Origin of the sequence: Nocardia sp. CWNU-33 (genome assembly GCF_046764895.1) — a bacterium.
GTDB lineage: Bacteria > Actinomycetota > Actinomycetes > Mycobacteriales > Mycobacteriaceae > Nocardia.
Genome location: NZ_JBKOQN010000004.1, coordinates 316,572 through 373,260, shown reverse-complemented (window position 1 = coordinate 373,260; position 56,689 = coordinate 316,572). Strand labels below are relative to the sequence as shown.

At 66.6% G+C, this 56,689-nt stretch carries 55 protein-coding genes (2 of these 55 only partly in view); 28 read left to right on the top strand and 27 right to left on the bottom strand.

The window, feature by feature from the left end; all coding sequences use genetic code 11:
- A protein-coding gene (gene glgC, locus ACLMAL_RS07650) for a glucose-1-phosphate adenylyltransferase (RefSeq protein ID WP_411998422.1) crosses the window boundary here: on the top strand, positions 1-790 show its 3' portion. 425 nt of this gene lie to the left of the window's left edge; the window shows 790 of its 1,215 coding nt (coding positions 426-1,215); its start codon lies beyond the left edge, outside the window; it ends in the stop codon at positions 788-790.
- Here the strand turns inward: glgC and ACLMAL_RS07645 are convergent.
- Complete coding sequence (locus tag ACLMAL_RS07645; protein WP_411998421.1) at positions 787-1,143, bottom strand: hypothetical protein; 357 nt, start codon at positions 1,141-1,143, stop codon at positions 787-789. The two genes, glgC and ACLMAL_RS07645, sit on opposite strands and share 4 nt — an antisense overlap.
- 208 nt (positions 1,144-1,351) lie before the next feature.
- On the opposite strand from ACLMAL_RS07645, the gene ACLMAL_RS07640 reads away from it, so the two are divergent.
- Entirely contained in the window at positions 1,352-1,852 is a 501-nt protein-coding gene (locus tag ACLMAL_RS07640) for a CUE domain-containing protein (RefSeq protein ID WP_411998420.1), read from the top strand.
- Positions 1,853-1,866: 14 nt separating this feature from the next.
- Positions 1,867-3,057: an MAB_1171c family putative transporter gene (locus tag ACLMAL_RS07635; RefSeq protein WP_411998419.1), complete on the top strand. Its 1,191-nt coding sequence runs from the start codon at positions 1,867-1,869 to the stop codon at positions 3,055-3,057.
- On the opposite strand, the gene ACLMAL_RS07630 is transcribed toward ACLMAL_RS07635, so the two are convergent.
- The gene (locus tag ACLMAL_RS07630) at positions 3,054-3,686 is read right to left on the bottom strand and encodes an O-methyltransferase (protein WP_328405671.1); all 633 of its coding nucleotides are present in this window, start codon (positions 3,684-3,686) and stop codon (positions 3,054-3,056) included. The two genes, ACLMAL_RS07635 and ACLMAL_RS07630, sit on opposite strands and share 4 nt — an antisense overlap.
- Positions 3,687-4,074: 388 nt before the next feature.
- Here ACLMAL_RS07630 and sigE point away from each other — a divergent pair, with 388 nt between their 5' ends.
- From sigE to ACLMAL_RS07590, 8 genes are all read left to right on the top strand, one after another.
- The gene (gene sigE / locus ACLMAL_RS07625) at positions 4,075-4,737 is read left to right on the top strand and encodes an RNA polymerase sigma factor SigE (protein ID WP_328413379.1); all 663 of its coding nucleotides are present in this window, start codon (positions 4,075-4,077) and stop codon (positions 4,735-4,737) included.
- A 61-nt stretch (positions 4,738-4,798) separates the two neighbouring features.
- Positions 4,799-5,224 carry a hypothetical protein gene (locus ACLMAL_RS07620; protein ID WP_411998418.1) on the top strand — a complete coding sequence of 142 codons (426 nt, stop codon included), beginning with the start codon at positions 4,799-4,801 and terminating at the stop codon, positions 5,222-5,224.
- A 10-nt stretch (positions 5,225-5,234) separates the two neighbouring features.
- Positions 5,235-6,773, top strand: coding sequence for a trypsin-like peptidase domain-containing protein (locus ACLMAL_RS07615; RefSeq protein ID WP_411998417.1), 1,539 nt, complete (start codon positions 5,235-5,237; stop codon positions 6,771-6,773).
- Between the two features lie 33 nt (positions 6,774-6,806).
- The gene (gene tatB / locus ACLMAL_RS07610) at positions 6,807-7,223 is read left to right on the top strand and encodes a Sec-independent protein translocase protein TatB (protein ID WP_328405677.1); all 417 of its coding nucleotides are present in this window, start codon (positions 6,807-6,809) and stop codon (positions 7,221-7,223) included.
- Positions 7,224-7,308: 85 nt separating this feature from the next.
- On the top strand, positions 7,309-8,166 hold the full coding sequence (locus ACLMAL_RS07605; RefSeq protein ID WP_328405679.1) for a hypothetical protein: 858 nt from the start codon (positions 7,309-7,311) through the stop codon (positions 8,164-8,166).
- Between the two features lie 291 nt (positions 8,167-8,457).
- A complete protein-coding gene (locus tag ACLMAL_RS07600; protein ID WP_411998416.1) occupies positions 8,458-9,015 on the top strand; it encodes a hypothetical protein in 558 nt (185 codons plus the stop codon).
- A gap of 49 nt (positions 9,016-9,064) precedes the next feature.
- Positions 9,065-9,235, top strand: coding sequence for a hypothetical protein (locus tag ACLMAL_RS07595; protein WP_411998415.1), 171 nt, complete (start codon positions 9,065-9,067; stop codon positions 9,233-9,235).
- A gap of 50 nt (positions 9,236-9,285) precedes the next feature.
- Positions 9,286-10,362 (top strand): XdhC family protein, encoded by a 1,077-nt coding sequence (locus tag ACLMAL_RS07590; protein ID WP_411998414.1) that lies wholly within the window; start codon positions 9,286-9,288, stop codon positions 10,360-10,362.
- A 1,186-nt stretch (positions 10,363-11,548) separates the two neighbouring features.
- On the opposite strand, the gene ACLMAL_RS07585 is transcribed toward ACLMAL_RS07590, so the two are convergent.
- From ACLMAL_RS07585 to dapE, 6 genes are all read right to left on the bottom strand, one after another.
- Positions 11,549-12,487, bottom strand: a complete 939-nt coding sequence (locus ACLMAL_RS07585; protein WP_328405689.1) for a glucosyl-3-phosphoglycerate synthase — start codon at positions 12,485-12,487, stop codon at positions 11,549-11,551.
- Positions 12,484-13,365 (bottom strand): dihydropteroate synthase, encoded by an 882-nt coding sequence (gene folP / locus ACLMAL_RS07580; protein WP_328405691.1) that lies wholly within the window; start codon positions 13,363-13,365, stop codon positions 12,484-12,486. Before folP ends, ACLMAL_RS07585 begins: the two co-directional genes overlap by 4 nt.
- Before the next feature lie 193 nt (positions 13,366-13,558).
- The gene (locus ACLMAL_RS07575; RefSeq protein ID WP_411998413.1) at positions 13,559-15,325 is read right to left on the bottom strand and encodes a long-chain-acyl-CoA synthetase; all 1,767 of its coding nucleotides are present in this window, start codon (positions 15,323-15,325) and stop codon (positions 13,559-13,561) included.
- A 3-nt stretch (positions 15,326-15,328) separates the two neighbouring features.
- Positions 15,329-15,919: a TIGR00730 family Rossman fold protein gene (locus tag ACLMAL_RS07570; RefSeq protein WP_411998412.1), complete on the bottom strand. Its 591-nt coding sequence runs from the start codon at positions 15,917-15,919 to the stop codon at positions 15,329-15,331.
- The gene (locus ACLMAL_RS07565) at positions 15,916-16,722 is read right to left on the bottom strand and encodes a TIGR00730 family Rossman fold protein (protein WP_411998411.1); all 807 of its coding nucleotides are present in this window, start codon (positions 16,720-16,722) and stop codon (positions 15,916-15,918) included. The genes ACLMAL_RS07570 and ACLMAL_RS07565 overlap by 4 nt, the downstream gene beginning before the upstream one ends.
- A gap of 65 nt (positions 16,723-16,787) precedes the next feature.
- Positions 16,788-17,888: a succinyl-diaminopimelate desuccinylase gene (dapE, locus tag ACLMAL_RS07560; protein ID WP_411998410.1), complete on the bottom strand. Its 1,101-nt coding sequence runs from the start codon at positions 17,886-17,888 to the stop codon at positions 16,788-16,790.
- Between the two features lie 189 nt (positions 17,889-18,077).
- On the opposite strand from dapE, the gene dapD reads away from it, so the two are divergent.
- Complete coding sequence (gene dapD, locus ACLMAL_RS07555) at positions 18,078-19,025, top strand: 2,3,4,5-tetrahydropyridine-2,6-dicarboxylate N-succinyltransferase (RefSeq protein WP_411998409.1); 948 nt, start codon at positions 18,078-18,080, stop codon at positions 19,023-19,025.
- 86 nt (positions 19,026-19,111) lie between these two features.
- Here dapD and ACLMAL_RS07550 read toward each other — a convergent pair whose 3' ends face one another.
- Positions 19,112-19,492, bottom strand: coding sequence for a PPOX class F420-dependent oxidoreductase (locus ACLMAL_RS07550; RefSeq protein ID WP_328405703.1), 381 nt, complete (start codon positions 19,490-19,492; stop codon positions 19,112-19,114).
- A 97-nt stretch (positions 19,493-19,589) separates the two neighbouring features.
- Between ACLMAL_RS07550 and ACLMAL_RS07545 the strand changes: the two genes are divergently transcribed.
- A complete protein-coding gene (locus tag ACLMAL_RS07545; RefSeq protein WP_411998408.1) occupies positions 19,590-19,832 on the top strand; it encodes a helix-turn-helix domain-containing protein in 243 nt (80 codons plus the stop codon).
- A gap of 14 nt (positions 19,833-19,846) precedes the next feature.
- On the opposite strand, the gene ACLMAL_RS07540 is transcribed toward ACLMAL_RS07545, so the two are convergent.
- A complete protein-coding gene (locus ACLMAL_RS07540) occupies positions 19,847-21,274 on the bottom strand; it encodes an acyl-CoA synthetase (protein ID WP_411998407.1) in 1,428 nt (475 codons plus the stop codon).
- 157 nt (positions 21,275-21,431) lie between these two features.
- Between ACLMAL_RS07540 and ACLMAL_RS07535 the strand changes: the two genes are divergently transcribed.
- On the top strand, positions 21,432-22,286 hold the full coding sequence (locus ACLMAL_RS07535; protein WP_411998406.1) for an oxygenase MpaB family protein: 855 nt from the start codon (positions 21,432-21,434) through the stop codon (positions 22,284-22,286).
- 222 nt (positions 22,287-22,508) lie between these two features.
- Here the strand turns inward: ACLMAL_RS07535 and ACLMAL_RS07530 are convergent, their stop codons facing one another.
- Positions 22,509-23,141, bottom strand: a complete 633-nt coding sequence (locus ACLMAL_RS07530) for a TetR/AcrR family transcriptional regulator (RefSeq protein WP_328405711.1) — start codon at positions 23,139-23,141, stop codon at positions 22,509-22,511.
- A 196-nt stretch (positions 23,142-23,337) separates the two neighbouring features.
- Between ACLMAL_RS07530 and ACLMAL_RS07525 the strand changes: the two genes are divergently transcribed.
- Together ACLMAL_RS07525 and ACLMAL_RS07520 are read left to right on the top strand one after the other, a co-directional pair.
- A complete protein-coding gene (locus tag ACLMAL_RS07525) occupies positions 23,338-24,219 on the top strand; it encodes an oxygenase MpaB family protein (protein WP_411998405.1) in 882 nt (293 codons plus the stop codon).
- 108 nt (positions 24,220-24,327) lie between these two features.
- Positions 24,328-25,197: an oxygenase MpaB family protein gene (locus ACLMAL_RS07520; RefSeq protein WP_411998404.1), complete on the top strand. Its 870-nt coding sequence runs from the start codon at positions 24,328-24,330 to the stop codon at positions 25,195-25,197.
- A 31-nt stretch (positions 25,198-25,228) separates the two neighbouring features.
- On the opposite strand, the gene pruA is transcribed toward ACLMAL_RS07520, so the two are convergent.
- The 5 genes from pruA to cofH all read right to left on the bottom strand — a co-directional run bounded on the left by pruA (position 25,229) and on the right by cofH (position 33,085).
- A complete protein-coding gene (gene pruA / locus ACLMAL_RS07515; protein WP_411998403.1) occupies positions 25,229-26,866 on the bottom strand; it encodes an L-glutamate gamma-semialdehyde dehydrogenase in 1,638 nt (545 codons plus the stop codon).
- Between the two features lie 70 nt (positions 26,867-26,936).
- The gene (locus ACLMAL_RS07510) at positions 26,937-28,697 is read right to left on the bottom strand and encodes a protein kinase domain-containing protein (protein WP_411998402.1); all 1,761 of its coding nucleotides are present in this window, start codon (positions 28,695-28,697) and stop codon (positions 26,937-26,939) included.
- Positions 28,698-28,812: 115 nt separating this feature from the next.
- The gene (gene dapC, locus ACLMAL_RS07505; RefSeq protein ID WP_411998401.1) at positions 28,813-29,919 is read right to left on the bottom strand and encodes a succinyldiaminopimelate transaminase; all 1,107 of its coding nucleotides are present in this window, start codon (positions 29,917-29,919) and stop codon (positions 28,813-28,815) included.
- 9 nt (positions 29,920-29,928) lie between these two features.
- The gene (gene fdxA / locus ACLMAL_RS07500) at positions 29,929-30,252 is read right to left on the bottom strand and encodes a ferredoxin (protein ID WP_328405725.1); all 324 of its coding nucleotides are present in this window, start codon (positions 30,250-30,252) and stop codon (positions 29,929-29,931) included.
- Between the two features lie 157 nt (positions 30,253-30,409).
- Positions 30,410-33,085 (bottom strand): 5-amino-6-(D-ribitylamino)uracil--L-tyrosine 4-hydroxyphenyl transferase CofH, encoded by a 2,676-nt coding sequence (cofH, locus tag ACLMAL_RS07495; RefSeq protein ID WP_411998400.1) that lies wholly within the window; start codon positions 33,083-33,085, stop codon positions 30,410-30,412.
- Positions 33,086-33,229: 144 nt separating this feature from the next.
- On the opposite strand from cofH, the gene ACLMAL_RS07490 reads away from it, so the two are divergent.
- The 3 genes from ACLMAL_RS07490 (at position 33,230) to ACLMAL_RS07480 (ending at position 37,342) form a co-directional block, all read left to right on the top strand.
- Positions 33,230-33,727, top strand: a complete 498-nt coding sequence (locus ACLMAL_RS07490) for a PH domain-containing protein (protein ID WP_411998399.1) — start codon at positions 33,230-33,232, stop codon at positions 33,725-33,727.
- Entirely contained in the window at positions 33,724-35,331 is a 1,608-nt protein-coding gene (locus tag ACLMAL_RS07485; protein WP_411998398.1) for a PH domain-containing protein, read from the top strand. Before ACLMAL_RS07490 ends, ACLMAL_RS07485 begins: the two co-directional genes overlap by 4 nt.
- 172 nt (positions 35,332-35,503) lie before the next feature.
- Entirely contained in the window at positions 35,504-37,342 is a 1,839-nt protein-coding gene (locus tag ACLMAL_RS07480) for an APC family permease (protein ID WP_411998397.1), read from the top strand.
- Between the two features lie 79 nt (positions 37,343-37,421).
- On the opposite strand, the gene ACLMAL_RS07475 is transcribed toward ACLMAL_RS07480, so the two are convergent.
- The 6 genes from ACLMAL_RS07475 to typA form a co-directional block, all read right to left on the bottom strand.
- Positions 37,422-37,868: a hypothetical protein gene (locus tag ACLMAL_RS07475; RefSeq protein WP_411998396.1), complete on the bottom strand. Its 447-nt coding sequence runs from the start codon at positions 37,866-37,868 to the stop codon at positions 37,422-37,424.
- Positions 37,865-38,023, bottom strand: coding sequence for a hypothetical protein (locus tag ACLMAL_RS07470; protein WP_328405737.1), 159 nt, complete (start codon positions 38,021-38,023; stop codon positions 37,865-37,867). Before ACLMAL_RS07470 ends, ACLMAL_RS07475 begins: the two co-directional genes overlap by 4 nt.
- Before the next feature lie 30 nt (positions 38,024-38,053).
- The gene (locus ACLMAL_RS07465) at positions 38,054-39,520 is read right to left on the bottom strand and encodes an amino acid permease (RefSeq protein WP_328413382.1); all 1,467 of its coding nucleotides are present in this window, start codon (positions 39,518-39,520) and stop codon (positions 38,054-38,056) included.
- A gap of 78 nt (positions 39,521-39,598) precedes the next feature.
- Positions 39,599-40,489 carry an N-acetyl-1-D-myo-inositol-2-amino-2-deoxy-alpha-D-glucopyranoside deacetylase gene (gene mshB / locus ACLMAL_RS07460; RefSeq protein ID WP_411998395.1) on the bottom strand — a complete coding sequence of 297 codons (891 nt, stop codon included), beginning with the start codon at positions 40,487-40,489 and terminating at the stop codon, positions 39,599-39,601.
- Positions 40,471-42,237, bottom strand: coding sequence for an ABC transporter family substrate-binding protein (locus ACLMAL_RS07455; protein ID WP_411998448.1), 1,767 nt, complete (start codon positions 42,235-42,237; stop codon positions 40,471-40,473). Before ACLMAL_RS07455 ends, mshB begins: the two co-directional genes overlap by 19 nt.
- Positions 42,238-42,580: 343 nt before the next feature.
- On the bottom strand, positions 42,581-44,479 hold the full coding sequence (gene typA, locus ACLMAL_RS07450) for a translational GTPase TypA (RefSeq protein ID WP_328405739.1): 1,899 nt from the start codon (positions 44,477-44,479) through the stop codon (positions 42,581-42,583).
- A gap of 151 nt (positions 44,480-44,630) precedes the next feature.
- Between typA and ACLMAL_RS07445 the strand changes: the two genes are divergently transcribed.
- On the top strand, positions 44,631-44,807 hold the full coding sequence (locus tag ACLMAL_RS07445; protein ID WP_328405741.1) for a hypothetical protein: 177 nt from the start codon (positions 44,631-44,633) through the stop codon (positions 44,805-44,807).
- A 20-nt stretch (positions 44,808-44,827) separates the two neighbouring features.
- Positions 44,828-45,118: a 4a-hydroxytetrahydrobiopterin dehydratase gene (locus tag ACLMAL_RS07440; RefSeq protein WP_411998394.1), complete on the top strand. Its 291-nt coding sequence runs from the start codon at positions 44,828-44,830 to the stop codon at positions 45,116-45,118.
- Positions 45,119-45,128: 10 nt separating this feature from the next.
- Here the strand turns inward: ACLMAL_RS07440 and ACLMAL_RS07435 are convergent, their stop codons facing one another.
- Positions 45,129-46,484 carry a mannosyltransferase gene (locus ACLMAL_RS07435; RefSeq protein WP_411998447.1) on the bottom strand — a complete coding sequence of 452 codons (1,356 nt, stop codon included), beginning with the start codon at positions 46,482-46,484 and terminating at the stop codon, positions 45,129-45,131.
- 252 nt (positions 46,485-46,736) lie between these two features.
- Between ACLMAL_RS07435 and ACLMAL_RS07430 the strand changes: the two genes are divergently transcribed.
- Entirely contained in the window at positions 46,737-47,534 is a 798-nt protein-coding gene (locus ACLMAL_RS07430) for a hypothetical protein (RefSeq protein ID WP_328405747.1), read from the top strand.
- 135 nt (positions 47,535-47,669) lie between these two features.
- Positions 47,670-48,065: a hypothetical protein gene (locus ACLMAL_RS07425; RefSeq protein ID WP_406232830.1), complete on the top strand. Its 396-nt coding sequence runs from the start codon at positions 47,670-47,672 to the stop codon at positions 48,063-48,065.
- Positions 48,066-48,110: 45 nt separating this feature from the next.
- On the opposite strand, the gene ACLMAL_RS07420 is transcribed toward ACLMAL_RS07425, so the two are convergent.
- The 3 genes from ACLMAL_RS07420 to ACLMAL_RS07410 all read right to left on the bottom strand — a co-directional run bounded on the left by ACLMAL_RS07420 (position 48,111) and on the right by ACLMAL_RS07410 (position 51,244).
- Entirely contained in the window at positions 48,111-48,824 is a 714-nt protein-coding gene (locus ACLMAL_RS07420; RefSeq protein WP_411998393.1) for a DUF1906 domain-containing protein, read from the bottom strand.
- A 202-nt stretch (positions 48,825-49,026) separates the two neighbouring features.
- The gene (locus tag ACLMAL_RS07415) at positions 49,027-50,175 is read right to left on the bottom strand and encodes a hypothetical protein (RefSeq protein WP_411998392.1); all 1,149 of its coding nucleotides are present in this window, start codon (positions 50,173-50,175) and stop codon (positions 49,027-49,029) included.
- A gap of 457 nt (positions 50,176-50,632) precedes the next feature.
- Positions 50,633-51,244, bottom strand: a complete 612-nt coding sequence (locus tag ACLMAL_RS07410; protein WP_411998391.1) for a CHAP domain-containing protein — start codon at positions 51,242-51,244, stop codon at positions 50,633-50,635.
- 243 nt (positions 51,245-51,487) lie between these two features.
- Between ACLMAL_RS07410 and ACLMAL_RS07405 the strand changes: the two genes are divergently transcribed.
- Genes ACLMAL_RS07405 through ACLMAL_RS07390 form a run of 4 tightly spaced genes read left to right on the top strand, consistent with a single transcriptional unit; the run spans position 51,488 to position 55,104 of the window.
- Positions 51,488-52,138, top strand: a complete 651-nt coding sequence (locus tag ACLMAL_RS07405) for an ABC transporter permease (protein ID WP_411998446.1) — start codon at positions 51,488-51,490, stop codon at positions 52,136-52,138.
- Positions 52,131-53,324: an ABC transporter ATP-binding protein gene (locus tag ACLMAL_RS07400; RefSeq protein ID WP_411998390.1), complete on the top strand. Its 1,194-nt coding sequence runs from the start codon at positions 52,131-52,133 to the stop codon at positions 53,322-53,324. Before ACLMAL_RS07405 ends, ACLMAL_RS07400 begins: the two co-directional genes overlap by 8 nt.
- Positions 53,321-54,121, top strand: coding sequence for an ABC transporter permease (locus ACLMAL_RS07395; RefSeq protein ID WP_411998388.1), 801 nt, complete (start codon positions 53,321-53,323; stop codon positions 54,119-54,121). Before ACLMAL_RS07400 ends, ACLMAL_RS07395 begins: the two co-directional genes overlap by 4 nt.
- A 50-nt stretch (positions 54,122-54,171) precedes the next feature.
- The gene (locus ACLMAL_RS07390) at positions 54,172-55,104 is read left to right on the top strand and encodes a glycine betaine ABC transporter substrate-binding protein (protein WP_411998445.1); all 933 of its coding nucleotides are present in this window, start codon (positions 54,172-54,174) and stop codon (positions 55,102-55,104) included.
- Between the two features lie 217 nt (positions 55,105-55,321).
- On the opposite strand, the gene ACLMAL_RS07385 is transcribed toward ACLMAL_RS07390, so the two are convergent.
- Positions 55,322-55,975 (bottom strand): TIGR03086 family metal-binding protein, encoded by a 654-nt coding sequence (locus ACLMAL_RS07385; protein ID WP_411998387.1) that lies wholly within the window; start codon positions 55,973-55,975, stop codon positions 55,322-55,324.
- An 88-nt stretch (positions 55,976-56,063) separates the two neighbouring features.
- On the opposite strand from ACLMAL_RS07385, the gene ACLMAL_RS07380 reads away from it, so the two are divergent.
- Positions 56,064-56,689, top strand: the 5' portion of a protein-coding gene (locus ACLMAL_RS07380) for a helix-turn-helix transcriptional regulator (RefSeq protein ID WP_411998386.1). Its footprint extends 343 nt past the window's final position; 626 of the gene's 969 nt are visible here — the first part of the coding sequence; its start codon is at positions 56,064-56,066; the stop codon falls past the right edge of the window.

Below are 56,689 nucleotides of genomic sequence, written 5' to 3'. Positions count from 1 at the left end.
CGATTCCGGCGCAGGCGTCACCGTGGCCGGCATCCGGGTGCCGCGCAGCGAGGCAAGCGCGTTCGGCTGCATCGACTCCGACGAGTCCGGCCGGATCACCCAGTTCCTGGAGAAGCCCGCGCATCCGCCCGGCACCCCCGACGACCCGAACATGACCTTCGCCTCCATGGGCAATTATGTGTTCACCACCAAGGTGCTGGTGGATTCGATCCGCGCGGACGCCGATAATTCCGACTCCGACCACGATATGGGCGGCGACATCATTCCCTCGCTGGTCGCAGCGAGCGAGGCCGCCGTCTACGACTTCGCGGACAACGATGTCCCCGGCGCCACCGACCGCGACCGTGGCTACTGGCGCGATGTCGGCACCATCGATGCCTTCTACGAGGCGCATATGGATCTGGTTTCGGTGCATCCGGTGTTCAACCTCTACAACAAGCACTGGCCGATCCGCGGCGCCGCCGAGAACCTGCCGCCCGCGAAGTTCGCACAAGGCGGTCTGGCGCAGGAGTGCATCATCGGCTCCGGCTGCATTCTCTCGGCCGCCACTGTCCGCAACTCGGTGCTCAGTTCCAATGTGATGATCGATGACGGCGCAACCATCGAGGGCAGCGTCCTGATGCCCGGTGTACGCGTCGGTCGCGGCGCGGTTGTGCGCCGCGCCATCCTGGACAAGAACGTGGTGGTCGGCGAGGGCGAAATCATCGGCGTCGATCTGGATCGCGACCGCGAACGCTTCGCAGTGAGCCACGGCGGCATCGTCACCGTGGGCAAGGGCGTGTGGGTCTAGCCGACTCGGTCCGCATCCCGGGACTCGCCGGTGATCATGCCGCGCTCGGCCACCTCGGTCAGTCGAACCAGCGCCGCCGCAGCCGCCGACGCGCCCAGGCCGGCGCTGAGCAGTCCGACCCACAGGGCGTGCACAGAGACCGCGCGGAGCACGGCAACCACGTCGTCGTCGAGCGGTGTGCCCCACAGCTTCTCGACGGAGTCCGAATGTACGTCGCCGCTGACGTAATCCAGCACCGCTCGCCGTTGATGCTCACGGTGACCGGTGGCCTCGACGCGCTCGAATCCGAGCGACTCGGCCACCTGCGCCGCGGCTGCCTCCCCGATATCCGAGGCCGACCTGTGGTGGCGCATTCGTACCCCTCCCGCCTCATGAATGACACCCGGGCAATGGCGACGGGCCCCTCGGGGGCCGTTCCCCACTACCCGACCTATTCAGGATACGAACGGCCCAGCCGAACATCCGGACCTTTCGGCGCAGTGATGCACGAACGACGCAGACGGCCGAATCTCATTGCGACGCCGCTGGACATCCGCCACAGAAGGCCCGAGGATTGGGGGCATGATCAGGCGGGCCGGGCGCGATCACGCGGGTGAGCAGGTGCACCGCTTGGCCGCATCATTGCAGGTACCGCGCCCGTGGCGACTGGAGACGTTCATCGAACACGTCTGCGAGCGAGTGGGAAAGCCGATCGTGCTCATCCCCCAGCCGGATCTGGCCGACGGCAGCTTTCCGTGCGGGCTCGTTCTCGAACGCGCGGACAACATCGTCGTCACCTACGACGCGACGAGCTCGGGCTATCACGCCGACCACATCGTGCTGCACGAAATCGCTCACCTGCTGCTCGACCACGCGGGCTTGGTCTCACCGCAATCGAAAAGCCGTACCTTGCAGACGTTGTTCCCCGATATCGATGCCGACAGCGTGCTGCGGGTGCTCGCGCGAACCGATTACGACGACGCTCACGAAAGCCAGGCGGAATTGTTCGCCTCGCTGATCCTGTCCGACACCGTCGGCGCCAGGTCGACGTCGTTCCTTGCTCGCGCGATCTTCCGCGACTGACGCCGACGACCGGGATGAACTGGCTGCCCACGGTCGTCGACGGATATGCGTGGCTGACATTCGGCATTCGGACGCTCTGGTTCCGCTCGACCCTCGCCGACCGTCGGTTGAACAGGATCGTCTTTCTCAGCGCGCTCGCGACCACACTGCGCCTTTCGGTAGTGCAGCATGTACTGACGACCTGGTCCGACGGCGTTCTCGCCAGCGCATTGCTGTACCAACTGGCCACTATCGCGGGCATGTACAACATGGCGACCGCCATGCTGCTGGCGCAGGCGCTGCACAACACCACCTCCCGGCCCCGGCTCGTCTATGCCACGGCAACGGTATGCGCGATTGCCATGCTCAGCTGCGGCACCAGTGCACGCAGCATGGGGATCCCCGTGCACGATCAGGCCGGCTGGGCTCCGCTCACCTTCTGGTTGTTCGTTCTGCCGGTGCCGATCTGGTCCACGGTCACGGTGCTGCGTCTCGGCATCGCCGAATTACGCACGCCATTGCGCAGGCGGGAGAGCGCGCTGTACCTGATGCTCGGCGCATTGCTGTTCATTCTGGTCGCGGATGCGGTGTGGCTCACGGTGTCCGCGGCCTTCCAGGTCCACAGCACCAGCGATTGGCATCAGACGCACGCCGTGCACAATTCGGCACGGACCAACGACACCATCCTGTTGCTGCTGCTCTGTGTAATCGCGACCATTCCCGGGCTCTCCAGGCTCGTCGAATTGCTGTCGCTGGACAGTTGGTCGCGCAAGCGCAAACGACTGCTGCCGATGTGGTCGGATCTGACGGCCGCGTGCCCGGAGATCGTCCATCACGTACCCGCGCCCCCGGTCGCCCGCCGCAGCCGATACCTGGTGCATCGCACGGTGATCGAGGTCCGCGACAGTGTGCGGACCCTCGCGCAGTACGCGATGCCGAATCCGCCGCGGCTGGCGGCGGCCGTGGCCGGCGGGACGCCGCCCGGTCCCGAACGCGAGGCCTTCGACCTTGCCGTGTGCCTCGCCATGGCGTGCACCGCGAAGCAACGTGGCGTCTCCGCAGCCGGAGTGGGTGCGCTGCGCCTGCCCCCGGCCCGCGATCTACTCGACGAGGTCGACCAACTCACCGCGATCGCCGCCCACTGGCCGCGCGCCCGGGTCCTCGCCCACCAATACAGCGGGCACCCGCAGCAGACCCCGCCAGCTAGCCGAACCCGCGGAAACTAGCCGCGTGAAGCACAGAGCAGGCCGTCGCCGACCGGGATGAGCACACTGGTGAGCTCGGGGTCCTCGGCGATCGCCCGCGTGGCGGCACGCACAGCCTGGGTGGCGGGGTCGCGGTGGGTGGCATCGGGAACGCGACCGCCCAGCAGCGCATTGTGTAGCAGAATGGCGCCGCCTGCGCGCAGCAACCGCACGGCCTGGGCGACATACTGCGGATGCTCGAGCGGGGCCGCGTCGATGAAAACCAGGTCGTAGGCGCCGTCGGCGAGGCGAGGCAGTACATCGAGGGCACGACCGTTGATGAGCCTGGTGCGGGCGGGCAGGATCTCGGCCGTCCGGAACGCTTCCTTGGCGGCGCGCTGGTGTTCCGGCTCGGAATCGATGGTGGTCAGCGTCCCGTCCTCACGCATACCGTCCAGCAGCCACAACCCACTGATACCCGCGCCGGTGCCCACCTCGACGACCGTCCGCGCGCCGAGCAATTGCGCGTACATACTCAGCAGCGCCCCCACCGACGGTGCGACCGGCGAAGCACCGAGCTCGGTGGCCCGTTCGCGCGCACTGACGAGAATCTCGTCTTCCACGACGGATTCCTCCACGTAGGAGAGATTTCGCTCCAGATTCGATGCCACCTAAGCAGGCTATCTCGCGAGTACGTATGTCCGCGTTTCCAGCACACAACGGCGTGCGTCGAATCTTGCCGCCACACCGCGGCGGGCAATTGCGCACTTTCGGGCTTATGTACCGCACACCTGGCAACAACGGCGGTGTACGACGCGATAACCGATTAAGGATTGCCGCTCCCGGCAGATTCTCAGGTGTCCCTCAGGGTCTCCATATCCGTGGCATATCGGAACAAAGGAGAGTGAGCCCTACGCAAGACCAGCTGACCGCCCGGTCCGGGACGCGGGAACAAGGGCATACCAGTTGTCTGTTGTACCCGTCAGCAACGATCCGCAGATACGGATCGGCGCCGAGTTCCAGAGCCAGCGGTCCCTAGTAGGAGGTAGCCCCATCCACATGGTCGATGCGGCGCGCGAATACGCCACCCTGCCAGAGCAAGCACTGCCGATCGAGCTCGAGACGGCAGCAGAGTCGATAGACGAACTGAGCGGCACTGCCGCGTTCGATGCCACCGGTGACAGATCGGTTATGCCGTCGTGGGACGAACTGGTCCGCGAACATGCCGATCGGGTATACCGGCTGGCCTACCGCCTGTCCGGCGATGCCCAAGATGCCGACGATCTCACCCAGGAGACCTTCATCCGGGTGTTCCGTTCACTGTCGAACTACCAACCGGGCACCTTCGAGGGCTGGTTGCATCGCATCACCACGAACCTGTTCCTGGACATGGTGCGCAGGCGCAACCGGATCCGGATGGAGGCGCTGCCCGAGGACTACGACCGGGTGCCCGCTGATGGCCCGAGCCCCGAGCAGGCCTATCACGATGCCCGGCTCGACCCTGACCTGCAGTCCGCCCTCGACTCGCTGGCTCCCGAGTTCCGTGCCGCGGTGGTGCTGTGTGACATCGAAGGGCTGTCCTACGAGGAGATCGGCGCCACCCTCGGTGTCAAACTCGGCACCGTGCGCAGTCGAATCCACCGTGGCCGTCAGGCACTGCGTGACTACCTTGCGCATAATGGAACTGAGGAGCGGTTCGCCGCTGACACGAACGTAGGGTGATCGGTCGGGTGCCGACGTCACCCATGTCCTGGATGATGTCGGTTGGAAGGGTGAGCACCGAATGAGTGGCGACTCCAGCACGTCAGGTCGTCCGTCGCACGAGGAGCCCGGGCGCGCGCACGCCAGGCCGCAGCGTTTTCAGCCCACCGAGCATCTGGCGAGTGAGGCGATCGCAGCGTATGTCGACGGCGAGCTGCGGATGAACGCCTACCTGCGCGCTGCTCAGCATCTTTCTCTCTGCCCGGAATGCGCGGCGGAGGTCGATGCGCAGCAGCAGGCCAGGATCGCGCTGCGCCGGGCCGGTCAGGTGTCGATTCCCACCGGCCTGCACGACAGCTTGACCCGTATTCCGCTGGCCGAACTACCCGGCGGCGCGTCCAACGGATCTACGCGGCCCCCTACCGGGACCCCGCGCAACGAGGCGGTTTTCGGCTTTCTGACAGATTCGTTCACCGCGACCCGGTGGACAACCTGGTGGCGCAAGTAGAGTTTGGCGAGTGACCACCGAATCGACGAACTCCGGATCGGCCGACACCCCGGATTCGGCGGCCAACCGGGGGAACCTGAGGCCGTCGGACGCGCCTGTGCTCGGGCCGCGCCCGGTCTACCGCCCCCATGTCGACACCCACACGGCGCGTGCCTTCCGCCGCCCTTCGGGCCAGACCGGCTCGTTCGCCGAGTACACCGCGCCGCAGTCCGGTTCTGCCGCACCGCATCTGGGCCCCGACCTGCAGAACCGCCCGCCGGACGCGGTGCTGTCCGAGGCCTTCGGACGCCCGGAAGGCTCCACCGAACTCCTGCAGCGTGACCCCGACGCGGCCGACGCCACCGCACCTGTCGCCGGCCCTGCCGACCCATGGCGCGATCCGGCGACCGGCGCCCGGCTCGGCGCGCCCGCCCTGCCGACACCGCAACCCGCACCACTACCGCAGGCGAAGAAGCTCTCCGCCCGCGAAGTGCTGTTCGGTTCCCGCGTCGCACCGAAGGCGCTTGCGCTGCTCGCCGTGGTCGCGCTGGCGGTCGGCGTGCTCGGTGGACTGGTCGGCAGGCTCACCGCCGAGGCCGCAGCGCCGCTGACCTCCCGCAAGGTCGCGCTGGAGCAGACCGATGACACCGAGCGGCCGCACGGTCAGATCGCCAAGGTCGCCAATGCGGTGCTGCCGTCGGTGGTGTCGATTCGCGTCACCGTCGGCGACAACGGCGCGACCGGCTCCGGAGTGGTGATCGACGGCGCGGGCTATATCGCGACGAACAACCACGTGATCTCGATGGCGGCCCAGGACAAGTCCAATCGGGCGGCCATCCAGGTAACCTTCTCCGACGGCACCCGGGTCCCCGCACATATTGTCGGGCGCGACCCGAAGACCGACCTGGCAGTGCTGAAGGTCGATGTGAAAAATCTCACGGTGGCGCAATTGGGCAAGTCCAAGGACGTCCAGGTCGGTGACGACGTGCTGGCCATCGGTTCGCCGCTCGGCCTCAGCAAGACCGTCACCTACGGCATCGTCAGTGCGCTACACCGTCCGGTCGCACTCTCCGGTGAGGGCAGCGACACCAAGGCCGTGATCGATGCGGTGCAGACCGACGCGTCGATCAACCCCGGCAACTCCGGTGGCGCGCTTGTCGACCTGCAGGGCCGGGTCATCGGCATCAACACCGCGATCCGCAGCGAGACCGGCGGTTCGGTCGGTCTGGGCTTCGCCATTCCGGTCGACATGGTCACCGAGGTCGCGCAGACCCTCATCCGTGACGGCCAGATGCACCACCCGATGATCGGCCTCAGCGCCCGCAGCAAACAGGTGGCGAATGAGGTGATGAGCGGCGCCGCTGTCGCTGACGTCACGCCCAACGGTCCTGCGGCGAAGGCCGGAATCGTCGAGGGCGATGTGATCGTGAAGATCGGCGACCGCGAGGTGACCGGTCCGGACGAGCTGGTCGTCGCGGTGCAGTCGAGCAAGATCGGCCAGACGGTGAACGTGCAGTTGATCCGGGACGGCAGGCAGGTGGACGTGCCGGTCACGCTGGAATCCGACTGAGCTGCGCCGAGGGTCCCCGGGTAGCCTGGATCTGTGTTCAGCAACATCGGCTGGAGCGAGATGGTCATCCTGCTCGTCGCCGCCCTCGTGATCCTCGGCCCGGAGCGACTGCCCGGCGCGGTTCGCTGGACCACGCGTAGCCTGCGCCAGGTGCGCGACTATGCCAGTGGCGCCACGCAGCAACTGCAGCAGGAGCTCGGGCCCGAATTCGAGGAGCTGCGCAAGCCGCTCGCCGACCTGAACGAGTTGCGCCAGATGTCGCCGCGCTCGATGGTGACCAAACACCTTCTCAACGGCGACGATTCGCTGCTGCGCAATTTGGCGAGCGCGGTGCCGGACCAGAAGGACCTGTTGGGCACGGCGAGTGGGATGCCGGATTACCCGATGCCGAAGCTCGAAAAGCCGTTGGACCGCAACGAACGTCCGCCGATCGACACCGACGCGACCTGAAAAGGGACGCCGAATTATTGAAACGGGCAAGGTTCTGTCAAGCGGACTAGACACAGGGGCCTGTCGAGCTGTCTAGACTTCGCACATGTCGGCCGATGACGTGGCGCGCGTTTTCGCAATCGAAAACAAGGTCGAGCGACTGAAAGCGGCCACCGATGGTGTGGCGGCGGCCCAGCAGACCATCAACGAACTCACCCGGATTCGGCGCGCGGTAATCAGGGAACTCCATGCCGAAGGCTGGACATTCGCCAGAATCGGTGCGGCCGCGGGACTTTCCCGCGCCCGCATTCATCAGGTCAGCACCCAGGGTCCGGCGCCGGAGGGATTGTTCTTCGGGCATGGCTCGATCACCGTGCTGGCCCCCGAGGTTCGCAGTGGCCGGGTGCTCGGCGCACCGGATCCCACGGCGGCACAGCGACTTGTCGAGCTGCTGCACGAGCTCGGTTTCGCTGCCGCGGTCGAGCACTTTCTCCCGGGCCGCCCCGTCGATCTGAACCGGGACGGGCTGATCGTGCTCGGCGGTCCAGAGCTGTCCCCCAGTGTGCGCCAATTGATCACGGCCGATCCGCGTCTGCGCCGCGCGGTTGCTCGGGCAGGCGACGCCCGCCGCGGTATCGAGGATCGCGCGGCTCGGCGGGTGTACCGGCCCGGCGGCCCCGAACCACACGACATCGCCTACCTGGCGCGCCTGCCCCGCCCGGACGGTCGTGGCACCGTGCTGATCATCGATGGCCTGCATCCACCCGGTTCACTCGGCGCCATCCGTCTGCTCGCCACACGCCTGGCCACGCTGCACGAACGTGCGGCCGCCCACCTGTTTTCGGTGCTCGTTGCGGTGCGCTACGACCGCTCAACCGGCGAACCGCAGGAAGCCGAATTACTCACTCCCGTCTACCGGCACGACCACGATCCGAGATCGACACTGCCCGGCAGCAGGCGCTGAGTCGTAGCCGAGCCCGTTTCTGGACACCACGATTCAGCTCGTGGTCGTCGAACATGATGTGCCGGTTCGGAGCCCGGCCCGTGGCGGCCTACCTGCGCGGGTCGTGCCGCCGAGCCGGCACGGACTCGACAGGTCGACCCGGCGTCGGGATCGGTTGCACGTCTCGACCATCCGCTGTCGACCCAAACTCGAAGGCCCTGTGTCACACGCCACGGGCGTGTCCCGTTACGGAAATTGCTACACCAATGCTTCAATAGCTGAAAGGTAACTAATCGGCGGTAGGTGGGCCTGGTGAATGTTCGACGTTCGATGACAGCGCATACCGCATCCCCGGCCGATGCGGCCCCGACAGAGCTCGTGGCGACCGGCCCGACGACCCGAGTACAGCCGACGGTCGCCACGCACCGCGTCACTTACAGCAACCGGCTGAAGGTGTTCATCGGACCCGACGAGACGGTCGACAATTTCCTCCGCCCGCTGTGCAGGCTGGACGGCTACCACCGCTACTCGGTGAACATGAGCAGGCTGCCGTCACCGATTCCGGCCACCGACATCACCACGGCCGTCGGCTCGGCGCGCGGCGCCAGCGCCGTCCAGTGCACAGGCTCGACGAACGCGCTGGTCATCGAGATCTGGACAGTCGTCGATGGAGTACCGCAACACTTCATCATCGGCCTGCCCGGCAGTCGCGACAGCGAGCCGACCGTCTGCATCCCGGACGGAACCGACTTCCTGCGCTTGTATGCGGACGAAGTCTTCACCGCCGAACGCGCCGCGGAGGTATTCGCGACCTACTTCCATACCGACGACATCCCGCCCGGCTTCCAACTCCGCGAGGTGCTCGGCTGATGCGGATGCACCGTGCCATAACAGCAAGCGGCCGCCCGCGGCGGCATCGATGAACATGCTCATCGTCGGTGCTGTCGTCATCGCGCTCGGACTGCTCATCATGCTGACCGCTGTCCTGTTGCGGACCCGCTCCCCGCGTACTCACTTGACCGTGGCGGACCTGCAGGCACGCCTGGCCGAGGAAGCCGGCGCCGACGACGCCGAGCCGACCTGCGAGTGAGGACGGCCGAGCGCCGCGACGAGTAGCCGTTGCGTAGCTAGTCTGGTTCCGTGCGCACCGTGCTCCAGCAGTTGATCACGCTGACCCGTCGTGGGCCGGTGGCACTGGCGCGGATCGTGGATGCCACCGGCGCCGCACCGCGCGCCCCGGGGGCCGCCATGGTGGTCACCGCGGCAGGTGAGGTATTCGGATCGCTGTCGGGCGGCTGCATCGAATCTGCCGTCGTCGAGTCGGCGCGGCAGGTGCTCGCCACCGGGCATGCGATGAGCGACCGATTCGGTTACGCCGACGGCGACGGTCTCGAGGTGGGGTTGACCTGCGGCGGCGAGATCGAGGTCTTCGTCGAACGGGTCGACAGCGATCGCCTTTCGGTGCTGGAAGCGTTGCGACAACAGATCGGCGCGGGTAGTCCAGTGGCGCTTGTGACAACGCTGGACTCGGCCGCGGAGTGGAAACTCCTGCGGCCCGGCAATTCCGAGCCATGGCGTGGCGTGGATAAGGACGCGCAGGCCCTGCTCACCGCCGGAGGCAGCGGGGTGGTCGGCGCGCAGGAGCGCGAAACGGCGCAGACGCCGCGACCCCGAGTCTTCGTGCAGACCTTCGTTGTTCCGGCCCGCATGATTCTGGCGGGCGCCAACGATTTCGTGCGCGCACTCGCCAGGACCGGTCGCCAGCTCGGCTACCGGGTCACCGTGGTCGATGCCCGCGAAACCTTCGCGACCACAGCGCGATTCCCCGCCGCCGACGAAGTGGTCGTCGACTGGCCGCACCGATATCTGGAGGCGCAGCGGGCGGCAGGGCGGATCGACCGGCGCACCGTGGTCTGCGTCCTCACCCACGACACCAAGTTCGATGTGCCCGCGATCGCGGCCGCACTGAACATGGACGATATCGCCTTCGTCGGTGCATTGGGTTCGCGCCGCACCCACGCCGAGCGCGCCGAGCGACTACGCGCCGCAGGCGTCACCGACACCCAATTGTCGCGACTGAAAAGCCCACTCGGCCTAGATCTCAACGCCCGCACCCCCGACGAAACAGCGATCTCCATCGCCGCCCAAATCCTCGCCGAACGCGGGCGCACCTCGGCACGCCCCCTCGACCAGCTCGCCGGCCCCATCCACCACTGACCACCGTTCAGCCGAGCGCATGGGAATGGTCGACAAACAGCCGCCAGCAACCATTTCTATGCGGTTGACCTGAAAGCCCGACAGCGCAATCACAGCCAGTTGACCATGCTGGAATCCAACACCTCATGCCTGAGCTGCGGAGCAGTAAAAGCGGTTAGCCGGACTGAAGCGCCCAGCACGGCCCAGGTAATCCACTGGATGGCAAACCTCTTCGGGAACGCCAAGGCCTAGAGACTCCTCAATAGGCGCTCCTACCAGTGGTTTCCCGAGCAGCGCTGGGCACGTTGGGTGCCGTACCCGACTTGATCTTCCGCAGCCTTGGTAGGCAGGCACACAGCTCCAGCGTGAGGACTGGCTGTGGTTGCGTCACAAGCACTTCAGGTATCGAGTGTAGTGAAATGGTTGTACTGAGGTCTCTTCGAGCCACCATTTCACTACCGTCGAATTGATGAAACCGCCTGGTTACCCGCTGACACCCGGCTTCCCCACTGTCAGGTGCGCGGCGGCACCTGACAGCCCGGCGGCTGGCTGTGGCGGCGTCCTGAGAAAGCAAAGAGCAAACGAGCGCAGAGAAATGGCGGTTGCATCGCATTCGGGAACCACCATATCTCTCACGTCGACCAGTTCTATGTGCTCTTTACTGCCCGAAACGCATGCACAGCCAGACCTCACGCTGGAAGTCGCATGCCTGCCTACCAAGGCTGCGGAAGACCAAGCCGGGTACGGCCCCCGGCGCACCCAGCACTGCCCCCGGTAATCCACTGGTAGGCACAGCTCCTCGGACAGGCCAACTCCCGGAGCACGTCCCCGACACAACTCTCCTACAACTCTGGTCGGCGAACGTTCAATAGAACTCGGCAGATGCACAACAGAACTCGGTGAGCGGCACATGGCTGCGGCACACGCCGAATAGCACTCCCGCTGATGTGCCACTCGCCGCCATTGCCGTTGCCGTTGCCGTTGCCGTTGCCGTCGCACGGTTACGGAGCCAGGGTCCATGCTCAAAGCAGGTGTTCGATCCGCAGCGGGATCTCACGAATGCGGCGGCGGGTGGCGTGGTACACGGCGTTCACAATGACGGCATTGAGCACGCTCCCGGCTGCGAACGCGCCGACCCGGTACGGACTGCGACCCAGGCTAGCGATCCGGCAGCAAACTCGACAGGATTTGCCGAGCCGACGATCGATCAGGCGGCCGCGCGAGCCGGGCGCAGCGTGTTCATAGGCGGGCGATCGGCCAGCGACACCTCGGTGCTGTGCGCGGTGAAGGCGTCACCGACCAGCGGGAACTGGGTGAGCGCTGCGCCGGAATCCTGCACGCCGCTGCGGCCGAGCACAGTGCCGAGAATCTGGCGGCTCATTACGCCGAGATCGGCGAGCGGGCGATTGCGGTGTGTGCGCACGCCAAGATTCACCTGACCGATCGCGGGCATGCCGAGCTGGTCGTAGGTGTCGAGCAGCAGCCCGATCTCGACGCCGTAGCCGGGGGCGAACGGCACCGATGTCAGCAGTTCCCGGGTGCCCGCGTATTCGCCGCCCAGCGGCTGCAGCACATCCGACAGCTCGGGGCGCAGTGCGGCCAGCAGTGGGCGGGCGACGAGTTCGGTGACCCGGCCGCCGCCGTGCGCGTCCACTGCGGCGCCTTGGCGCAGTGGCCTGCGGTAGTAGGCCTTGACCAGATGCATGTCCTCGACCGTCAAAAGTGGGCCGAGCAACTTCGGCACGAAGGCCGGATCCGGGTCGATCAGATCCGAGTCGACGAAGGCGACCAGGTCACCGCTGGTCACCGCCAGCGAGCGCCACAGCACCTCGCCCTTGCCCGGCAGCGGATCGAGTTCGGGAACGGCCTCTTCGCGGCTGATCACATCGGCGCCCGCGGCGCGTGCACGTTCGGCGGTCGCGTCGGTCGACCCGGAATCGAGCACCACCAGTTCGTCCACCAGCGTGCCGAGCAGGGGCCGGATACTGGCCACCACGTCGGCGACGGTGCGTTCTTCGTTCAGCGCGGGCAGCACCACGGAAACGGTGCGCCCGTTCTTGGCGGCGACGAGTTCGTCCACCGTCCACTCGGGTGTATCCCAGGTATTGGTCGTCGCCCATGCGGGCTCGCGGTGTTGGATTTTCATACCAGACCTCGCAGGGTTCGTGCGGGGGGCCGGATGCCCTGAATCGCGGCGATCATGTCCACGACGCGCCGGGTTTCGGCAACCTCGTGTACTCGGAAGACTCGGGCGCCTGCCGCTGCCGACCATGCTGTTGCCGCCAATGTGCCCTCCAACCGTTCGGAAAGACCGACACCTAGAGTCTCCCCGATAAAATCCTTGTTGCTGAGCGCCATCAAGACTGGCCATCCGGTATTTACAAGAATGTCTATTCCCCGCAATAACTCGAGCCCGTGGTAAGTGTTCTTGCCGAAATCGTGGGTCGGATCGATCAGAATCGAATCCTTGCGCACCCCCGCCGCAACCGCATTCTCTGCGGCCGCGACCACGGTATCGGTCACTTCGGGCACCACATCGGCGTAGCGGACCCGATGCGGCCTGGTCCGCGGAATCGCGCCACCGGTGTGGCTGCACACGATGCCGACACCCAATTCCGCCGCGATCCGTACCAGATCCGGGTCGGCGCCCGACCAGGTGTCGTTGATCAGATCAGCGCCCTCGCCGACCGCCTCGGCGGCCACCTCGGCCCGCCAGGTGTCGATGCTGATCAGCAATTCCGGGTACTTCGCCCGAATCGCCGCGACGAACGGGACCACTCGCCTGGCTTCCTCGGCCGCATCGACCAGCGTTCCTGGACCCGCTTTGACCCCGCCGATATCGACGAGGTCGGCACCTTCGTCGACCGCACGCGCGACGGCGTCCATGGCCGCCTCGTCGGTGAAGGTTGCGCCCTTGTCGTAGAAGGAATCGGGCGTGCGATTGACGATCGCCATGACGAGCGCGCGATCCGTCGCCACCGGCTTGCCGCACAAAGTCGGGAGCGGCGCTACGGGGCTGAACATGCCCCCGACTGTAGCTAACCCACCTCGCTGTCCGCCTGACTGTCCGTTGCACAGCCCGCGTCCGGCGCGTATTGAGGCCGTACAACTCGAGCATCACAAAGGTCGAACTCAGGTCCGGCGTTGGGTACGGATCAGTTTTGGGCGTACCCGACGAGTTACCCCGGTGCTGACGAAACCGGTTGTGGCGTTCAGCTCACTTCGGTGCGCGCCCCGCGGCCACGTCGATGGCGTAATCGTCGTAGGCGGGCACGTAGCCCTCGGCACGACCGGCCAGGACGTACAGGGTGCTGTCGGCGTCGGGTTGGTAGCCCTTCTTGCGTAAGTCCACTTTGCGGCTCTTGAAGGTGGAGGTCTGCTCGAGCTCCGGCACCACCCGGATGAACAGTGGCACGGCATACCCGGGCAACTGCGCGTAGACCTGCTCGGCGAGCGCAGGCCCGTCGAATTCGGCGTCGGGGTACAGCGTCACCGCACCCATGCCCGCTTTGCCGTCGGCGCCCGGAATATCTACGCCGTAGACAACGGCCTGCGAGATCGCGGCGGTCGCGGCAAGGGCCCCTTCGACCTCGGTGGTCGCGACGTTCTCGCCCTTCCAGCGGAAGGTGTCGCCGAGCCGGTCGACAAACGCGATGTGATGCATACCCTGATCGCGGACCAGGTCGCCGGTGTCGAACCAGACGTCGCCGTCCTTGAAGCCGTCGCGGACCAGCTTGGCCTCGGAGGCGGCCTTGTCGGTATAACCGTCGGCGGGCGAGCGGCTGGTGACCTTGGCGAGCAGCAGTCCGACCCCGCCCGAGGGGACGCGCCGCAGCCGTCCGTTCTTGCCGCGCTCGGCTTTTCCGGTGGTGTCGTCGTATTCGACGATCGCGTACGGCAGTGGCCCGAAGCCTGCGGTCCGGTCCACTCCGAACGCATTGACGAAGGCGATGTTCACCTCGCTCGCGCCGTAGAATTCGACAATCCTGTCGATGCCGAAACGCTTCTTGAATTCGTCCCACAGCTCCGGCCGCAGCCCGTTGCCGACGGCGAGCCGGATCTTGTGGCGGTGCTCGACCGGCTTCGCGGGTTGGTTGAGCAAATACCGGCACAGCTCACCGATGTAGATGAACGCGGTGGCCTTCTCCCGGATGATCTCGTCCCAGAACCCGGACACGGAGAACTTCCTGCCGAGCGCGAACGTGCCCCCCGCGGCCAGCACCGACGACAACGCGACGGTCAGCGCGTTGTTGTGGTACAGCGGCAGGCAGCAGTACAGAGTGTCGGTGCTGCGCAGGCGAATTCCGAGCCCGCCGAGTCCGGCCATGCTCTTGGTCCAGCGCAGGTGTGTCATCACACTGGCCTTCGGCAACCCGGTGGTGCCGGAGGTGAAGATCAGGAAAGCCCGCTCCTTCGCGGTGATCTGCGCGCAGCTGGGCGGATCGGTGGCGTCGGCCGACTCGGCGGCGGCGTGCAGTTCTTGCGCGTCGAGCACATTGGCGAGTGGCCCCGGCAGCGAGTCCAACGCCGCTGCGCATTCCGCGCCGACGACATTCAGCACGCTGTCGAGCAGGCCGAAACTGTGGGCGAGCACCGTGTCGCGCTGATGATGGTTGAGCAGTCCGACGGTCGCGCCCAGCTTCACCGTCGCCAGCACCACGAACAGCGTTTCCGGCCGGTTGGTCATCAGCACGCCGACCACGTCGCCGCGCCGAACACCGCGCTGGGCGAGCACATTCGCGTATCTGTTCACCTGTGCGTTGGCGTCGCGGTAACTGAAGGTCTTGCCCTCGAACCGCAGGAAAGGGCGGTCCGGATGACGGTGCGCGTTGCGCTGGAAGTACAGCCCGACCGAGGATCTGTCGCCGGGTCGGACCAGCATGCTCATCGCGCCCCGAAGCATGGAGGGAGCGTCGACCGCCATGCCCGGCAGTCGTTTCGCCACATCGAGCAAGCTGACGGTCGGGCGAGCGTCGGTGCTCACGCGTCAATTCTCCTTGTCCGGGGTGGCACTGTCCTCCAGTGCCGCAAGGGGTTCCAGCGCTGCGAAGGCCGACCGCAGATCGGTGGCCACGGTGATGCGGTCCCTGGCGAACTGGGACACAAACTTTCGGTCGTAGAGCTCGTCGAGCCAGCGGAACAGACCCGTGTAGAAGCCGTCCTGGTCGAGAATGACCACGGGCTTGTCGTGCTGCCCGAGATAGCCACCGGTCCAGGTCTCGAAGAATTCCTCCAGCGTGCCGATACCGCCGGGCAGCGTGAGGAACGCATCGGCGCGATCCTCCATGACCTGCTTACGCTGACGCATGGTGTCGGTGACAACGAGTTCGTCGGCGTCGACATCGGCGACTTCCTTGTGCACCAGGTGCTTCGGGATCACGCCGACCGTATTCGCGCCACCGGCGCGCGCCGCGGTAGCGACCGCGCCCATCATCGAGACGTGCCCACCACCGGAAACCAATTGCCAACCGCGCCTGGCGATTTCGGTACCAACCCGGGCGGCGAGCCCGATGTGGGCCGGGTCGGCAGTGCTGGCCGAGCAGTAGACACAGACAGAGTACCCCGCAGCCGCGCTCACCACTGATCCTCCGTCCCGACCGCATCCAGGCTCCCACCGTTCTCGGCCGCGGCGAGGACGATCTCACAGACCTCGTCGACGTTGTCGGTGACATGGAGCAGCCCGAGATCACCCGGCGATATCTTGCCGGAGCCCCCTAGGGAATCGTGCAGCCAATCCACGAGCCCCGCCCAGTATTTGGTGCCGAACAGGATGATCGGGAAGCGGGTGATCTTGCGGGTCTGCACCAGGGTGAGCGCCTCGAACAGCTCGTCGAGAGTGCCGAATCCGCCGGGCAGGCAAACGAAGGCCTGCGAGTACTTCACGAACATGGTCTTGCGGGCGAAGAAGTACCGGAAGTTGATCCCCAGGTCGACCCACTCGTTGAGGCTCTGCTCGAACGGCAGCTCGATACCGAGGCCGATCGAATATCCGCCTGCCTCCGATGCGCCGCGATTGGCCGCCTCCATGGCGCCGGGTCCGCCGCCGGTGATCACCGCGAAACCGGACTGCGCGAGCGCGCTGCCGATGGCGCGTGCGGCCTTGTACTCCGGGTGGTCGGCATGGGTGCGCGCGGAACCGAAAACCGTCACCGCGCGCGGCACCTCGGCCAGGGCGCCGAAGCCCTCGACGAATTCGGCTTGGATGCGCAGCACCCGCCACGGGTCGGTGTGCACCCAGTCGCTCGGCCCGTGTCGATCCAGCAGATTCTGATCGGCGGTGCCGCCCGGTTTGCGATCGCGGCGGAACATGATCGGTCCGCGGTACTTGGGTGTCGACTTCGGCGTGCTTACGACCTCGTTATCGGCGGCTTCGGTGGACATGGCGCCCACGGTACCGGGCCGGGGCGCAGCACAGGGTTGCACCGCCGTCCCGTGCCGAATCTCGATCAGACTGCGCCGGTCAGATAGCTGCGCAGCATGGCGGCGACCGCCGTGATCTGCGCGACGGGGACGTGTTCGTCGCGCTTGTGGGCAAGGTTCGGATCGCCGGGGCCGAAGTTCACGGCGGGGATGCCGCGGGCGGCGAAGCGGGAGACGTCGGTCCAGCCGTATTTGGCGCGCACGCCGCCGCCACCATGGGAGTTCACCGAGGCGATGAGGTCCACGGACGCGGGGGCGGTGAGGCCGGGCAGTGCGCCGGCCGCGGAATCGGTCACCTCGAAGGCCAGATCGAGCCCGGCGAAGACCTCGCGGACATGGTCGACGGCCTGCTCGACCGAACGGTCGGGGGCGAAGCGAAAGTTCACATCCACCTCGGCGGCATCGGGGACGACATTGCCCGCGACACCGCCGCCGACGCGCACCGCGGACAGGCCCTCGCGGTAGACGCAGCCGTCGATATCGACCTCGCGTGCTTTGTAGTCGGCGAGGCACTGGAGAACCGGTGCGAGGCGATGAATGGCGTTGTCGCCGAGCCACGCTCGCGCCGAATGTGCCCGCACGCCCGCCGTGGTGAGCCGAACACGCAGCGTGCCTTGGCAACCCGCCTCGATCCAGCCGCCGGAAGGTTCGCCGAGAATCGCCATATCGCCGTCGAGCCAGTGCGGGAGCTCGCGTTCGATGCGACCGAGCCCGTTGAATTCGGCCGCGATCTCCTCGCAGTCGTAGAAGATCAGGGTCAGGTCGTGCACCGGTTCGGCGACGGTGGCCGCCAGGTGTAGGAACACCGCGTCACCGGACTTCATGTCGACGGTGCCGCAGCCGTGGAGCACCTGCTCCCCTGCCTCGTTCACCTCGAATCGGCTCGGCACGTTGTCGGCGATGGGCACGGTGTCCAGGTGCCCGGCCAGGATCACTCTGGTCGGCAGGCCACGATCGGTGCGGGCGAGCACCACGTTGCCGTGCCGGAGCACCTCGAATCCCACGGTCTGCTCGCGCAGCGCCCCTTCGACGATATCGGCGATCCTCGCCTCGTCGCGGGACACACTCTCGATATCGACGAGGGCGGCGGTGAGCTGGATCGGGTCGGCGCGCAGATCGAGGGTCACCGCCTCAGCCTAGGTCCGTGCCCATCGCGATCGGCACGGAGGACGGGCACCCGGCCCTCGACCGCGCGCCCGGCTCGCCGCGGCGAACGCCCGCCGGCCGGTCCACTCCGATAGCCGGACCGTACCGTGCGCTCGACGTCACAGACGTGCGGTCCGGCCGCAGGACCGCGGTCGGTATTCTCTCTTGACGTGAGCATTCAGGGAGCAACAGCAGTCGGCATCGCCAATGTGACCGCGGACGGAACCGTCCTGGACACCTGGTACCCGAACCCGCAACTGGGCGAGTTCGCCGAGACCAGCACCAAGCGGCTGGACCAGGCTCCCGATGAGCTCGCGGCGCTCGTCGGCTTCGACGATGCCCGCGGCGTCGAGGTGATCGCGGTCCAGACCACCATCGCCGATCTCGCCGCAGCCCCGGTCGACGCGCACGACGTCTACCTGCGCCTGCACCTGCTCTCGCACCGCCTGGTTCACCCGCATGGGCTGAACCTGGACGGCCAGTTCGGCCTGCTCAGCAATGTGGTGTGGACCAACCACGGCCCCGCGGCGGTGGAGGGCTTCGAGCTGACCCGCGCCAAGCTGCGCGCCCGCGGGCCCGTCACCGTCTACAGCGTGGACAAGTTCCCGCGGATGGTGGATTACGTGCTCCCCTCCGGCGTCCGCATCGGCGACGCCGACCGGGTCCGCCTCGGCGCGCATCTGGCCTCGGGCACCACCGTCATGCACGAGGGCTTCGTGAACTTCAACGCGGGCACCCTCGGCACCTCGATGGTCGAGGGTCGCATTTCCGCGGGCGTTGTCGTCGGCGACGGCTCCGACGTCGGCGGCGGCGCCTCCATCATGGGCACCCTCTCCGGCGGCGGCACCACTGTCATCTCCGTCGGCGAGCGTTCGCTGCTCGGCGCGAACGCCGGCCTCGGCATCCCGCTCGGTGACGACTGCGTGCTGGAAGCGGGCCTGTACCTCACCGCGGGCACCAAGGTCGCCACCCCCGACGGCACCGTCGTCAAGGCTTCGGAGCTGGCAGGCCAGAACAACCTCCTCTTCCGCCGCAACTCCCTGACCGGTGCCGTCGAAGTGGTGCCACGCAAGGGAACCGGCATCGAGCTCAACGCCGCCCTGCACGCCAACGACTGACCCCGCGCCAGCAGCGAGGGTAGTGAAATGGTGGCCGACACTGCGGCTCGGAGCCACCATCTCACTGCCCTCGACACCGACAGCGTTCAGTTGCTTTCGACGAGCCCGAAGGCAATGATTCGGTGCGGGTGGATTCGTATCAACTCGCCGATTTCACCGTCGATGTAGGACTGCACACCGGTCAGAGCCTCTGCGGTGCCGCGGATTTCGAGGCACCGCACCCGCCAGGGCTGCACCGAGACGACATCGTCGACCACGAAGGCCACCCGATCGTTGTCGGCGAGGTTGCGAAACTTCTTCGAGGCGCCCATATTCCAGCCGCCGATGTCGATCGTGCCGAGTTCGGCGTTATAGCGGAAGCCGACGGGGCTGTTCTGCGGCGATCCATCCGGACGTACCGTCGCCAAGCGGCCGAGCCGCTGCGTGTTCAGGTATTCGAGCTGTTCGGGCGTCAGAGTTGCGGTCATGCCGCGACTGTAAGACCTCGACCTAAGTAGAGGTCAATACCGAAATGCCCCGGTTCACCCGCTGGATCTGCTCGACGACGACACCGATATCGCGAGCATGTCCGCAAGTGTGGGTCTGTCGGCCCGACGCCTGCGGCAGCTGTCGGTCCAAACGATCGGCGGACCGCTGACCGCACTGCGGCGCTGGCATCGGCTGCGCGAGGCCGGACTACAACTGCCCTTCCGCCCGGCCGCCGAGGTGGCCGTGCAGACCGGGTTCGCCGATCAGCCGCACCTGATCCGCACCATGGTCGCGCTGTGCGGCCGCACCCCCGGGTCGTCGGACGCCCGATTGGCCTGAGGCGTCGACGGCGCTCACCCGAGCAGTTTCTTCTGCACCTTGCCCATGGCATTGCGCGGGAGCGCCGCCACCACCCGGACCTCGCGTGGCCGCTTGTGCACCGAAAGCTGCTCGGCAACGTGCTCGATGAGCGCTTTCTCGATGGAATCCGTTGCCGCGCTGCGCAGTACGACATAGGCGACGATGCGCTGACCGAGGTCCGCGTCGGGGAGTCCGACGACGGCGGCCTCTGCGACCTCGGGATGCCCGAGCAGCGCGGTCTCCACTTCGCCCGCGCCGATGCGGTAGCCGCCGGACTTGATGAGGTCGACCGATTCCCGGCCGACGATGCGGTGAAAGCCGTCGGCGTCGATGGCCGCGACGTCGCCGGTCTTGAACCAGCCGTCGTCGGTCCAGCATTCGGCGGTCGCCTCGGGCCGGTCGAGGTAGCCGTCGAAGACCATCGGCCCCTGCACCTGGAGCCCGCCGATGCTTTCGCCGTCGTGCGGGACGGGCACACCCGATTCGTCACGGATCCGGGTTCGCACGCCCGCGACCGGGACGCCGACCCAACCGGGTCGGCGCTCGCCGTCGGCCCGCGTGGACAGCGTGATCATTGTTTCGCTCATGCCGTACCGTTCGATCGGTGCGTGGCCGGCGAGCTCGCGCAGCCGCTCGAACACCGGCACCGGCAATGGCGCACTGCCGGAGACGAGCAGGCGTGCCTTCGCCAATTGCCGTGCGGCATCAGGATCCTCGGCGATGCGCGACCACACCGTCGGTACACCGAAGTACAGCGTGCCCGGCGCGTCCGCGTATGCCTGCGGGGTCGGCTTGCCGGTGTGGATCAGCGGGCTGCCCACGCGCAGTGGGCCCAGCACCCCGAGTATCAGTCCGTGCACGTGGAACAGCGGAAGCCCGTGCACCAGAATGTCGTTCGCGGTCCACGCCCAGGCGTCGGCGAGGGCATCGAGCCCGGCCGCAATGGCGGCGCGGCTGAGCACAACGCCCTTGGGGAGGCCGGTGGTCCCTGAGGTGTAGAGCACGAATGCCGCTGCGGCAGGATCGGGTTCGGGGTAGGTGTGCCATGAGCGGGCATGGACGCGGACCGGGACCACCGGCAGCATCGTCCCGGCAGGCGCCTCCCCCAGCCACGCCTGGGCTCCCGAATCGTTCAGCATGTGCTCGAGCTCGGCGATCCCGGCGTCCGGTGGCACCGGAACGACGGTGACCCCGGCGATGAGGCAGCCGACCACCGCCAGCACGGTGCCAACAGTCGGCTTGGCCAGCACCGCGACTCGCTCCGCACGGGCGATACGTTCGGCCACCGAGGTCGCCGCACCGAGTAGGTCGCTGCGTGACAGCGTCACGCCGTCGATGGTGACCGCATCGGGGATGTCCTCCCCGGCGGCGACCGCGAGCGGATTCAGGGACCGAAGCAGCAGGGGCGCACCGAACGACATTCGCTCACGCTACTTCGGCGGCGCACGAACCTGTCGCACCGCCCGGCGTGGCCGTGCCGATCACAGCTCGATGAACCTGTGCGCGGTTGTTGACACGCCCATGAGACAGTGAGAACGTTGATCCATATCCTTCTCAGCAACGAGAACGGGGTCGATGATGACCAGCCCGCTTGGCGCACCCACCCACCCGTCGACGCCGCCCGAGGAGTTCGACGTCGGGCAGTATCTCGACGGGTCCGCCGCGTTCTTCGGCGCCGCCGCGAACGTCATCATGCAGCTCAGCACGCGACCGGTCGGCTATGGCGTAGTCGAGAGCACCGTCGACAGCGGCAAGATCATGCTGCACCCGATCAAACGGACCAGAACCACGCTCACCTACCTCGCCGTCGCCATGCTCGGCGATGACGACGAGCGCGCGGCCTATCGCGACGCCATCAACCGCTCGCACAAACCGGTGCGCTCGACCGCGAACAGCCCGGTGAAGTACAACGCCTTCGACCCGAAACTGCAGTTGTGGGTGGCCGCTTGCCTGTACTGGGGGGCTCGCGACCTCTACGAGCGCATGCACGGCCCGATGGAGGACACCGTCGCCGATGCGTTCTATCGGCACGCCGAACGACTGGGCAGCACGTTGCAGATGAGTTCGGACCTGTGGCCCGCCGACCGGTCCGCGTTCGATTCCTACTGGACCGAGAACCTGGCGAAGACGACCATCGATCCCCCGATCCGCGAATACTTCTGGGAGATCGTCGATCTGAAGATGTTCCCGCGCCCGGTGCAGCTGACCTTCGGCCGATTGCACCGCTGGGTGACCACCGGACTACTACCCCCACATCTGCGCGCCGAAATGGGTATGACCTGGAGTGCGCGCGACGACATAGCGCTGGCCAGGCTGCTGCACACGGTCGGCGCCATCGAAGGCCGAATGCCGAAGCAGATCAAGACTTTTCCGGTCAACGCCTTCCTATGGGACATGCGCATCCGGCGACGGCTCGGCCTGCGCCTGGCCTGAGTCCCGGGTGGCCGGACGATCTAGGCGGCTGCCTCGCATTCGCTCGGCCCGGCGCGGACTGCGGTCGGACTACGTCCGACAGTGCCTATTAGGCGGCTGCCTCGCATTCGCTCGACCCGGCGCGGACTGCGGTCGGACTACGTCCCACAGTGCCATTAAGGCGGCTGCCTCACCTTCGCTCGGCCCGGCGCGGCTGTCGGCGGACTGCGTCCCACAGTGCCATCAGGTGACACGGAACGAGACGACGACGTGGTCGCGCGCGAACTTCCGCGCCGCCACATCGTCACCCAGCGGAATGACCGTCTGCGGCGTGAGCGCCAGCGAAACCGCCGTCCGCGCAATCATTTCGGCGAGCGGCTCCGGGTCATAGTCGGGCAGCTTGCCTTCGCCCTGGAGCCGGGTGATGAATTCGGCGAGATAGTCGCGACCCATTTCGATGACCGGAGCACCCTTGACCGTGAGGTACGGCAGCACGATCTCCGGCTCGGTCTTCAGCAGCCGGTCCAGTAATTTGTTGCCGCGCAACCCGTTCAGGAAGGCGACGAACAGCTCGACGATCTGATCCTCGGCGCTCGCGTCGCGATCGACCTGCCGCTGCAGGGTGGCGTCCACCTCGTCGATGAACTGACGCGCTTGACGCAACCCGACCGCCTGGATGAGATCGGACTTGCTGGCAAAACGCCGATAGAGGGTGGCGAGCGAGAGCCCACAGCGCCGGGCCACCTCGACCATGCTGGTGCGCTTGATGCCGAAATCAAGGAATGCCAGCAGGGCGGCGTCGAGCACCCGCGCTTGATTGCGGTCCTCGGGGCCGGTACTGCGCACCAACGCCAACAGTCTGGTCAGCCTCGCCATGTCCCCACCCCTATCCACGTCGGTGAAACGATGACACCAACAGCATTGCATGCCATCATCGGCGATTGGGTACTAACTCGTCATCGCGCGCGGGCAGTGATCGACACTACGTCGAGGCAAAGAGAAGGTTTAAGACAAATCTTTTCATAAGTTCGCTCGCAGCAGTGCGGATGGACACAGAAAGACGAGGTCAACAATGACCGCCCCCTTGCGCAACGACGGCCACGGGTCGGACCCGGACCGCGCCCGATCGTCGGTTCCGCCATTCACTCCAAAGACCATCGGCGCACACCTGGACGGCATCGCCGCCTTTCTCGGCGGCACCGCCAACGTGATCATGCAGCTGAGCCTGCGCCCCGTCGGGCGCGGCGTACTGGAGAGCACGGTCGACAGCGGCAAGGTCACGCTGCACCCGATCAAACGCCTGCGCACCACCCTGAGCTATCTCGCAGTCGCACTCATGGGCACCGACGAGGAACGCGCACGCTATCGGGCCGCAATCGACGAATCGCATCGACCGGTCCGGTCGGGCGCGTCGAGCCCGGTGGCATACAACGCCTTCGACCCGACGCTGCAACTCTGGGTGGCCGCCAGCCTCTACTGGGGCATCGACGATCTCTACACGCGCATGCGCGGGCCGATGGATCCCGACACCGCCGAGGCGTTCTATCAATACTGCGCCCGACTGGGCACCACGCTGCAGCTGCGGCCGGAAATGTGGCCGGCCAACCGCGCGGCGTTCCAGAAGTACTGGGACGAGAACCTGGCCACCCGCTCGATCGAGCCCGAGCTGCGCGACTATTTCAACGACCTGATCGATCTGAAGATGATGCCGCGACCGGTTCAGCGCAGCTTCGCCGGACTGCAGCGCTTCGTCGTCGCGGGCCTGCTACCGCAGCACCTGCGCGACGAGATGCATCTGACCTGGTCCGACCGTGATCAGCGCCGATTCGACCGGTTGCTGCGGGGGATCTCGGCGGTACAGACCCGACTGCCGAAGTCAGCACGGCTGTTCCCACTGAACATCTACCTCTACGACCTGCGCAGACGGATGCGCCGAGGCACACCACTGGTATGAGACCACCCGGACTACCGATTGACACTCTCCACGAGTCGATGAGAAGGTGAGCACTCAAAGCTCTCACCGTTCAACCATCGCACGCGATCAGGAAAGACGAGGCCAACGATGACCGCGCCCCTTCCCGCAACGACGCCCGAACCGGCCCTGCGCTGCCGCTACGGCACGGCCGACGACTTCGCCATCGACGAGATGTGGAGCGGCGTCGCGGCCTTTCTCGGGGGCACCGCCAACGTCATCATGCAGCTGAGCCTGAAGCCCGTCGCCTACGGCGTCATGGACAGCACGGTCGAGACCGGCCGGGTCGATCTGCACCCGTGGAAGCGACTGCGCACCACGCTCACCTATCTGGCGGTCGCGATGATGGGTACCGAGGAGGACCGCGCGGTTTATCGAGAGGCCGTCAACCAGTCGCACCGCCCGATCCACTCCGAGCCGGGCGCGGCGGTCGAATACAACGCCTTCGACCCGAAACTGCAGCTGTGGGTGGCCGCCTGCCTCTACTGGGGCGTCGTCGATCTCGAGGAACGACTGCACGGCCCGATGGACGAGGACACCGCGGAGGTGTTCTATCAGTACGCCGCCCGGTTCGGCACCACGCTGCAGATGCGCAGAGAGATGTGGCCCGCCGACCGAAAGGCGTTCGCGGAGTATTGGAACACCAATCTGGCAACCAAGACCATCGACGCACGCACCCGCGCCTATTTCGACCATCTCATCGACCTGAAGATGACCCCCCGGCCGCTGCGGGTTTTCGCACCGTTCCAGCGGTTCGTGGTCACCGCCCTACTGCCACCGCAGCTGCGCGACCAGATGCGCATGACCTGGACCGCACGGCACAACCGGCTCGCGGTCGTGCTGCTGCGCGCCATCGGGGCCGTACACGGCCGACTTCCGAAGCAGGCCAGGCTCTTTCCGATGAATGCCTTTCTCTATGACATGCGCAGGCGGCATCGTCTCGGTAAGCCGCTGCTCTGATCGACCGATCTCCCGCAGCGGATTCATCACGCTACGCCTCCTCCATGTGCGGGTACCGATAGTCCGTCGGCGGCACGAAGGTCTCCTTGATGGTGCGCGGCGACACCCACCGCAGCAGGTTCAGTGGCGACCCGGCCTTGTCGTCGGTGCCGGAGGCGCGGGCGCCACCGAAGGGCTGCTGGCCGACCACCGCACCCGTGGGCTTGTCATTGACATAGAAATTGCCCGCCGCGAATCGAAGTGCGGCGGAGGCCTGTTCGATGGCGTGCCGGTCCTGGGCGAACACCGCACCGGTCAGCGCGTACGGCGCCGCCGATTCCACCTCGGCGAGGATGGCCGGATAAGCCCCGGGTTCGGTGTCGTCGTAGACATGCACCGACAGGATCGGCCCGAAATATTCGGTGGCGAACGACTCGTCGCGCGGATCGTCCACCAGCAGCACCGTCGGCCGCACGAACCACCCTTCGCTGTCGTCGTATGCACCGCCCGCCGGGATGGCGATCCCTGCCGCCCGTGCTCGCTCGATGGCGGCCACGTTCTTGTCATAGGCGCGTCGATCGATCAGCGCGCCACCGAAGTTCGACAGGTCGGTCACATCGCCGTAGGTCAGTTCCCTGGTCAGCGTCAGGAAGTCGTCACCCATCACGCGCCACACGGATCGGGCGATATACGCGCGTGAGGCGGCCGAACACTTCTGTCCCTGATACTCGTAGGCACCTCGAATCAGCGCGGTGCGCAATGCCTCCGGATCGGCAGACGGGTGCGCGACGATGAAGTCCTTGCCGCCGGTCTCACCGACCAGCCGCGGATACCCGTGGTAACGGCCGATATTGGCGCCCACCTGTCCCCACAGGTGCTGAAAGGTATTGGTGGATCCGGTGAAGTGGATGCCGGCCAGCCGCGGATCGGCCAGCGCCACTTCGGAGATCTCGACGCCGCTGCCGGTCACCATATTGATCACCCCGGGCGGCAGGCCCGCCGCCTCGAGCAGCCGCATCGTGTAGAACGCCGACAGTGTCTGCGCCGACGACGGTTTCCACACCACGGTATTGCCCATCAGCGCGGGTGCGGTCGGCAGATTCCCGGCGATCGCGGTGAAATTGAACGGGGTTATCGCGTAGACGAAACCTTCCAGCGGCCGGTAGTCGAGCCGATTCCACACCCCCGCACTCGACTCCGGCTGCTGCTGCAGAATCCCGCGCGCGAATGCCACATTGAACCGCCAGAAGTCGACCAGTTCGCACGGCGCGTCGATCTCGGCCTGCTGGACCGTCTTCGACTGACCGAGCATGGTCGCTGCGGCGATGGTTTCCCGCCACGGCCCCGCAAGCAGATCGGCGGCTCGCAGGAAGATGGCGGCCCGCTCGTCGAACGGCAACCTGCGCCAGCCGGGCGCGGCGGCCATTGCCGCTTCGATCGCACCGCGCGCTTCGGAGTGAGTGGTATCGGTATAGGTCCCCAGCACCTGGCGGTGTCGATGCGGCGCGACGATCGGGTGCCGCTGCCCGATGCCAGGCCGATGTTTACCCCCGATCACCAGCGGCACATCCACGGAGTCCGCGGAGATCTCGGCGAGTTCGGCAACCAGCGACTCCCGCTCACGACTACCCGGTGCGTAGGAATGCACCGGCTCATTGCCGGGGGTGGGGACAACCGTGACAGCGTCCATAAACCAGGCTAACGCCGTTCGTCGATGATCGCGCGTGACCGCCAGCCGTGTCGGCGAGCCGCGACGGCCGTCAGAACGGCGCCCGCTCCCACCACTGTTCGCTGGCCTGCTCGAAGGTGTGGTTCGGCCAGGAGACCTCCACCGACACCGTGTCGGGAAACCTCGTGCCGCGCGCCCGCGCGGCCAAGGTGAACGGTGCCGCGGCATCGAGCGGCCGGAACACCAGCACACTGGCGTGGTCCTCGATCGGCCGCGCACCGACCTGCGTCGTCTTGGCGGCGAGGTAGGCGCCGACCGCATCGCCGCTCGCGTATTCGGAGAACCACACGATCAGTCCGTCCTGGTGGGTGCAGGTGATCTGCCGCAGCGGGACCGGATCACCCGGTTCGGCAGTGGGCACTGCCACCGCGGAACAGCGCGCACCCCGCCAGGCCGTTCCATTCGGGTTCGGCGGTATCAGCTGGGGGAATGCCTGCACGATGGACTGCTCGGCACCCCACACCGGCGGCGCGGGCAACCGGTGCGGGCGCACGTACTTCCAGTAGACGGCCGCGGCGCCGGCCACGCCGACGATGGCGACTACGGCCAGCATCAACAGCGCTACGGCCAGCGCACGCCAACGCGAGGACACCGTTCGCCGCTGCCGGTCCCGCTCATGCTGCCCACCAGACGACGGCGGGTCTGCCGCGGGCGACTGGGGTGCGAGGTGCCCTTGCGGCACATCAGGATGCGGCGCTGTGTATGCCCGAAGCGTCGGTGCGGTCTGCGGCGCCGGAGGCGGAGTATGCGCCAACGCATGCGTAGTCTGCGTCGCGGCTCGCGGAGTTTGCGGCATCGTGTGCGGAGGCTGTGGCAGCGCCTGCGGAGACTGCGGCGCGGCCGGCGAAATGTCCGGCGTTTGCGGCGTCGCATAGGTCGCAGTCACAACCGACGCCACAGGTCTCGCGGACGACATCACCTCGACACTGCGCGGTCCGTTCGACGGACGGACACCGGTCACCGCCGCATAGGCCGCCTCGGCGAACTCGGTGCAATCACCGAACCGATCCCGTGGATCCTTGGCCATCGCGCGGGCGATCACCGCATCGATCGCGCTGGGAAGATGCGCCGCGACTCGGCTCGCCTGCGGCACCGGGCTGGTCAGGTGCGCGGCGACTACGGCACCAGGATTGGTTGCGGCAAAAGGCGCTTCGCCGGTGAGTAGGGCAAACAGAGTGCATCCGAGTGCGTATTGATCGGCTCGATGATCGACCGGCTGCCCCGAAAGCTGTTCCGGGGCGGCGTAAGCCAGCGTCGCAAGGAACTCCCCGGTGCGGGTCAGCTGGTGCGCGTCGTCGCGGAGTCGAGCGATGCCGAAGTCCGTCAGCAACACCCGGTCACCGCCGGTGCGCGCGGCGGTCAACAGAATGTTCGCCGGCTTCACATCTCGGTGCAGGACACCGGATTCGTGCGCATGGTCGAGGGCGTCCGCGGTCTGCCCGAGGATGTGCAGCGCTCGCCGCGGATCCAGTGGCGCGCCTCGGAACGCCGCGGCATCGCTGCCGTCGACGTACTGCATCGAGATCCACAGCTGATGGTCCTCGGCGCCGCGGTCGAACACCGACACCACATTCGGATGATCGAGCCGCGCTGCCACATCGGCCTCCCGCTCGAACCGCGCTCTGACCTCCTCGTCGGCATACAGCTCCCGGCTGAGCAGCTTGAGGGCGATCTGACGCGGCAACCGAGGGTGCGCCGCCAGATACACCGTCCCCATTCCGCCACGGCCGAGCACACGTTCGATTCGGTAGCCGGCGAACAGCTCACCGGCGACGAGTCCCGCCCTCTGCATCGACGAACCTTTCCACCCCGATCGAACCACTAGCCGACGGAGCCTATCGAATTCGACTCCGGCCGGCCCACACCGAAGTTCCGGTCGACTGGAATCCCGTGCAGCAGAAGATGTTTCAGGCAGCCAGTCGCTGCGCCGCTGCGGCGACCCGCTCGTCGGTAGCGGTGAGCGCGATCCGCACGTGTTCGACCCCGGAGGGTCCGTAGAAGTCGCCGGGTGCGGCGAGGATGCCACGGTCGGCCAACCAGTCCAGGGTGGCGCGGCCCGATTCACCGCGAGTCGACCACAGGTACAGGCCCGCCTCCGAGTGATCGATACGGAAACCCGCCGCCAGCAAGGCATTCCGCAATACCGCACGCCGTGCGCGGTAGCGCTCGCGCTGCTGCGCCTCGTGGGTGTCGTCACCGAGTGCGGCGGTCATCGCCGCTTGGATCGGGAAGGGGACCATCATGCCCGAATGCTTGCGCACCTCGAGCAGCTCGGCGACCAGTGCGGGATCGCCCGCCACGAAACCGGCGCGGTAACTGGCCAGGTTCGAGGTCTTCGACAACGAGTGGATGGCGAGCAAGCCGGTGTGGTCGCCGTCGCACACCTCGTGGTCGAGCAGGGACACCGCCCGGCCCTCCCAGGTCAGACCGAGGTAGCACTCGTCGGAGGCCACGATCGCACCACGCTCGCGGGCATAGGCCACCACCTTGCGCAGGTGCTCGACGCCGAGCACGCGTCCGGTCGGATTCGACGGTGAGTTCACATAGATCAGCGCGGGTGATTGCGGGCCGAGCTGCGTCAGCCCGTCCGCCCGTGCGACCTGCGCACCGGCCAGCAGCGCACCCACCTCATAGGTCGGGTAGGCGACCTCCGGAATAACGACGAGATCGTCGCCACCGAGACCGAGCAGCCGCGGCATTCCCGCGATCAATTCCTTGGTGCCGATCGCGGGCAGCACGGCCGCCGGATCGATGCCGGTGATGCCGAAGCGTCGTTTGAGTGCGTCGACCGCGGCGGTGCGCAGCTCGAGCGTGCCGTGGGTGGTCGGATAGCCGGGGACCTCGGCCACCGAGCTCAGCGCGGCGCGGATCAGCGGGTCGACCGGATCGACCGGAGTTCCGACCGAAAGGTCGACGATCCCGCCGGGATACGCCGCCGCCTTGGCTTTTACCGAAGCAATGGTGTCCCAAGGGAAATCCGGCAGCAGACTGCTGACCCGGCCACGCGATGACACGTTACGAACTCACTCACTCGCCATGGGGGGCAGTTCTTTGATGAACGCCGGGTCGTAATCCACCTTGCCGACCTTTGTCGCGCCCCCGGGCGAACCGAGCTCGTCGAAGAAGTCGACGTTGGCGTTCACGTAGCCGACCCACTGGTCCGGAGTGTCGTCTTCGTAGAAGATCGCCTCCACCGGGCACACCGGTTCACATGCACCACAGTCCACGCACTCGTCGGGATGGATGTACAGCATGCGACCACCCTCGTAGATGCAATCCACGGGGCATTCCTCGATGCATGCCTTGTCCTTCACGTCAACGCACGGTTCAGCGATGATGTACGGCACTGCCGCTCTCCTAGTCTGTCCTCACCTGCGGGGATAGTCCGCCCAGCGTCACACTATCCCGGCAGCCCAGGTTACTCCGGGTCAGTCTGCCCTAACTAACTTGGTTCCGCACACCACGGAACCCAAGTTGCGTCCGCGTCGTTGCGGCTCCTCGGAACTATCCCACCGACAGCGGCAGGACCGACATCTTGTGTTGCGGGACACCATAGGTGGTGGTGCGCTCGCGGACCGGGCGGCCGATGCCTTCGGCGATCTCGGTGAGTTCCGCGACCGTTTTGGCCGAGCCGTGCTGGGAGCCGGCCATGCGAGAGATTGTCTCCTCCATCAACGTACCCCCCAAATCGTTCGCCCCACCGTTGAGCATCATTCTGGTGCCCGCTGTGCCGAGTTTCACCCAGCTGGTCTGGATGTTATCGATCCGGCCGTGCAGCATGATCCGCGCCAATGCGTGGGCGGCGCGGTTGTCCCGAATGGTCGGTCCCGGCCGCGCCGCACCCGCCAGGTACAGCGGTGAGCTCTGGTGCACGAAGGGCAACAGCACGAATTCGGTGAAACCACCTGTCTCGTCCTGGATTCCGCGCAGCACCCGCAGGTGCCCGACCCAGTGCTTCGGGTTGTCGACGTGGCCGTACATCATCGTGGAGCTGGAGCGCAGGCCCACCTGGTGGGCGGTCGTAATCACCTCGATCCACGCCGAGGTCGGCAGTTTGCCCTTGGTGAGCACCCAGCGCACCTCGTCGTCGAGGATTTCCGCGGCCGTGCCGGGAATGGTGTCGAGCCCGGCCTCCTTCAGCGCGACCAGCCAGTCACGAATGCTCTGCCCACCTCGGGAAGCGCCGTTGACGATCTCCATCGGACTGAAGGCGTGCACATGCATCGACGGCACCCGCTGCTTGATCGCCCGCACCAGATCGGCATAACCGGTGACCGGCAGTTCGGGGTCGATGCCGCCCTGCATGCAGATCTCGGTGGCGCCGTCGACGTGCGCCTCCCAGGCCCGGTCGGCAACCTCGTCCATGCTCAGGGTGAACGCATCGGCATCCCCCTTACGCTGGGCGAACGCGCAGAAACGGCAGCCGGTGTAGCAGATATTGGTGAAGTTGATGTTCCGGTTCACCACGTAGGTGACCTCGTCGCCGTTGACATCACGACGCAGCTGATCGGCCAGTGCCGCCACCGCCTCGAGCGCGGGTCCCTCGGCGGTCGCCAGCGCCAGATACTCGGCGTCGGTGAGGCCGGCCGGGTCGTGCTCCGCCGAACGCAACGCGGTGAGCACCTCGGAATCGAGTCGCTCCGGCGCCGTGACCGCGAGATCGCGCGCCTGCTCCCGAATGGTGTCCCAATCACCGAAAGCGCCGACGACATCGGTGTCGGATCGGTGGCCTTCACTGGTCCCTTCGTGGTTGCGCGGACTGCCGCCTCCGGGCCCGTCGCTCGTGCCGCGGCCGAGCGCGGAATCGCTTCGGCTCTCGGTGATACGCCCGTCGGTGTCGATCGAGGTGTTCAGATCCACCCGTCCGGCCGACTCCCAGGACTCGTCCGGCTCCTGCCATGGCAGTCCGACCGGCATCGCATCCGGCTTCGCCAGGCCGGTGGCCGGATCGGTGAGCGCGGCAACGTGCGCACCGATGCGCGGGTCGACCCACGGGTTGCCCGCCCGCACATACTTCGGGTGCGCCGAGGTGCGTTCGACGAGCTGGTAGCCGGCGGCCTCGGTGATCTCGCGCAGGGTGTCCAGGTTCGGCCACGGCCGCTCCGGGTTCACGTGGTCCGGGGTGACCGGCGATACGCCGCCCCAGTCATCGATGCCCGCATCGATCAGCGCAAGGCATTCCTCGTGCGACACCAGATTGGGCGGCGCCTGCACCGGAACGTCGGGGCCGAGCAGCAGCCGCGTCACCGCGATGGTGGCCCGGAACTCCTCGAACCCCGCGTCGGGGACATCGCGCATGGCGGTGTCGTCCTTGGCACGGAAGTTCTGGATGATCACTTCCTGGATGTGCCCGAAAGCCTTGTGCTGCTTACGGATCGCCATAATCGACTCGGCCCGCTCGGACAGCGTTTCGCCGATGCCGACCAGGATGCCGGTGGTGTAGGGCACCGAGAGCCTGCCCGCATCGGTGATGGCGCGCAGCCGGACGGCGGGATCTTTGTCCGGACTTCCGTAGTGGCACTGGCCTTTTTCGGTGAACAGCCGGGTGGAGGTGGTCTCCAGCATCATGCCCATCGACTGCGCGACCGGCTTGAGCCTGGAGATTTCCTCCCACGACATGACGCCGGGGTTCAGATGCGGCAACAGCCCGGTCTCCTCCAGCACCATGATCGATACGGCGCGCAGATAGTCCAGGGTGGAGTCGTAGCCGCGCTCATCGAGCCACTGCGCGGCCTCCGGCCAGCGGTCTTCCGGACGATCACCGAGGGTGAACAACGCCTCTTTGCAACCGAGCGCAGCACCCTGGCGAGCGATGTCGAGAACCTCGTCGGGCTCCAAGAACATGCCCTTGCCCTCGGCGCGCAGCTTGCCGGGCACGGTGACGAAGGTGCAGTAGTGACACTTGTCCCGACACAACCGGGTCAGCGGAATGAACACGTTGCGCGAATAGCTGATGGTCTTCGGCCGACCCGCCGACTCCAGCCCGGCGTCGCGAACCCTGGCCGCACTCCGACTCAGATCGACCAGGTCCGCGCCGCGCGCGTGCAACAGCACAGCGGCTTCGTCGACATTGAGCGTCACGCCGTCGCGAGCCCGCCGCAGCGCGCGGCGCATGGCCGACGGTGTTGGCGGTGCGGGCGGGACACTCGGGGTCGCTAGCTCGATCACGCCCTCGATCATGCGCTAATCATCCCGGACTGTCTCCCTCCAGTGCTTGTGACCGTTGCCAACTGCACGATGGAGCGCACTATTCCTTTGCTGCGCCGCGGGTTTATTCCCGCAGGCCGAAGCGCTTCGGGACGAGTTCATGCAACCATGTCAAACATGTCGCAGCCGCGCACGATCATGGCCGATCCGGCCTGGCGCCCGAGCCCCAAAGCGAAACTCTTGTGGACCCTCCAGGCCGCGATGGCCTGGATCATTCCGGTGGTCGCTCTGATCGTCTGGGTGCTCGTCGACTCGGGACACCGCGCGGCACAGCTTGCGGTGTTCGCCGTGGCAGCGGTGCTCGCACTGGTCAGCATCGGCGTGGTGCCGCTATGGAGGTATGCGGTGCATCGGTGGGAGGTCACCGACGAAGCCGTCTACACCCGGGTCGGTTGGCTGACCCAGGAGAGCCGGGTCGCGCCGATCTCCAGAGTGCAGACGGTGGACACCGAACGCGGGCCGTTGGAGCGGCTGCTCGGCCTTGCCACGGTGACCGTGACGACCGCCTCATCGGCGGGAGCGGTACAGATCTCCGCACTCGACCTGCCGGTGGCCGAGCAGACCGTCACACGGCTGGCCGAAATCGCGGCACTGCACCGCGGCGACGCGACATGACCGAGCCGGTGCTGCCCGCGGCGGCCGGACCCGAGCCACACCCGGATCAACCGTGGCTGCGGCTCGACAAGCGAATGCTGCTGGTGCACCCCGTCACCGAGGTGGTCAAGTTCATCCCGGTATTGATCGGTTCAGTGATCCTCGGCACAAGCAGCGGCAATCACGGGTGGAGCGTCATCACGCTGGCGCTGATCGTCGGATTCGCGCTCACCCGCTGGTTCACCACCACCTACCGGGTCGGCCCGACCCATATCGAGTTGCGCACCGGATTGATTCAACGCAAGAAGCTCTCGGTGCCGCGCTCACGGATTCGCTCGGTCGATATCGAGGCCGACCTGCTGCACCGGGCCCTCGGGTTGGCGGTACTCGCGATAGGCACCGGTCAGCACGCAGAATCGCGGGAGAAATTCAAACTCGACGCGTTGGACGCACGGGTGGTGCCAGGGCTGCGCGCCGCCCTGCTCGCACATACCGCCACCGCGAGCGCGTCGAACGCTGTTGCCGGATCGCCGGTTGCGCACTCCGCGTACCCGGCGGACATCCTCCGAAAGGGCCTGCCGGAGAACGTATCCGACGACCTGCCGACACCGCGCAGCGCCAGGGAGATCGGACACTGGCACGCGAGTTGGGTGCGCTATGCACCGCTGTCGCTGACCGGATTCGCGATCATCGCACCTGTCGTGGGTCTAGCGTTCCAGTACGGGCTCGGCCAGACGCTGTTCAACTCGAATGCGGTGCACAACATCGAGGACGGCAGCACCGTCTTCCTCGCGGTCGCCGGTGTGCTGCTGTTGGTCGCGATCGTCATCGTGGTCAGCCTCACCTCCTGCGCCCGTTATCTCACAACATATTTCGGCCTGCGGGTGCTCGATAATGGTCGCACCCTGCAGCTGCGCCACGGCCTGTTCACCACCCGCCAGACCACCCTGGACCGCGCCCGCTTCCGCGGCGCCACCGTCAACGAGCCGCTGCTGCTGCGCCTGGCGGGGGCCGGTGAACTGGAAGCCATCATGGTCGGCGACAACCCGCGTCAGAAGATCCTGCCGCAGGCTCCGCGCGCGGCCGTCGAGCACACGCTGGCGCAACTGCTCGCGCCCCGCGCCGCCGGGACCGAGGTCGGACCGAGCGAGCTCGGCACCGCACCGCTGGCCGCGCACGGACCGGTCGCCCATCGGCGCAGGCACTCCCGGGCCTTGCTGCCGGTCCTGCTCGTCGTGATCGCCCTGCTCGTTGTTTCCCTTGCGGGAGTGGAGTATTCGGCGTGGTGGTGGCTACTGCCCGCCGTCATGGCGATCATCGCGACTGCCTTGGCCGAGGACCGGTACCGCGGCCTCGGCCACGCTGTCCTACCGGCCACCGACAGCAACCCCACCTGGCTGATCACCCGCGCGGGTTCACTCGACCGGGACCGCGACTGCCTGGAAGCCCCCGGCGTCATCGGCTGGACCGTCCGCCAATCCTTTTGGCAACGCCGTGTGGGGGTGGCCAGCGTTGTCGCCGCCTCCGCCGCGGGCAAGAAGCGCTACCTCGTGATCGATATCCCGCTCGACCGAGCCTGGCCGCTCATCGATTCGGTCACCCCGGGTCTCCTCGGTGCCCGCTGAAGCCGGTCGGTGCCGCACGGCGCCCGGGGGTGGCGTGAGTGCTCACCTGCCGGGGCTACCGGCACCGAGTCGGCCCTACCGACTGACCCGGTAGCTCCCATTAGGTGGCTTTGATGCGGTTTCGGTGGTGTCGCTGAGCGGTTGCCGAGTGCCGGCCGCGTTGAATGGGTGTGTGGTCGAGACGGCGCGGTCGGAGTCGCAGGAGCCTCGGATAGTCGATCGCCGGATGCGGCGGCACCAGCGCGGCGACAAGTATCGGCTGACCGCGATCGGCGGGCTGGCGGCGTTGTCGCTGGATGCGTTATCCAGTGTGGCTTACGGGCCGGAAGCGATCGTGCTGGTGCTCATTGCGGCGGGCGCGGCGGCGGTCTCGTGGACGCTGCCGGTTTCGCTGGCGATCGCGGTGCTGTTGCTGGTGCTGGTTCTTTCTTACCGTCAGGTGATCGCGGTGCATCCGGACGGCGGTGGTTCCTATGCGGTGGCGAAGAAGGATCTCGGTCGTGGCGCCAGCCTGCTCGCGGCGGCCGGCCTGGTCATCGATTATGTGCTCACCGTCGCGGTGAGCCTCGCCGCCGGTGCGGCCAGCCTGGCGAGCGCGTTTCCGGTGCTGGCGGATCATCTGCTGCTGATCACGCTGATCGGGCTCGCGGTGCTGACTGTGATCAACCTGGTTGGGGTGGCCGAATCGGCGAAAGTGCTGATGGGGCCGACGCTGCTGTTCATCGTCGCGATCTTCGCGGTGATCGTGGTCGGACTGGCGCGCCCGGAGCCGGTAGCCGTCATCGGCGTCGACCGCGGACCGATCGTGCCGATCGACGCCATCGGGATTGTGCTGTTGCTCAAGGCATTCTCCGCAGGCTGCTCGGCACTGACCGGGGTGGAGGCAATCGCCAACGCGGTGCCGGCGTTCCGTACGCCGGCGGTGCAACGAGCCCAGCACACCGAGGTCGGCTTGGGCGTGCTGCTGTGCGGGATGCTGCTCGGTCTCGCCGTGCTGATCCGCCAGCATCACACGGTTCCGCGCGACAACGTCACCCTGCTCGCACAGCTGTCGGCAGCGGCGTTCGGCACCGGCTGGCCGTTCTACGTCACCAACCTTGCCGTCACCCTGGCGCTGTGCCTCGCCGCGAACACCAGTTTCGGCGGCCTGCCGGTGCTGCTTTCGCTGCTGGCGAAGGACCACCGAGTCGCGCATCTGTTCGCCTTGCGCTCGGAACGGCCGGTGTTCCGTTACGGTGTCAGTGCGCTTGCGGTGGTGGCCGCAACCGTGCTGATCATTGTGGATGCCGAAACCCACCGGCTGCTGCCGGTGTATGCGGTCGGCGTCTTCATCGGCTTCACCATCAGCCAAACCGGGTTGGTCCGGCATTGGCGCACACAACGCGGAACCGGGTGGATTGCGCGCGCCGCGCTCAATGGCTTCGGCGCCATTCTCACCGCGGTGGCCGCCGTGGTGCTGCTTGCCGAGAAATTCACCGAGGGCGCGTGGCTGTTGGTGATCATCGTGCCCGCGTTGATCATTCTGTTCGCCCGCACCGAAAGCTATTACGGCAGTGTCGCAGAACAGCTCAGCCTCGGCCGAATTCCCGCGCTCCCACCGCAATCCCCCGACCGGGAGCCCATGCTGATCGTGGTCCCGGTGGTCGCGGTCAGCGAGGTCGCCGCACGCGCGCTGCGCACCGCCCAAGCAATGAATGGCGAAATCGTCGCCGTCGCAGCGGAAATAGACTCGGCCTCCATCCGTCGCCTCAGCCGCCAATGGAAAGAGTGGGATCCCGGCGTCCCCCTCACTGTGCTGCCGTGCCCACACCGCAGCCTGGTCACCACACTCGTCGGGTACGTCCGCAACCAAACCCGCTACGGCCGCCAGGTCATGGTCCTACTGGCCCAGGTGGAGGCCCACCGCTGGTGGCAGCGACCACTGCACAATCCGCGCGGCCCTGTCCTCGCCGCCGCTCTGCGCGCCCGCACCGACGCCGTCATAGCCACCCTCGCGGTGCGACTGGATTGACGGGTCCGACAACACGCCCTCGGCCGGCGTCCGAGGTCGGCCGAAGCATGACTCGTATCGCCAACGGCGGCAGCGATACTCAGCGACTACCGAACAGCCCCGCATTGAGCCGGAAGTACAGATACCCGAGCGGCGGCACCAACCCGCAGAACAAGAGAAGTGCTGTGCGCCAATCGCTTCCGAGCATGATGTCGCCGCCGGGCCCGGTCACCGAGCACAGCAGGAAGCCGAAAGTCCATGCGGCAATGGGCAGGATCGCGAACCCGACGCGGGTGGTCACCGTGCGAACGCCCATGACGAGCAGCACGTTGATCACACCGGCCAGCACGGCGGAGAGCGGGAACGCCACCGAGTCGAGGTAGGTCGGCAGGTAGAGCACCTCGAGTGCGAGGGTGATCAACGCATCGAGCACCAGCAGTGTGATGATCACCGGCGCCAGGGACTCCAGGCCCCACTGCGGCTTGCCATGGCCCGACTGTGCCGCGGCACGATCGTCGGCACTGTTGTGGTCGACGGCTGCCCTCACGCGACGGGAGGGAAGCCGAGGAGGGTCAACAGATGGCTCTGCATATCGACGAACGCGTACAGCACCGACATATAGATGTCGTGCTGTTGCTGCGCGCCGGGACGCAGGCTGTCCACGAAGCCCGCGATCGCGTTCTGCAGGTCCCAGTTGTACATAGATATCGAGTCTATTCCGGCCGCGTCGGTTCAGTCACCGTCGATCGGAATGTTGGCCACGACCGGATATTCACCGGTGTAGCCCCTGCGTTCCTCGGCGATCGCGAGCACTCGCTTGCGGGCCGCGAACCAGCCGATGATCAGCGCCGGAATGATCAGCACCAGCGAGGCGACGGTCCACGTGCCCACCGGATAGTCGCAGCCGGTGAGGACCACCACGAAGAACAGGAAGGCCAGCGTGGCCAGGCCGGTATAGGGCGCGCCGAACATCTGGAACGACGGCCGCTGCAGCTTGCCCTGCTTGGACCAGCGCCACAGTTGCAGCTGGGCGAGCACGATGGTGGCCCAGGAGGCGATGATGCCGAGCGAGGCCAGGTTCAGCACGATCTCGAAGGCACTGTCGGGCACGATCCCGTTCAACGCGATGCCGCACAGCGCAATCAGGCTGGTGAGCAGGATGCCGCCATAGGGAACGCCGTTGCGGCCCATCACGCCGGTGAATTTCGGGGCACTGCCGTTCATCGACATCGACCGCAGAATGCGCCCTGTCGAATACAGGCCCGCGTTCAGGCTGGAGAAGGCCGCGGTGAGCACGACAAGGTTCATCACGCTGCCGATGCCCGGCACGCCGAGCAAGGTGAAGAAGGTGACGAACGGGCTCTCCTTGGCGGTGTAGCTGGTGTAGGGCAGCAGCAGCCCGAGCAGCACCAGCGAACCGACGTAGAAGATGGCGATGCGCAGGATCACCGAGTTGATGGCGCGGGGCATGATCTCGGCCGGGTTCTCGGTCTCCCCCGCCGCGGTGCCGACCAGCTCGACGGCGGCGTAAGCGAATACGACGCCGGAGGTGACCACGACCAGCGGCAGGATCCCGGTCGGGAACAGGCCACCGCTTTCGGTGATCACGCTCGTCCCGGTCGGGTTGCCCTGCACGGTGAACCGGCCGAGCAGGAAGATCGTGCCGACGATCAGGAAGGCGCTCAGCGCGAATACCTTCACCAGCGCGGCCCAGAATTCCATCTCGCCGAACCACTTCACCGACATCAAATTGACGCCGAGCACGAGCACCAGCGCGATGAGCGCGAGCAGCCACTGCGGGATATGCGAAAATCCTGCCCAATAGTGAAAATACTGAGCAATCGCCGTGGTGTCGGCGATCCCGGTCATGGACCAGTTCAGAAAGTACATCCAGCCCGCGACGAATGCGGCCTTCTCACCGAAGAACTCGCGCGCGTAGGAAACGAAAGAGCCCGACGAGGGCCGGTGCAGCACCAGCTCACCGAGCGCGCGCAGAATGAAGAATACGAAGACCCCGCACACCGCGTACACCAGAAAAAGACCAGGTCCCGCGCTCTCGAGCCGCCCGCCCGCACCCAGAAACAGGCCGGTGCCGATGGCGCCGCCGATGGCGATCATCTGGAGCTGACGTGGCTTGAGACTCTTGTGGTAACCGTCGTCTTCGATGTTGAGGTGAGCCTTGTCACCGACCGCTGTCATGAACTGCTGAGCCTCCACGTCAATGTCCGAAATCACGAAGACGGTACCCGGCGCATCAATCTCGCGTTACAGCAACCCTCAGGCAATACCGGTGAACAGGTCGTGTTCGCGCCCGTCGGGGCCGACGACGCCGCGTTGCCCGCGCACGAGCACGTAGTGCTCCTCCGGCAGCACCGGCTGCGCGACATTATTGGACAGCGCGAATTCCCGACCCGTCGGCGCCACCATCACTTGCGTTGCATGTGCCCGCAGCGCGGCACGCTTGGCCGCGAGCGAATCGGACACGTCGATCGTCGTGGTCACCGTGTGGCTCGGCACGCTGGCGAGCTCCCCAACCGAGGGAAGCAGCCAGCCGGGCGGCAACGCGCCAGGCAACCCCTCGACCGTGCGTCGCGCGAGGACTTCGGTATGCAGGCGCAGCATCTCGTCATCGGTGACGGTCCAATAGAACTTCGGAGTGTCCCAACCTCGGTCAGCAGCCGCATGCACCGCTGCTGTGGTGATCTGGTGGGCCCGAATGTGGTCGGGGTGGCCATAGCCGCCTCGGGGGTCGTAGCCGATCACCACCCGCGGCCGCAGCTCGAGCAGCACCTCGGTCAGCGCGTCCACCGCTTCGACGCCGGAGTGGATGAAGGCGCGTGGATTCTCCGCCGCCGCAGTGCCCGCCATGCCGGAGTCACGCCAGCGGCCTGCGCCGCCCAGGAAACGCGGCGGTCCCGCACCCAGCGCGGCGAGCGCCCCGGTGAGTTCCAGCACCCGGTAGCCACCGAGCTGGTCGGCGCGGTCGGCAGTCAGCTGCGCCCACTGGTCGCCGATCACTTCGCCCTCTTCACCGAGGGTGCAGGTCACCACCGTGACCGGCACCCCCTGCCGGCGGTAGTGCGCGATCGTGCCCCCGGTCGTGATGGATTCGTCGTCCGGGTGGGCGTGGACAAGCAGCAACCCACCGGTCACGGGATCCTGCGCCACATCGCTGCGTCACCGAAGATGCCGACCTGGATGGCGCCACTGAGGGAAGCACCGTCGACCCGAGGACCCGAGGCGGCAACCACGTTGTCCTGCACGATCGGCAGCACCGTGGCCAGACCCCACAACTTGGGCTCGGCGTCGGCGAGCACTCGGCCCACTTCGATGCCACGCAGCGCCTCGTCGATCGCGGGCTGCAGCGTGGGGTCGCAGACACCCGACACATTGCTCGGCGCCTTCTTGGCCGCTTCGGCGGTGGCCTGCGAATTCCCGTTGCTTGCGGGATTTTCCACGGGCGGGCAGCCGTAGCGCGAGGCGAGCACGGTGGCCGGGTCCGAGCCCGCAACCTCCCAGCCGACGATCGCGTCGACCGCACCTTCCGTCAGATCCTTGCCATAGAGGGTGTCCGGGGCGACGCTGCGCACGCTGGCATCTATTCCGGCACTGCGTAATTGATCTGCTGCCGTATTTGCCACCGCGATGGCGGTGGCGTCACCGGTGGCCGCGCCGATTCGAATTGCCAGCGCCTTACCGTTTTTCGCGAGCGGACGCGGACGCGGCGCCGGTGAGGTCGGCGATATGACCGGCGGCGGTTCCGGCGCCCGACCGTAGCCGACCTCGCCGAGCAGCGCGAAGGCTTCGTCCGCGGTGGGCCGCGGTGGCGCGGTGGGTGTGTAGCCAGGGTCCGACAGGGTAAGGATCTGCGCGCGCACCGGCTCAACCCAGCCGCCGGTCTGTGCGCCCACAGTGGCGAGCAGAGCCGGATCGAGCAGCGCGAGCACTCCGCGACGGACCCGGGGATCACCGAGATCGCCACTGCGCCCGTTCAATACGAACTGCAGCTCGCGCGATTGGGGCATGATCGCGGTGCGCACTGAAGCGATCGCCGCCAGCTGCGCCTGGGTCGCGACACCGCCGTGCACCAGCGTCATCTGGGCGTCGCCGGTGCGCAGCGAATCGGCGAGCTGTGCGGGAGTTCCGCCGCGGCGCAACAGGATCTGATCAGGAGCAGCGGGCGTGCCCCAGTACCTGTCATTGCGTTCGAGGAGGATCTCGTCGCGACCCCGGTCGACCGATTTGATGTCGAAGTTGCCGCCCGACACCGGGATTCGCTCGACAAGTCCGTTGGCGAAGCCACCGGGCACATCCTTGACCAGATGCGAGGGCAGCAGGTTCGAGAACAGCTCACGCCAGGCCGGATACGGCGCGGTCAACGTCACGGTGACGGTTTTGCCGCCACCAGAGGAACTCACATCCGAGATGAGCCGATAGCCCGCGGGATCGACGACGCCGGGCTGGGTGATCATCTGCTGCCAGAGGAACCGGAAGTCCTCTGCGGCGATCGGCGCACCATCCGACCAGTTCGCTTGATTGCGCAGCTGATAGGTGATGGTGAAGGGCTCCTGCGTGGTGACATCGGCCGACACCACCAGCGCCGTGTCCGGCACCCACTCGGTGGCGCCGGGCACAGCAGGATTCGGCACCGGACGAAACGGACTCGGCAGCACCATCGAACTCACCGCCGCTGTGGCAGGTGACTGATCGGACCGCAGGTGCGGGTTGAACCCGATCCCGATGTCGTCGATCGCCACCACGACAGTGTTCTTGCCAGGTTTCGCCGGCGTCGTCTTGGGACTGTCGGTGCTTTCGATCGGAGGTGGCGGATTCGCGGTGCAACCAGCGCCCACCGTGATGGAGATGGCCGCGATAACCAGCGCTGCGCGCACCCTTGCACGTCGTCTTGCCGCCAAGCTCACGATCCGCACTCTACCTTGACGACAAGGCGGCCAGATCCCGTGCCTTTCGCAAGGTTCAGTACCGGCCGGGACGGGCAGTAATCAAGTCGTACAACGGAATGACGGAAGCCTGGTCTCCGGCTAGCGGTGATAATCACCAGGCGCTGCGTTTCGCTGATGCTCGACTGTTAGCTACCGGTCGACTGTTCGAAATCCACGGCGCGACGAGCGTCGCGATCACCGAATAGAACTGGGGAGCGAATCATTCTCATGATTCGCTCCCCAGTTTCGTTTCGGTACATCGCCATGAGTACGCGACAGCCGGATCATCCTCAGGCCCGGCCAGGCGGTCCGGCAATTACAACGCGGCCCGGTCCCGAGCCTTGCGTCGCGACAGTTCGCGTCCGCGTTCGGTGGCGCCGAGGATAACCTTGCGGACCCGGACCACTTCCGGTGTGACCTCGACGCACTCGTCGTCCGCGCAGAACTCCATCGCGGCCTCGAGATCGAGCTGCAGCGGCTTGGCGAGGGTTTCGAACACATCCGCGGTGGAGCTGCGCATGTTGGTCAGCTTCTTCTCGCGGGTGACGTTGATGTCGAGATCCTCGGCGCGTGGGTTGATGCCCACAACCATGCCCTCGTAAGTGTCCGCGCCCGGTTCGACGAAGAACTGGCCGCGGTCGGCGAGCTGGATCATGGCGAACGGAGTCACCGAGCCTGCGCGGTCGGAGACCAGCGCACCGGTGTGCCGGGCCCGGATTTCACCGGCCCACGGCGCGTAGCCGTGGGAGACGGCGTTAGCGATGCCGGTGCCGCGGGTTTCGGTGAGGAAGTCGGTGCGGAAGCCGATCAGACCACGCGACGGGACGATGAACTCCATCCGCACCCACCCCGCGCTGTGGTTGGTCATCTGGACCATCTTGCCCTTGCGGGCAGCCAGCAGCTGGGTGATTGCGCCGAGATACTCGTCCGGGCAGTCGACGGTCAGCTCTTCGAACGGCTCGTGAATCTTGCCGTCGACCTGCTTGGTGACCACCTGTGGCTTGCCGACGGTCAGCTCGAAACCCTCGCGGCGCATCTGCTCGACCAAGATAGCCAGCGCCAGCTCACCACGACCCTGCACCTCCCAGGCGTCCGGACGGCCGATGTCGAGGACACGCAGCGAGACATTGCCGACCAGTTCCTGGTCCAGGCGCGACTTCACCATGCGTGCAGTCAGCTTGTGGCCCTGCACCCGACCGACGAGCGGCGAGGTGTTGGTGCCGATTGTGACCGAGATCGCAGGCTCGTCGACGGTGATGCGCGGCAGCGCGACCGGATTGTCCGGATCGGCGAGCGTGTCGCCGATCATGATCTCCGGGATGCCCGCGATGGCGACGATGTCACCGGCCACGGCGACCTCGCCGGGCTGACGCTCGACACCGATCGTCTGCAACAGTTCGGTGATCTTGACGGTCTTGACACCGTCGGCGTGCATCCACGCAACGTTCTGCCCCTTGCGCAGTTCACCGCTGTAGATGCGGACCAGCGCGAGGCGGCCGAGGAAGGCCGAGGCGTCGAGGTTGGTGACGTGCGCCTGCAGCGGCGCCGTCGGGTCACCCTTCGGCGCCGGGATGTTCTCCATCAGCACGTCGAAGAGCGCGTCGAGGTTCTCGGCGTCGGGCGCGTTCCCGTTCTCCGGACGCTCCTTGGACGCCTTGCCCTCACGGCCCGACGCGTACAGAACCGGCAGGTCCAGCGCGAGTTCGGCGGCCTCGGCGGCGGCGTCGTCGAGATCGGAGGCCAGATCGAGCAACAGATCGTGGCTCTCCTCGACAACCTCCTCGATGCGAGCGTCGGGGCGGTCGGTCTTGTTGACGACCAGAATCACCGGAAGCGACGCGGCGAGTGCCTTACGCAGCACGAACCGGGTCTGCGGCAGTGGCCCTTCGGACGCGTCGACCAGCAGCACGACGCCGTCGACCATGGACAGGCCGCGTTCGACCTCACCACCGAAGTCGGCGTGGCCGGGCGTGTCGATGACGTTGATCACGGTCACCGAGCCATCCGGGTGGTGCCGGTGGACAGCGGTGTTCTTGGCGAGAATGGTGATGCCCTTCTCGCGCTCCAGGTCGCCGGAGTCCATCACCCTGTCGACGAGCTCGGCTCGCTCGGCAAAGGCTCCTGACTGGCGCAGCATGGCGTCGACCAGCGTCGTCTTACCGTGGTCGACGTGGGCCACGATGGCGACGTTGCGAAAATCGCGTGCAGACGACACGCCTAATCCTCCTGCTGTTGGTGTTGGTGCGGGCCGACCCCTGCAAACAGGTGGAGAATCGATACTCACCGGGCATTGCGGCCAGTAACAGACTACCGGTATCCAGGCGCGCCGCAGACCACGCGCCCCACTAAGGGTATGCTAACCAACTATGGGCAAGGTCAAGGCAAGGAAGGTTTCGAGTCTGAAACCCAAGAAGAAGTGCTGTCGCAAGAAGACGCGCTGCTTGAAATGCCCTGTGGTCATTATGCGGATGAAACGCCTCGAAGCCGCTGGTTGCTGCGGTAAAGAGCTGAAGAAGGGCCTCAAGAAAGCCCGCGCCGCCTGATCCGCGCGGATACTTGGACCATGGCTACCGAACTCCTGTCCGACGCCGATATCGACGACGCGCTGTCCGACCTGCCCGAGTGGCAACGCTCCGGCGACACCATCACCCGCACGATCCAGGCGCCGACCTTCCTCGACGGTATCGAGCTGGTGCGGCGGGTTGCCGACGCCGCAGAGGCCGCCGACCACCACCCGGATATCGATATTCGCTGGCGCCGGGTCACTTTCGCACTGTCGACCCACTCCGCGGGCGGACTCACCGGCCGCGACATGCTGCTGGCCCATCAGATCGATCGTTTGGCCGCAGGCTGAATATCGGCTGCTAGTCGGCGGCTGTGCGACGCAGCGCCCGCTCACCGATGGCGTTTCGGTCCGCCGACAACGCCTTCGGGAACGTCCGCAGCCGCTGCCGCACGGACCCGACATCCGAACGCAGCACCGCGCGGCCGTGCCAGATCATCCAGCCGAACAGCACGAGCACGCCGAGCGCGTCGACCGCGCCGAGCCAGGACAACACGCCCGGCCGTGAAATGGTCCAAATCGACTTCTGGGCAAACGACAGCACCCACGGCACGCCGATCAACATCGTCACCAGCCAGTAGCCCGCGATGAGCCGGGCGCCCGCGACCGCACTCAGCGGACCGTAGACCAGCCACAGCACCGTCGGCAGCAGCCAGACGAAATGGTGTGACCAGGAGATGGGCGAGACCATCAGCCCGAACAGCTGCACCATGATCAGGGTGCCCATCCGGTCGTCGGAACCCAGTGTGCGCCAAGCGAGGAACGCGAGCACGGCGACGACCAGCACGGCCGCCATCCACCACGGCCCGGATTCGACGTCGTAGCCGAGGATGCGGCTCAGGGTGCCACGTAGCGACTGGTTCCATACCGAGCCGACCGGCCCGATCCGGCTCGCGTCGCCGAGCAACGTGCCGAAGTAGCGCTTCGCCTCGGTGTGTGCAATCAGGAAGCTGACCCCGACCGTCGCGCCGAAGGCCACCGCCGAGCAGATCACGGTGACCCAGCGACGGCGGGCGACGAAGTACAACCCGGTGATCGCCGGGGTCAGCTTGATGCCCGCGATGACGCCGACGAGCAGACCCGACAGCCACCACCGCGCGCTGCGCACCGCGATCATGGCGCCGAGCACCAGGAAGACGTTGACCTGTCCGTAATCGATGGTGGTTCGCACCGGTTCCAGCCACACGCCGACCGCGGTCCAGGCGACGGCCGCAGTCTGCCAGCCCGGTTCGCGGACCCGCTGCTCGCCGAGAATCAACTCGAGGCTTATCCACACCACGCCGTAGAGCGCCGCGACCGTAGCGAGCAGCCACAGCACCGCGACAACGGTGAACGGCAGGTAGTGCAGCGGGAAGAACACCAGGGCCGCGAACGGCGGATAGGTGAAGGGCAGCGGGAAGTCCGGCGTTTTCTCGGCGTAGGTGAAGTCGTAGAGCCCATGAGTGAGTAACGAGGCCGACCCGTCGACATAAACGTGCAGGTCGACGAGATTCATGCCGTTCGTCGACAGCAACATCCATAACAGCCTGGCCAGCACGGACAGACCCAGCGCTGACACAGCCAGCTGTAGGCGTCGGTTCAATTCGCAGGCTTTCGAGTCGGGGCGGCAGGTCGTCGGCCTGCGACCCGCGGACGTTCGGGCGTTCGGCGACAAGATCTGAAGACTCCGATTAGATTAGCCGCAGCCCGGAGTGGGGCGGTGATGCCCTCGAATCACTGATAACATTTGCATCACCATTCACTTCTGTAACACCATTTGGCGCTAACGTCTGATAACACTGTTCGTCCAACGCACCTGTCGGGATATTGCGGCTGTACAACATGCAACCGTGTCCCTAGAGTGGCCCCCGAAACGATGGCTTTTCAGCATCGAACTCCAGATGTACCCGAGGTAAGGACGGCTAGACCAGTGCTTCGCACCCGAGGATCGCGGATCGTATTGTCCGCACTCGCCATCACGGCGAGCGCTTCGCTTGCTGCGCCGATGGCAGCTGTCGCGGCCCCGGCACCCGTGCCCGCGGCGGTTCCGAACAATGTCCCGATGGTGCCCGAGGGCGTCCCGATCGATGCGCTCGCCGCGCTGGCCCCGGCCATCGTCGGCGCAATCGCGGGCCCGGCCGACGCCAAGCCGATCGCAGGCGGCCTGCAGGGCATGCTGCTCGATGCGGCCCGCAAGCTGCTCGCCACCCTCAACCTGCCACCGCAGATCAAGTCCACCTTGGAAAAGATCATCACCTTCCTGGACGGCAGTGGCGGTGGCGGACCGGAGATTCCGAAGGACGGCGGACCGGTCATCGCCCAGTTCCTGTACCCGACCATCGGCAAGGGCTGCATCGGCCCGACCGCTGATTCCATCGGCACCGCGCTGGCTGTGCCCGGCCCGGCCCAGCTGCCGCCGCCGGGACCGCAGGCCGGTCAGGCCGGGTTCGTGTTCACCGCGCTCGGCACCAAGTCGCCGACGCCGGTGCAGAACCCGCCGATGACCGTCCAGTGGATGAATCTGGACACCCGCAAGTCGGGCATCCTGCCGCTGACCGACGAGGCAAAGATCAACCCTGATGGTCCGGCGACCCTGTCCGCGATCGCCGACACCGGCTTCGGCCGCGTCGTCGCGGTGGTCTCCGGCTCGCTGACCACCCAGGCACCGGACGCCGCTCCGCGCACCTGCTCGTTCCTGCCGACGCTGGGTTTCTTCACCGTCGCATGATGCTCCGAAGCCCGGCGCGTCCATCCGGACCGCCGGGCTTCGTTGTATCCACGGCCAGGTTCCCGCAGGTCGACACATCCGGGCGAATCGCCTGCGATAGTGCACAACCGCACTGCACTGTGGTAGACCGAAGCCATGGCTACCGTCGAAGTGTCGCTACGGCGCAATAATTCGATAGAGAGCACGAATTCCAAGCAGCACGGGCGCTCGATTCGAAGCAGGCGCTCGCGGCGATCGATACTGTCTTTCCGCTCCGAGGGCTCGATCCTGTCCATCGGCTCCGCGTACTCGATCCTCTCGATCGGCAGCGTCGGCTCGGTGCTGTCGATCGGCTCGGTCGGATCGTTCGGGTCGGTGATTTCATCGGGCTCGTTCGCCAGCGTCGGCTCGGCCTTCTCCGGCCTGTCGCGCTGGTCGCTGTTCTCCTGGCTCGGCGATCACCAGGCGCCCGAGAGTCGGCCCACGCTGCGCGTCGTCCCCGATGACGAGCCCGAGCTGCGCCTGGCGCCCACCTGCCACTGCCAGACCTGAGCGAGCCGCCGTCGGCGGTGCCGGCGCAAGCGGGCAGCGGTCAGTTCACCACTGCCCGTACTCCGGCCGCAGCACATTGTTGACGTCGACCCCGACACCATCGATGGACCGCTTGTCGATCTCGATCTGATGCAGATGCGCCGCCGGGTGCACGAAACCCTTCGGGGTGCCCCAATTGTGCTGCCAGTACCAGGCACCGAGGCCCGCGGCGCGCGCCAGTTCGATGGTCGGCGCGTTCGCGTAGACGCCGGTGTTCTGCTTGCCGACCACCGACTGCCAGCCGAGCAGATACGGCGCGATCATGGTGGCGAAGTCGACGGGCGTCGGGTTGTCGTCGATCGAGGCGTAGATCGGCCGGTTCTCCGGTCCGCCGGCGGCGAGGTGCAGTTCCAGCCCACGCGCCGCGTGCTTCTTACCCGCCTCCAGCCCGCCGCGCCAATCTGCGGTCTGGGCTTTGCCGTATTGGTAGTTCGAGACGATGGTCAAGCCCACGGCGTGCAGCTGATCGACTTCACCCGCCAGCAGCGGCTTGCCCTCCATCCATTCGGCGCCGGGACGGCGATCCGACACGTACCTGATCACACCGATATGGCCGGCATCCCGGATCGCCGTGGCCGACGGAACCCCACCCGCATAGTCGACCATGGTGCCGATGACTGCACTTGCCACGGCATTCGGCGCGCCGACGGTCGCTCCGAGAGCGGCGGTGGCAGCGGCATAGACGAACAGCTCGCGGCGGGACACAGAAAAGGAACGCATCGCAGGACTCCTTCGCGCAACCCCGATATGGAATAGCAGCGTGCCCGGCGCACCTTCCCCAGAAGTCACTCACGCGCCGGGAGCCTCGAACGTGCACTCATTTCACCATATTCACATGGGAACCGCTAGACCCATCGGAAACACAAACCACACTCGCCACAGGAGTTGCCTGCAGGCTCCGTTCCTGGTGCCGGGGATCGGTTCAGGCCACGCCGTCGATGCGTGCGGCGACATCGATCGTCCGGCCCGAACTATCGGCCAGTTCCTTGCGCACGACGTCGGCCACCTGGGCGACAACCTGCTTCCTGATCCCCGCGAGCGCACCGAGGGTGGCTGCCCGCATGCCGCTGGCCTTGAACTCCAGCCGGATGTCCGACGAGTCCGGCGGCGGGACGTCGATGACTACCAACAGCGGATCGGCCGCCCGCGCGGTCAGCACCAGCGGAATCTCGACGTCGGCGCGATAGTGATTCGCCTTCAGCACCTCGACGGTGATGTCGAGGCTCACCGGCACCACCAGATCGAAGGAGACCGCGTCGTCCGACCGATCCGCCAGCTGCGGCACCCGCACCGACCCACGCACCGTGACGGTGGCCGAGTTGCGCGGACCGGTCCGCAGCGGTCCGATCTCGATCGGGCGGCCCGCCAGCCGCTCCACCACATCGAAGACGCGCTCCCTGGTCACGATGCGGGCGAAGAACCGGTGGCCGAATTCGCCGTAGTCGATCCAGTCGAACGTCGTCTGCATCGCATGCGCGGAGCGCATTCCGTCGACCATCGCCTCGATGTCGAAGACCCGGCCGCGCCGCCCCTGCGGATCGGCCAGCATCGCATTCACCCGATTGGCGACCTCACGCTGCACCACTCCGGCGATCGGGTCGAGCAGCCATTCCCAGGCCGTCTCGATAGCCCGAGCCCGCAGCACGAAGCTGACATCGCGCGAGGTTATCGGCGGGACGTCGATGACGATGAGCAACGGATCCGCGGTGTGCGCGTGCAGTGTGAGATCGATCTCGACGACCGCCTCCAGCCGTAGCTTCCTGCCGCCGAGCAGTACCTGCACCGATAGCGACACCGGCACCGTGACTTCGAAAGTCACGTTCGGGCCACTGCGCAGCACCACCGGCTGGCCGACCTTGCCTTCGGCGACGAATCCGGCCAGACCGGCGGGGCCGACCGAGAACGGCCCGATCGTCATCCCACGTCCCGCCATACCGGACACCGCGGCCACGATCCTGGCCTCCGTCACCGCGTGGGTGAGGAAACGTTCCCCGAAATCGGCGTACTCGATCCAGACGGGATCGGCGCTCGTGTGGTCGGTCGGCTGCATCAGATGTTCCGAAACCCTCACCTTGTCAACGGACACCCGACACGGTACGCGACGCGCTACCCCTGGCCCCCGACCGCTGGGGCCGCTCATCCAGCGGCTGCCTGGCCCCGTTTACCCCGGCACTCCTGCGGCTGCCTCGCTTCCGCTCACCCCAGCGCTCCAGCGGGCGCCTCACGTCGCCCCTCAGGGGACAACGCGGCCGCTACGGCAGCAACCGCTAACCCCGCACGCGCGCTCGGCGCCGACCGGCCCGGCGCGGCTATCGAACTCCGGCCGACAGTGCCATTAGGCGGCTACCTCGCCTCCGCTCGGCCCGGCGCGGCTGTCGGCGGACTGCGTCCGACAATGTCATTAGGTGGTCCCTGTCCTGCTGATGAGGGGGTAGCAGGACAGGGGCCGGGCGGCGCTGCCGGGCGCCGCCGGATCTATTTTAGGTGGTACCCCCAAAACCGCCGACCGCGCACACGCGCCGGGACGGTCACAGCATGCCGAATCCGACGATATCGGGCACTTCGGCCAGGTCGAAACGGTGTATGCGGATGTCGCCGAACTCGTTTCCACCCATCGTGGTGACGACTCCGTCGCTCGCCGTCAGCACGATGTTGGTGTGCTGGGAGAACGGGCTGGCCGGGCCGTAGAGCAGCACGTCACCGGTGAGCGGCTGGTATCCGGCGCCGATCGGTGTGAATCGTCCGGTGCTCTGGTAATACTCCTGCAGTGTGTACACCCCGGGGATCCGCCACGATCCCGAGTTCGGGTTGGCCAGCGGCACACCCGATTCGCGCATCACCCAGCTGACGAAGTCTGCGCACCAGGGCTCGTTGTTTCCCTCCGCGTACTTCGGCCCATCGCCGGGAGCGCCGAACTCTCGCTCGAGCACCGCGACCACCTTGGATTGCGTTGGGTCGAGCGTGGATTTGTCGATCGCCGGGAACGTCCGCACACCGACACCGGCGATGGCCTCGCCTTTGCCGTGTTCCAGCCACAGGCGCACGCCCACCACACCCCCAGCGACCAGCACCGATACCACCAAGCCGAGCACGAGCCAGCGGTAACGCAGCCGCCGACGTGCCATCCTTTGTTCCGCCATGCTCCCCCGGGCTCCTGTCGATCGCGACCGACTCGCGGCCCTGACCAGTTAGACGAACAGTCCGCCCGATCGGTTCCCGGCACCGCCAGGACGCACCGCAGGGCCTGGTTTCGGACGGCACCGTGTGGGCATTCTCTGCGAGAAGTCTGTCGGCTCCGGCGGACACCGGGCCGCCGGAATCCTCTCCGGCCGAGCGCAAGTCGAGATAGTCTCCCAGTACACCGGGCGACGGGGAGGTGCGACCTGGACACGTTGTGGACGTTCGTGGTGAACCGACGGACGCAATTGCTCACGGACTCCTATCTGCATGTTTCGGCGGTTGTCCAGTCGGTGCTGCTTGCCACGATCGTCGCGGTGGCGATCGGCACGCTCGTCTATCGCAGCCCGCTGGGCTCCTCGGTGGCGACGGCGACGGCAAGCGCCATCCTGACTGTTCCTTCGTTCGCGCTGCTCGGCTTGCTGATCCCGTTCCTCGGCCTCGGGGTCGGGCCGACGATTACCGCGCTGGTGCTCTACGCGCTGCTGCCGATTCTCCGGAACACCATCGTCGGCCTGGCCTCGGTGGATCCGGCGATCGTCGATGCCGCGCGCGGTGTCGGAATGAATCGGCTGCGGGTGCTGGCCCGCATCGAGATCCCGCTGGCATGGCCGTCGATCCTGACCGGCATCCGGGTCAGCACCCAGATGATCATGGGCATTCTTGCGATCGCCGCCTACGCGAAGGGCCCGGGGCTCGGCAATCTGATCTTTTCCGGGCTGGCCAGGCTCGGTAGTCCGAATGCCGTGCCGCAGGCCCTGGTCGGCACGATCCTTATCGTCGTCCTTGCCCTGGTTCTCGATGGATTCTTCGTGATCATCGGCCGTCTCACCACCTCGAGGGGAATTCGTGACTGAGACCGAAACCCGAAGCGACACTGCGGAGTCGGCGGCTTCCGGCGTCGAGATCGTGCTCGACTCGGTCACCAAACGCTATGCCGGACAACAGGATCCGTCTGTCGATAATGTGTCTTTGACGATTCCGGCAGGCGAAATCGTCGTCCTCGTCGGGCCTTCCGGCTGCGGCAAGACGACCACCATGCGCATGATCAACCGCCTCATCGAACCGACCTCGGGCACCATCACCATCGGTGGCCGCGACGTCACGGCCGTCGACCCCGACCGGCTGCGGCGCGGCATCGGTTACTCGATTCAGCAGGCCGGCCTGTTTCCGCACATGACGGTCGCCAAGAACATCGCGACCGTCCCCGGCCTCATCGGCTGGGATCGCAAGAAGATCGCCGCCCGCACCGACGAGATGCTCGACCTGGTCGGCCTGACGCCCGACACCTACCGCCACCGCTATCCCCGGCAGCTCTCGGGCGGCCAGCAGCAGCGGGTCGGGGTGGCTCGCGCACTGGCCGCCGATCCCCCGGTGCTGTTGATGGACGAACCATTCGGCGCCGTCGATCCGATCACCCGCGGCCTGCTGCAGGACGAACTGCTGCGACTACAGGCCGAGCTCGGCAAGACCATTGTGTTCGTCACCCACGATTTCAACGAGGCGGTCAAGCTCGGCGATCGAATCGCGGTGCTCGGCAACCGATCCCGCATTCTGCAATACGACACCCCCGCAGCCATCCTCGCCGATCCCGCGGACGAGACCGTCGCCGGTTTCGTCGGCGCGGATGCCTCGCTCAAGCAGCTCACCCTTACCAGGGTCCGGGATGTCACCCTCGGCCAGTGCCCGACCGCGGCCGAGGACGAACCGGTCGAGGCTTTGCGCACCGCACTCGCGGGCCGGAAGTGGCCGTGGGCGCTGGTGCTCGACAATCATCGGCGCCCGGTGCGGTGGGTGTCGGCCGAGCACCTCGCGCACGCGACATCGTTGCGCGACATCGGATCTCCGGTCGGCGCGCCGCTGTCGCTGCAGTCGACATTGCAGGAGGCGCTGGAATCGCTACTGGCCGAGCAGACGGCGACCGCGGTCGTCACCGGGCGACGCGGTGAGTACGCCGGGCTGATCACGATCGACACGCTCGTCGAGCATCTGTCAGCGTTACGCGCCACCCACAGCACCACAGGTGTGGACGAGACAGTATGACTCCGTCCACAAAGCCCACAACGCCACCCGGCACCACCGAGCCGGGACGCACGCTGACGACAGAGCGTCGCGCAGAACGCATTCGACTGCTCATCCAGCCGGTCCTGGTACTCGCACTCACCGCGGGGGTGCTGGTGTGGGCGTTCCGACGTGACCTCACCGCTACCCAGCAGGCAAGCATCCGCGTGGCCAATATCGCGACGCTTACCTGGCAGCATGTGCTCATCACTGCGACGGTCGTGCTGATCGTCGTCGCGGTGGCGGTGCCGCTCGGCACACTGCTCACCCGACCCGAATATCGGCGTCTGGCACCGGTTTTCATCGGCATCGCCAATATCGGCGCGGCCGCGCCCGCGATCGGGCTCATCGTGCTGTGTTATCTCGCCACCCGGACTACCAGCTTCTGGATCGGTGTCGCACCGATTGCCTTCTATTCGTTGCTTCCGGTACTGCGCAATACGATCCTCGGCTACCAGCAGGTGGATGGCACCCTCATCGACGCAGGCCGCGGGCAGGGCATGTCGACACTGACGGTGTTGCGCCGCATCGAGTTTCCGCTCGCAGTGCCCTACATCCTCGCCGGACTGCGCACCTCGCTGGTGCTGGCGGTCGGCACCGCGACATTATCGTTCCTGGTCAGTGCGGGCGGTCTCGGCATCCTGATCGACACCGGCTACAAGCTGCGCGACAACGTCACGCTGGTCGTCGGCGCGGTCCTCGCCGTCGCGCTCGCGTTGCTTGTCGACTGGCTCGGCGCGCTGGCCGAACAGTTCCTCGGCCCACGGGGTTTGACATGAGGCGCGGATGGCGTGGGCGCGCCGCGACGTCCGCCGCCGGCGCGGTACTCATGGTGATCACCGCCTGCGGTCTGCAATCCGGCGGCGCGGTGCCGCTGCGGGTAGGTCCCGGCAGTATCCGTCCGGTGCCCGAGCTCGACGGGGTCGCGATCACCGTCGGATCCAAGGACTTCACCGAACAGAACATCCTCGGCTATCTCATCGAGTTCGCTTTGTCCGCGGCCGGGGCGCAGGTGCGGGATCTGACGAATATCCAGGGCTCCAACAGCGTACGCGATGCCCAGCTGCACGGGCAGATCGATCTCTCCTACGAATACACCGGCACCGGCTGGATCAACTACCTCGGCAACGAAACCCCGATACCGGACGAGATCGCCCAGTTCGAGGCGGTCCGCGACGCCGATCTGGCCGCGCACAACATCGTGTGGACGGATATGGCGCCGATGAACAACACCTACGCGTTGGTGATGAGCAGGCAGACCGCCCAGCAGACCGGCGTGACAACGCTGTCGGACTACGCACGGCTCAGCAATACCGACCCGGACGCGGCGGCCACCTGCGTGGGCACGGAATTCAATGTGCGCCAGGACGGTTTCCCGGGATTGGCCCGCAAGTACGGCATCGATACCGGCAAGGTCCACAAACAGATCGTGCAGGACGCTCTGGTGTATCAGGCCACCGCCGACAGCAAGCAATGCCGATTCGGCTCCGTCGCCGCCACCGACGGCCGCATCCCCGCCCTCGATCTCGTGTTGCTGAAGGACGATCTCGGCTTCTTCCCGAAATACAATGCGGCGCTGGTGATGCGCAAATCCTTCGCCGACGCGCACCCCCAGGTCGCCGCCATTATGGCGCCCATCTCGAAACTACTGACCAATGAGGCCATCACCGAACTGAACCGTCAGGTCGATGTGGACGGGCGGGAGCCCGCCGAGGTCGCACGGGACTGGATGGTTGCCCAGGGGTTCGTCACCGCGCGCTGACCGCACCGCCGATTCGTCGCACCGGGTAGGACGCTGCGCTATCCACCACCCGGGGATAGCCACCGATTGCGAAGAAAGGCAGCACAACTCGACTGCCGGGTGCGCGGGTGCGCGGGTGCGCGGGTGCGCGGGTGCGCGGGTGCGCGGGTGCGCGGGTGCGCGGGTGCGCGGGTGCGCGGGTGCGCGGGTGCGACGGTACACACCCGCACACCCCGGTTCATGCGCGCGGGTCGCGGCCAAGGTAGCGCAGCAGCTCGGCGACCGTGGTGTCGTCCGCGCCACCGTCGACCACCGCAGCATAGGCACCCCACTGACGGAGCGGCTCAATGATTTCCGCCTCCACACCGCTACCCGGTGCCGGATGCGCGGTCCGTGCGGCGGTCAGCAGGTAGCCGGCCAGTTCGTCGGTCAGTGGCGATGGCTGACCGGTCGCGATCGCGATATCCCAGGCGTGCACGGCGGCATCCAACGCGCACATCACGGCAGCGACCGGGGTCGCCAAGGCGCCGTGCGGCAGCGGAGTCGGGACGGCCTCGGTGTCGTCGGCGACGGTCGCCCATGCGGCGGCGGTCTGCTCGATCGCGTCGCGCACCAGAGCGGCGGCCGAGCCGTCGATGGCTCCGGAGGGGTCGAAGGGGTTGTAGGCGGGTCCGACGCCGACACCGAGTGCCTCGGCGAAGGCGAGCTGGTCACCCGCGGCGTGCTGAATCACCTGCGTGACATTCCATTCCGAGCACGGGGTCGGCAGCTGCCACTGCTCGTCACCGATGCCTGCGACGGTGTTTTCCAGCGCCGTGTAGGAGGTCGAGAGCACCTCGCGCCACACGGGGCGCAGTGTCGCGGTGGCGTCGGCGGCGGTGGTGGTGTTCATGATCGACCTTTCGTTGTGCTTCTTGGTGATGACCTAAGCCTATGAGGCCATTAGGCTGGATTCGTTCCTAATAATTTGGGAGGCGAATGTGGCACCCACCACAACGCGAGTACTGCGCTTGCTCTCGCTGCTGCAGGATCGCGCGTACACCGGCCGGGAGCTGGCCGAACGACTCGACATCACCGATCGGACCCTGCGCAATGACATCCAGCGACTGCGCGAACTCGGCTACCCGGTGCACGCCGAACGCGGTGCGATCGGTGGCTACCGGCTCGGTCGCGGCTCGACGATGCCGCCGCTGCTACTGGATGACGACGAGGCGGTGGCGATGGCCGTGGCAGTCGGCCTTGCCGAGGACGGCGCCACCGGCATCGCCGACATCAGCGAGAACGTCTCGCGAGCTCTGGCGAAGCTGGAACAGATCCTGCCGAAGCGATTGCAGCGCAAGGTATTAGCGCTGCGCAACGCCACCGCCATCGGACCGGCAACCACCGGCTCGCGCGAACCGGACGCCCCGGTGCCCGCCGTGGTCCTGACCACCCTGGCCGGAGCTATCCGGGACACAACCGCGGTGTCGATCGAGCTGGGCAGCGGCACAACAGACGTCGAGCCCTACCGCCTGATCAACTGGCAGCGGCGCTGGTACCTGGTCGCCTACGATCTCGAAACCCATTCCTGGCGTGCGATTCCCGTCGCACAGGTGCACCGGGCGGC

Excerpts from the sequence above, each read along its gene's own strand:
- ACLMAL_RS07640 (WP_411998420.1), top strand. The coding sequence starts at position 1,352 with ATGATCAGGCGGGCCGGGCGCGATCACGCGGGTGAGCAGGTGCACCGC.
- ACLMAL_RS07535 (WP_411998406.1), top strand. The coding sequence starts at position 21,432 with ATGACCAGCCCGCTTGGCGCACCCACCCACCCGTCGACGCCGCCCGAG.
- ACLMAL_RS07470 (WP_328405737.1), bottom strand. The coding sequence starts at position 38,023 with ATGTACAACTGGGACCTGCAGAACGCGATCGCGGGCTTCGTGGACAGC.
- ACLMAL_RS07645 (WP_411998421.1), bottom strand. The coding sequence starts at position 1,143 with ATGCGCCACCACAGGTCGGCCTCGGATATCGGGGAGGCAGCCGCGGCG.
- ACLMAL_RS07385 (WP_411998387.1), bottom strand. The coding sequence starts at position 55,975 with ATGAACACCACCACCGCCGCCGACGCCACCGCGACACTGCGCCCCGTG.
- ACLMAL_RS07420 (WP_411998393.1), bottom strand. The coding sequence starts at position 48,824 with ATGCGTTCCTTTTCTGTGTCCCGCCGCGAGCTGTTCGTCTATGCCGCT.
- folP (WP_328405691.1), bottom strand. The coding sequence starts at position 13,365 with ATGTTCAGCCCCGTAGCGCCGCTCCCGACTTTGTGCGGCAAGCCGGTG.
- ACLMAL_RS07635 (WP_411998419.1), top strand. The coding sequence starts at position 1,867 with ATGAACTGGCTGCCCACGGTCGTCGACGGATATGCGTGGCTGACATTC.
- sigE (WP_328413379.1), top strand. The coding sequence starts at position 4,075 with ATGGTCGATGCGGCGCGCGAATACGCCACCCTGCCAGAGCAAGCACTG.
- ACLMAL_RS07545 (WP_411998408.1), top strand. The coding sequence starts at position 19,590 with ATGTCCGCAAGTGTGGGTCTGTCGGCCCGACGCCTGCGGCAGCTGTCG.
- cofH (WP_411998400.1), bottom strand. The coding sequence starts at position 33,085 with ATGATCGAGGGCGTGATCGAGCTAGCGACCCCGAGTGTCCCGCCCGCA.
- ACLMAL_RS07490 (WP_411998399.1), top strand. The coding sequence starts at position 33,230 with ATGTCGCAGCCGCGCACGATCATGGCCGATCCGGCCTGGCGCCCGAGC.
- ACLMAL_RS07440 (WP_411998394.1), top strand. The coding sequence starts at position 44,828 with ATGGCTACCGAACTCCTGTCCGACGCCGATATCGACGACGCGCTGTCC.
- ACLMAL_RS07445 (WP_328405741.1), top strand. The coding sequence starts at position 44,631 with ATGGGCAAGGTCAAGGCAAGGAAGGTTTCGAGTCTGAAACCCAAGAAG.
- ACLMAL_RS07465 (WP_328413382.1), bottom strand. The coding sequence starts at position 39,520 with ATGACAGCGGTCGGTGACAAGGCTCACCTCAACATCGAAGACGACGGT.
- ACLMAL_RS07410 (WP_411998391.1), bottom strand. The coding sequence starts at position 51,244 with ATGGCGGAACAAAGGATGGCACGTCGGCGGCTGCGTTACCGCTGGCTC.
- ACLMAL_RS07585 (WP_328405689.1), bottom strand. The coding sequence starts at position 12,487 with ATGAAAATCCAACACCGCGAGCCCGCATGGGCGACGACCAATACCTGG.
- ACLMAL_RS07485 (WP_411998398.1), top strand. The coding sequence starts at position 33,724 with ATGACCGAGCCGGTGCTGCCCGCGGCGGCCGGACCCGAGCCACACCCG.
- ACLMAL_RS07595 (WP_411998415.1), top strand. The coding sequence starts at position 9,065 with ATGAACATGCTCATCGTCGGTGCTGTCGTCATCGCGCTCGGACTGCTC.
- ACLMAL_RS07395 (WP_411998388.1), top strand. The coding sequence starts at position 53,321 with ATGACTCCGTCCACAAAGCCCACAACGCCACCCGGCACCACCGAGCCG.
- pruA (WP_411998403.1), bottom strand. The coding sequence starts at position 26,866 with ATGGACGCTGTCACGGTTGTCCCCACCCCCGGCAATGAGCCGGTGCAT.
- ACLMAL_RS07620 (WP_411998418.1), top strand. The coding sequence starts at position 4,799 with ATGAGTGGCGACTCCAGCACGTCAGGTCGTCCGTCGCACGAGGAGCCC.
- ACLMAL_RS07525 (WP_411998405.1), top strand. The coding sequence starts at position 23,338 with ATGACCGCCCCCTTGCGCAACGACGGCCACGGGTCGGACCCGGACCGC.
- ACLMAL_RS07530 (WP_328405711.1), bottom strand. The coding sequence starts at position 23,141 with ATGGCGAGGCTGACCAGACTGTTGGCGTTGGTGCGCAGTACCGGCCCC.
- ACLMAL_RS07605 (WP_328405679.1), top strand. The coding sequence starts at position 7,309 with ATGTCGGCCGATGACGTGGCGCGCGTTTTCGCAATCGAAAACAAGGTC.
- ACLMAL_RS07510 (WP_411998402.1), bottom strand. The coding sequence starts at position 28,697 with ATGCAGAGGGCGGGACTCGTCGCCGGTGAGCTGTTCGCCGGCTACCGA.
- ACLMAL_RS07550 (WP_328405703.1), bottom strand. The coding sequence starts at position 19,492 with ATGACCGCAACTCTGACGCCCGAACAGCTCGAATACCTGAACACGCAG.
- ACLMAL_RS07520 (WP_411998404.1), top strand. The coding sequence starts at position 24,328 with ATGACCGCGCCCCTTCCCGCAACGACGCCCGAACCGGCCCTGCGCTGC.
- ACLMAL_RS07540 (WP_411998407.1), bottom strand. The coding sequence starts at position 21,274 with ATGTCGTTCGGTGCGCCCCTGCTGCTTCGGTCCCTGAATCCGCTCGCG.
- ACLMAL_RS07425 (WP_406232830.1), top strand. The coding sequence starts at position 47,670 with ATGGCTACCGTCGAAGTGTCGCTACGGCGCAATAATTCGATAGAGAGC.
- ACLMAL_RS07565 (WP_411998411.1), bottom strand. The coding sequence starts at position 16,722 with ATGTCCACCGAAGCCGCCGATAACGAGGTCGTAAGCACGCCGAAGTCG.
- ACLMAL_RS07390 (WP_411998445.1), top strand. The coding sequence starts at position 54,172 with ATGGTGATCACCGCCTGCGGTCTGCAATCCGGCGGCGCGGTGCCGCTG.